This is a genomic window from Acinetobacter sp. 1130196, assembly GCF_000588095.1.
Classification (GTDB): Bacteria; Pseudomonadota; Gammaproteobacteria; order Pseudomonadales; family Moraxellaceae; genus Acinetobacter; species Acinetobacter nosocomialis.
The window spans coordinates 1-57,540 of record NZ_JFWX01000024.1; the positions used below are offsets into that span (position 1 = coordinate 1).

Consider the following 57,540-nt stretch of genomic DNA (forward strand, 5'->3'; position numbering starts at 1 on the left):
CATGGTTACTTACGGTTGCCCTGCTTTCTGAAACAGGGCAATCACTTTCAACACTCGTTGAAAATATGATTACCAAGTTTCCTTGTAGTGGTGAAATCAACTTTAAAGTAACTGATACACAAATCACTATTCAAAAGATTTTTGATTTCTATGCTGCTCAAAACCCGGAAATTGATCGTACCGATGGTGTAAGCCTCGACTTTGGTGCATGGCGTTTTAATGTCCGCGCATCAAACACTGAGCCTCTACTACGTCTCAACATTGAAAGCCGTGCAGACCGTCAAGCTCAGCCAATGCAGCATTATGTAGATGAATTGACTGGATTAATTCAGTCTTAATTTTCAAAACATAAAAAAGGATGGCTTATTGCCATCCTTTTTTTACTAATTCTTCAATAGTTGATAAGTATGATTTTTGCCATCTAGCACATCATAATTTAGACTTTTATACTGTTCTAACAGCGCCTTTTGATCGACCTCACAGTTTTCCCCAGGCAACAGAAACTTTTGATGAACTGCGTTATAGCATTGTGAAACTTGCTGAATAAATTGATAATAATTTGAGAGCGGTATACCCGACATTTGCAGTAACTTCGGTGCTACAAAACTCGCAGCAACGTACGGCTGCTTAAACGCTTTTTTACTAAGCTTGTAGTTGCTCCACACTGCAAAAGGTGTTTGATAATTTTTTAAATTTTTCCGCTCGGGATCATCTTTAAAGAAATTATAATTATCATAAACTCCTTGCAGATTTGGTAAATGATCACCAAACACCAACAAAATTGTTGGTCGATCTACTGTTTTTAAAAACTGCTTTAACTCAAGCAATTTTTGATTGGCACGTATAGTACCTGCTGTATAAGTACTCAATTTCCGCCGATCAATTTCCGATAAATTCTGACTAAACTTAAAGTCTTGTTTACCATAACGCTCATCATTATACATCGGGTGATTTTCCACCGTGATTGCATAAATAAATTTTGGCTGTTCAGGGTTTTGCTGTAAAGTGTCTTGAAGAGACTTAAAAATTAAATCGTCCGTTGCCCAACCACCTGCATTAATAAGTTGTTCTTGATCTTTTTTTGCAGCCATATTCTCCAGTGAAATAAATTTTTGAAAACCCAAATTTGGATAAACCGTGTTACGATTGTAGTAGTCGCCATAATTATTATGCATAGCAACAGTTTGATAACCCAAACTAGTTAAATAAAATGGCAAGGAATAAACTGGTTTTTTCAACTTAGATACATACAACACTTCATTTGGGTAAAAAGCAGTATTTAAGCTGGTCAATACTTCAAATTCGACATTGGCTGTCCCCCCTCCAAATGAGGGCGATAATAAATGTGTAACCTGGTTTTTATCAAAAAAGGGGGCAATATCTTGAGGTAACTTGGGATCTAGCAGCCGAGAATCCCAATACGATTCTTCCATCACTACTACAATATTTGGATACTGCTTTAATTTGCTTGATTGCACAACTTCTGTTGGCTTGCTATATTGTCGCATTATTTGTTGAATGGTCTGTTCAGACACCTTTCGGCTAGGTAACAAAACACTGGTGACATTATCTAGCAGTTTAGAAACATAAAACGTTGTAAAACCATATTCTTGAATATTTCGATAATCACCAATCCAGTTATTTCGGGTATTTGGAAAAGAATTTAAGTATATACAAAAAATTGGTTTATTTTCGCTAGTACATATACCAGTCGGATTTTTAAGAAAATTTATATAGATCAAACTACAACACAATAGACTAAAAATGATAATGTTGGGTACATATGTATGAAATGTCGCTTTACTTTCTTTACGTATAGCAATCAGCAATACCACCATGAAAACCACCATGAGGAAAAAAAGACCAATTGCAATAACCATGGGGATGCTTTCATGGCTTCAGGAACCAAGAAAATATCTTCTGGACTTAAATTGCTAAATAAATACTGCTGTTTCTTTTGATTAATAAAATTGAGAAAAATAACAATAAGTTGGCTGAGGGCTAATGCTGCATACTTCCGCCCGAATAAAATAAAAAACAGTTGAATCACTGTGTAATTAAAAAGCAAAGAGAAGCATGCTCGGTATATACTAAAATAAGTATAAAATTTACTTAAGCTCAGCTGCATATCCCATGCAACATATATACCTATGCTGGTGGAGAAAAAAGCAATAAAAATAAATAACAGTTGTTGGCGCAGAAAAACCATGACGACAAAAAGAGGCAAACAGGATTGTGGCGAATACTAGCATGAAAGTAATCACTACTACTGTAGCCTCTTTTTAGAAAAGAGCTTATCCGCGCATGAAAGCCAATATCTATTTGATATTTAGAAAAATTAAATAATCAATTTTTATATCCCTCTGGATTCTGTTTTTGCCATTTCCAGCTGTCTTGCAACATATCTTCTAAGTCATATTGAGGCTGCCAGCCTAGCTCAGCAACAGCACGGGCATTATCTGCAAATGAAGTCGCTACATCACCTGCTCGGCGTGGTGCGAATTCGAAAGCAACGGATACGCCATTGACCTGTTCAAAAGTATTTTTAACCTGTAATACTGATGAGCCATTACCCGTTCCAATATTCCATGCACGGCAACCTGTTGCTTGTAATCGATTATTTAGAGCACATAGATGTGCATTGGCTAAGTCAACGACATGAATATAATCACGCACCCCAGTACCATCTACTGTGTCATAGTCATTACCATAAATGGATAATTTTTCACGGCGGCCAACAGCAACCTGTGTAACGTAAGGCATTAAATTATTTGGAATACCTTGTGGATCTTCGCCAATACGTCCACTTTTATGTGCACCTACCGGGTTAAAATAACGAAGTAAAGCAATCGACCATTTAGAATTAGAAACAGACAGTTTTTGTAATAATTGCTCAACAATCAATTTGGTATAACCATAATTATTACTTGGCATACCTGTTGGCATTTCTTCATTTAAAGGTGACGTATTCGCTTCATCATATACTGTTGCAGATGAACTAAACACAAGTGTATAAACACTTGCTTTTTCCATTGACTTAACCAGTTGGATACTACCTGCAATATTATTATCAAAATAAATAAGGGGTTTTTCCTGGCTTTCACCAACCGCTTTTAGACCTGCAAAATGAATAACTGCATCAATTGTATGATTTTGAAATACCTGATCAAGCTCATCTGCATTACGAATATCACCCTCTACAAAAGTTAAACTTTTTTGAGTGAGTTCTTGAACTCTATTTAAAGACTCTTCTGAACTATTTGAAAGATTGTCATAAACAATAACCTCATGACCAGCATTCAAAAGCTCTACACAGGTATGTGAACCAATATAGCCAGCACCGCCAGTAACCAGAATTTTAGCCATCTATTTTTCCTAATAAAATTTTAATTAATCCACGCGTTGAAGCATCGAGTGTTGAAAGATCGTTTTGAACACCATTTAAAATCGGGAGTAACTGGTCAGCAATCTGCTTACCTTTTTCCACTCCCCACTGATCAAAGGGATTAATGTTCCAGATTACAGACTGAACAAATACTTTATGCTCATATAAAGCAATCAACATCCCTAAACTATAAGGATTAAGCTCTTTTAAAAGTAATGTTGAACTTGGCTGGTTTCCTTCATATTGCTTATAAATAGGCAAACTCTCCAGTTCTTTTGTATCTAGAGCTTCGTTACCAAAAGCCAATAAACGTGATTGTGCTAAACAGTTTGAAAGAGCAAGATGATGTTGCTCAACTAATGCTTCAGCATTTTCTACATAAGTAAAATGATCTGAATTGTAACGTTGTATAGGAGCAATAAAATCACAACTTACGGCCTGAGTTCCTTGATGGAGTAACTGATAAAAGGCATGTTGAGCATTTGGACCAACCTCACCCCATACAATCGGACAAGTATCTAATTCAACTTTTTGGCCATCACGTTGTACTGACTTACCATTAGACTCCATTTCAAGCTGCTGCAAATAAGCAGCGAAATACTTTAATCTTCCGTCATAAGGTAATACCGCATGGGTTTGGATATTTAAAAAATTATTATTCCAGACGCCTAATAATGCCATAAGCACAGGTATATTCTGCTCAAAACTTGTATTTTGGAAATGCTCATCAACAGCATGGGCACCAGCTAAAAGCTGTTGGAAACCTTCAACCCCAACTGACAATGCGATAGGTAACCCAATACACGACCAAAGGGAATAACGTCCACCAACCCAATCCCAAAGTAATAATTGATTTTCAGGAGCAATCCCCCACTCTGACATTTTTTCAGCTTTTGTTGAAACACCAATGAAATGGCTTTTTACTACTCGTTCGTGCTTTCCTAATGCTTTTTCAAGCCACTGTCGAACTGTTTGAGCATTTGATAAGGTATCAATAGTACCAAACGACTTCGAAGAAATAATAAATAAAGTTGTTTCTGGACGCAGTTGATGAAGCAATTCCGATAACTGGCTACCATCCATTGTTGATACGAAATGAACATTGAGTGGTTTAGCTGTTTTTACTTTAAAATCCGATAATGCATGGGTCACCATTTGAGGCCCTAAATCAGACCCCCCTACCCCAATATTAACGACATCTTGAATAACTTCACCTGTGGCACCACGGTATTGTCCAGCATGGATTTTTTCAACCAACGCATACATACGCTGCAATTGGTTATGGACCTTTTCAGTCAATTCCGGAAATTTAGAATATTCTAATGGTAAACGTAGAGCCCAATGCATTGCAGCACGCTGTTCGGTACAGTTGACTTTATCTTGAGAAAATAATCGTTCAATCCAGTGAGTCAATTGTTTAGTTTTTGCTAAAGCGACCAATTGCTCTAACACACTTTTAGTCACACGGTGCTTACTATAATCAAAAACCAGCTGATCGAACTTTACAGAATATTGCTGAAATCGATCAGACTCTGATGCAAATAATTCTTTTATATGTAAATTTGAATTTTTCTCAACCAAAGAATGAAGCTGTGCGATAGGGGAAACTAGCTCTTTGGGAAACTTCTCGATAGATTTACTCATAATCGACCTACTCCTTCATAAGCAAAACCTTTAGATTTCACATATGCTGGATCATAAATATTACGCCCATCCAAAATAACAGGATGCTGCATCAATTGTTGTAACCATTTAAAGTCAGGACTCCAATACTGCTTCCATGCCGTGACTAAGCATAAAGCATGTGCTCCTTGTGCTGCTTCATATTGATCAGCGCATAAGATTAGGTCTTCTCGGCTGCCATATAAAGCTGCAATTTCATCAAGAGCTTGCGGATCATGTAACCGTACTTTTACACCTTGGGCCCATAAAGCAGCCAATAAGATATGAATAGGTGAGTTATGTGTACTTGGGGTGTTCTCTTTAAATGAAGCCCCCCAAATTGCAACCGTTTTTCCACTCAAGTCACAATGATAATAATTCCACAACTTACGGAATAAAATTTCTTTTTGTTGTTCATTAATAGCCCAAACTTGTTCTAAAAGACGACTTTTCACACCCGTTTCGGAAACAGTACTAGAAAGTGTTAAAATATCATGTGAAAAATTTTCACCCCCAAACCCAACACCTGCCGACAAGTAGGCTGCACCAATACGTGTGTCAGCAGCAATACCATGCTTTACATTCGCAATATCTATACCCAACTTCTCAGCAACTAGAGCAAGGTCATTCATATAACTAATTCTAGTTGCTAACATGCCTGAAATGCTGAGCTTAGTAAATTCGGCATCTAAAATCGGCATGAATAAATATTGATAGCTAAAACGGAAGAATGGACGCAATAACTCTTGCATTATGTCTTGAGCATAGCTTGATTCAACACCAACAATGACATGTTTTACATTGAGTACACTATTAATTGCATTACCCTCCTGAATCACGTCAGGGAAATAGACCCACTCGTCTTTAGGTAAATGTTGCTTTAATTTTTCTGTACCATGTAAACCAAAAGTTGAGCCATTAACCATTAACCTCGGATGAACAATTGGACGTTCACTTAACTTCTCAACCGTTTTTAAGGCAAGTTCTATTTGTGTTGGGCTAAAACAAAATAAATAAACTTCAATATCTAAAGGAATTTGAGAAAAAGGACTTTCTGTTAAAAAACCCGCCTTTCTTTGTTTATTTAAATAATGATTAACTTCTTGATCTTGATATGAAAGTACAGATATATTTTCTTCACAGGTGACACTTGTACACCAATAGATCTGATTACCATATTCAGCTAGTAACGCTGCCATTACACCAGCGTGCAAGGTGGTTCCAAATACCGCGATTTTCATTGTACACCTGATTTTAATATTATATAGAATTCTCTTCCCATTATGGGAAGAGAATATGTTGAACAGCTCAAATATTCATTATTTTTTACAAATACTTAAGTTGAGCTACAAAATTTATAATTTAAGTTCTTGAATCAACTGTTTAAAATCATTGCCTAATTTAGGATGTTCTATGCCATAGTGAAGTACGGCTTTTAAATAACCAAGCTTACTACCACAGTCAAAGGTTTGTCCCTGCATACGATAGGCTTCCACTACATCAGTTTGTTGCAGCATCGCAATTGCATCTGTTAACTGAATTTCATTACCCGCACCCTTCGGTGTATTTTCGAGTAATTGCATAATTTTTGCAGGCAAAACATAACGACCAACAACAGATAAATTGGACGGTGCAGAACCCACTGCAGGTTTTTCAATAATGCCCTGCATAGCGATGCTTTCGCCTTCATTTGGACTTTGTGCAACATCAACAATACCGTATTGATCTACTAAGTGATTAGGAACTGCTTCTACCATAATTTGTGCCGCCTGACATTCATTATAACGAGAAATCATACGCGACAAATCATTCTGCCCTGAGCTATCTTTCACCAATACATCTGGTAATAACACAGCAAAATCATCTTGCCCTACTACACTTTTCGCACATAAAACCGCATGCCCTAAACCTAAAGGTTGAGGTTGTCTTACGCTTACCACACTCACATGAGCAGGAACGATTTGGGTAATCTCTGCAAGTAAATCAAATTTTTTCTTTTGCTCTAGAGTAGTCTCCAACTCAAAGTTCCGATCAAAATAGTTTTCAATCGATGCTTTTGAAGAGTGAGTTACCAAAATAATTTGTTCAACTCCAGCTTCCACCGCTTCACGGACGACATATTCAATGGCTGGGCGGTCAACTACCGTAACCATTTCTTTTGGGATTGACTTACTTGCGGGTAAAAAACGTGTACCTAAACCAGCTACTGGTAAAACTGCTTTTTTGATCATAAGAAATATTTCAAGATATAAAATTTACTTTACAGATGAGTCGACATTTTCTTGGACGTCATTACCTTTAAATAAAGATGGTCCTACATGCCCTGGTGCATTAATACCTTCGCGTCTTAACATCACTTTGACTGTTTTAAACATGATTTTAAAATCAACCCAAACACTATGATTGTCTACATACCAAACGTCACATTTAAACCGTTCTTCATAATCCAGTTCATTACGTCCACTGACCTGAGCTAAACCAGTCATTCCAGGACGTACTTCTAAGCGACGTGCTTGTTCTGGTGAATATAAAGCGACAAAGTCTTTTAACATTGGACGAGGACCCACCACACTCATATCACCTTTTAAGACATTAATAAGCTGTGGCATTTCATCTAAGCTAGTAGAACGCAACTTCTGCCCAAATGGAGTAATACGAGCCTCATCTGGCAATGGATTCCCCTGCGCGTCAAAGGCATCCTTCATCGAACGGAACTTAATCATTTTAAATAATTTTCCGTCCTTCCCAGGTCGTTCTTGATAAAAGAATATAGGCGAACCTAAATTTTTACGGACCTTATAAGCAACTATCAGAAATATTGGCGACAGTACGGTTAGAGCTATTAAAGAAATGACTATGTCTACTAAACGTTTCATATTTTCATTCACTCATTTTTTAATATCTTTACGAAGAAAGGTATTATAAATTTTACCTAGCATATTTGCTGGCAACAGTCTAAACGCAGACCGTATCAGAAACAGCATATTAGCATATACAGGATTTTGTAACTTTAGTTGTTTTTTTAAATCTAGTAACTGTTTTTCACTTTTAATATATTGGAAACCTTTACGTCGTGCGTGCATACCATTACCAACACGAGCATATAGAAGGACGTCAGGTAAGTTCGCAACTTTATAATTATTACCAATTACACGTAACCATAAGTTGTAGTCTTCCATAAATAAATGATGCTGATAACCTCCGAGAGATAAAATAACATCACGCTTGTACACGACGGTCATATGGTTAAAGGGACAACGTTTTTGTGCAAATTTTTTAATCTCGTCATGTGTTAAAGGCACAGACTTGATTACATCGGCATCAGCAATATCTTGATTAAATTCAATTACTTGAGAACCAAACAAAATAACATCCGGATTTTGCTCTATGAAAGCAAGTTGTTTTTCAAACCGATCAGATGTACAAATATCATCAGTATCCATACGAAAAACCCAATCAGCACTACACTGTTTTAGCCCTTCATTTAATGCCTTACCAAGCCCTACGTTTTGCGGTAACGCAACTACTTTTAGTTTTTCACCGATTTTAACTTGCCACTCCTGTACAGAAGTTGTGAGTTGCTCACCAATAGGCCCATCTAAAACTAAAACTATTTCACTTGGCTTCAAGCTCTGATTATCCCAAATGCTTTCAAAACACTTTTCTAGATATTCAGGTTTTTCTTTATGATATAGAGATAATAGAACCGAAAACATACAATTTTAACCTTCCAAAACCTTTTCAATCCAAACTTTTAAGATCTGTTCAGGTTGATATTTTTTAGCATTGATCAATGAATTTTGTGAGAATTGCACCAACATATCTGGAGAGGAAGCAAGTTGTAAAATCGCATCTGCCAATGCCTCAATATTTTGGTTCTCAACCAACAAGCCATTTTTATGATTTTGAATAACATCGCTTGGTCCAAAGGGACAATCATAAGAAACTATAGGTAACCCGAAACTCTGCGCCTCTACTAAAACCATAGGTAAACCTTCATACTTAGACGACATTACAAAAAAGTCTGATTGTCTATATACCTCTTGCACATTTGATGTACTTCCTTTCAAAATAACGCGCTGTAGAGAGTTCTCCTCAATATAATCTTGTAGCATTTTTTTGTGTTCACCTTCACCATAAATATTAAGGTGCCACTCTGGTATTATTTGATATATTTTTTTCCAAGCTTTCAATAAATGAAGGTAATTTTTCTGATCGGTTAAACGGCCTATGGTTACAATTTGTTTTCTACTCAGCGGAGATTCCGAGACAATAGGGAAGGGTGAAAAATTGGGAATAACAATAACTTTAGAATGAAATTTATTAAATTGTTCTTTATCCTTTTGGGTTAAAGTAACAACCTGATCAACCCACTTGTAAAAGAATTTACTTAAGACTTGAACTTTTTTAGGACGACTAACAAAAGAGACATGCTCTAATATAACCAATTTTTTGATTTTAGGTAAAAGAGTACATAATAAAGATAACTTACCCATATTATGTACAATCACAATATCATAAGAGTGAAGAGAAAGATGTATCTTTAATTTTTTATAAAATTCAAAGAAGTTACCCGAAATTGCCACTACATTTACATTATCAGAAACTGGATAAGCTGTATTACTTTTAATTGATTCTCTATTTAAGAGAGTAACCTCATAATTAGTCATGAGTGATAATTTATTTGCCAGTTCAATGGCAACACGTTCAGTTCCAGATTTGTTCTTTAAAGAATTAATTATAAACAGTATTTTCACAAAGATCTCACAATCAGTATAAAGGAGAAAAGTAAGAATCTGCCAAGTATTCTGCCACCTGAAAATTCCATGATATAAAACCAACTAGGATAAAATAAAATAAAAGTGACAGGAATAAAATCATTTTACTAAAACGTTTATAAATAAAATAAGGCATAAGAAATATTTCAATAAATAAAAACACATTAGATAGACGCCCACTTAAAATTGCAAAATCAAAAAATGCAATCCGAATCGCCAAGCCTATTGTGAAAATAAAAATCATGTATATAAGAAATTTATCATTTAAATCTTTTTTATTCATAAAAAGAAGGATAAAAATAAATTCTATATAAAATTTAATATTAGCTAATCCCAAAAGACTAACACTTTCAGCATAATCTGTATTAGCATATGATTGCAGCCTACTAAAAAAAGATAAAGCCAAAGGTAAAAATACTACACGAGAAAATATAATACCCAACAAAAGAATAGATATCATATATATCTTAAAATTCAACGGCTTATTTTCTTCAAAAAAATATTTATAGATCAACAAAAAAACGAATAAAAATAAAATATAAACTATAACTGTTTGATGAAACAGAACTGCTAAAGAAAAAAATAATATTGCTAATAATTTCTTATTTTCCAAATATAGAAAGCTCGCATATACTACTACAGGAACAGCAAAACCTTGACGAATTTGCATAAATTGTTGCATCAAAAAAAAACCTGTTGGCAAATAAAAACACATCACATAAATAAATTTTAATTTAATAATATCACTTGTTTTATATATAAAATAAAAAGTTAGTAATGAAAAAATTGTAAATAAAACCACCTCACTATTTGAAAATAATGAAATAATTTTTGAATATAATCCCCAACCAACTTCAACCCCAGTTCTAGAGTAAAAATCGCTATAATTCATTAAATCATAGGAATCAACATTCTTAAAAATAAAGTAATAAGTATAGGTATCATTAGTATTACCTCTCATGCCGACTATTAAAGAAAATATAGATGATATAATTAAAAAAATTATCGTATTCAATCTAAGTCTTAAATTCACTAATCACTACCTTGATTTAAATAGAATTAAATTATTTTTTAAAAAAAAGAAATAATTCAATAAGATTAAAATTAACGAGAGTAAAAACTATATAGTGCTTCCAACCTAGCTTAGACTTACGATAATCCGCCAATTCTAAAAAACCGCCTTGCTTAAACTGCTGAAAAAATAAATTTACTTTATCTTTTGGCAATGTAGATTTTAATAAATTAATAAGAGCAATTATTTTAATACGTGTAATATAAATTTCTACACTTTTTTTATAATCTAAATCCTTAGATTTCCTAAAATTTAAATTTAAATTATCAATAATTTTTATCATACTTCGGTGATGAAAAGTATAATATTCACTATTTTTTCTTCGACTTAATGAACCTTCTCTAATAATATAATTATAACAAATAGCATCTATATGTGTAATATTCTTACATTTTTCAAATAACCTCAACTCAAAATCAAAATCTTCACTAAGTACATCTTCTAAAAAATAAATAGAATTCTCTATTAAAATTGATTTCTTAACTATAAAACAACATGCTGAATGCCCAATATCATAATTTTCAATATAATTTCTACCATTTACAACTACATTAATTGGTCTATTCTTAACATTTACCACTTTAATTTTATTAGTCTTAACGTACGTTTCCTTTACACCAAAACCCAATAAATCCAAATCATCATTTAATTTTGACATCACCTTAGATAGAGATCCTTTCTCCATTATATCATCTGCATCAAAAAACCAAATATAATCACCTTTAGCTTTTTCTATGCCAAAATTTCTAGCACTACCTAATCCTCCATTTTCTTTTGAATAGATATTTAATGTAATACCAGGAACTCCTTTAGAAAATTGCTCCACCGACTCAAGAGTTTTATCACTAGACCCATCATTAACAACTATTAACTCAATATTATTAAAATCAACAGGCTGATTAACCATAGAGACTAGTGTATTTATAATGTAATTTTCCGCATTAAATGCAGGAATAACTATTGATAATTTTTTCATTTTAAATACCAACTTCTAAATTCATTCATGAAAAATATAGGACTTGAAATACAAAATAGAAAACACTACAAGCAACATTAAATATAAAGAATATTAGAGTTGCCATTATTTTATTAGTTCTAAAAACTGAATTCATATATACACCTTGACTATCTAAAGAAATTTCTTAATTTTAAAATAGCTATATAAATCAAAGTACAGTATTTTAACAAAAAAACCTTGTAACTTATTTTATAATTAAGTTTAATATTACCTACCTCATTTAAAGCAAAAAAATAAATACTAAAAAAGCTTTGCTCTCTATCAATCATTGTTGATATTTTTTGGGCTAAAAATTGATTATAGATAATAGAGTAAAGTGGGGCTTCACTTGTTGGAATAAATTTTTTTATCCCTAAGTCAATTCCTTTTAAAAGTGGTTCAGGATAACCACTCCTTATTGAACTGCCATCTCGATGCCTATAACAAACTAGTTCCTTTTTCATTTCAAAAATTTCACAACCATCTGTAAAATAGTAAATTTTTGGAAAAAGCAACTTATCCTCCATATATACATTAGCATCAAATTGAAATTTGTTTAAAACATCTTTTCTAATAACCCTCAACCAAGGATACCAATAAGCTTGTAAAAACAATTTCTCACGATAAAGTTCATTATTAATTGAAACTTTATTTTCCTTCACAAAACACATACTATCAATATAGCCTTGATCTTCAGTATATTGTTTAGCATTAAAATGAATTATTTCTACATTTTTCTCATTTATAACTTTCATTAATTCATAAAAATAGTTTGGCAATAAATAATCGTCTGAATCCAAAAATCCAACATACTCACCCTTTGCTATTTTTAATGCATTATTTCTAGCAACACTTTGACCTTGGTTTTTTTGATCAATAAAAACAAATTGATTTTCAAAATGAGGATATTTTTGAGCAATATAATTACGTGCTAAAGCCATAGATGTATCAGGTGTACCATCATTAACCAAAATAATCTCTACGCCACTGATCAATTGATTACATATACTCTCAATACACTCAACAATATATTCTTCTACTTTATATATAGGAACAATTACACTTAAAATTATCATTAGTTGTACTCTTTTCTATAAGTGGAAGGTAAAAAAATTCTCTTTTGAACATCGAGTATGATTCTATCTTTATAAAAATAGTTAAATATAGAAAATGACATAATTTCTGTAGTTAAAATGGCAAAAACTGCACCATTTAAGCCCCAAAAATGAACAGAAACAGCTGTTAGCATGATATTAAATACAACTAAACAAAGTGTTTTTTTCTTCAAATAGTCATATGCATTAAATTTCAATAAGTACTTCTCCGCAATTGTGGAAAGCCCTGAAAATAACGTAACAAATACTGTAAATATTAGAATATTATTTACACTTGTATATTGCTTGCCATATAACCATTCAATAATATAATGTCCTGTTAAAGAAAAAATAACCATTACTAGCGAACATATTAAGATAATAACCAAACTTAGCTTAGCAACCATATTTTGACTTTTTTCAAAATCCTTCTCAACATAAATCTGTGTAAAATATGAAGAAATTATTGCAACCAAAACAAAATAGAAACTATTCCCCAATGTCATTGCTACAGTATAAATACCCAAATCATATTGCGACTCAACACCTAGAAATAACTGCGATGTTTTTGTAAAAATTGCAACCGAAAGTGAGTAGAAAGCAAGTTTACGCCCCACACCCAACATAAATTTTCGATAACGCTTAAATTTTTCTACTACAATATCACTTTCACTCACTTTTTTCCGTGCATACAAATATTTTCTAATAAAAAAAGGTACTAAGGTAATCATTATTATCGGAACACATAATAACTCTACTGCTAGCTGAAATTTTGCAATGCAATATCTTATAATTAATGAAATAATTAAAGCTAAAATATTACAATATGCATTTATTTTAGATTGCAAAATTGCATTAAAATATATTGAATATACATCATGAACAGCAAAATAAATCGCTACACTTGTCGCAAGTGAAAATACAAAAGTTAAATAATCAGCAAAATAATAAATATAAAACAATGTAAAAGATGAAAAAGCAAGATACAGAATGTCTCTAATTATTTTTGTGGAATCAATTATATATTCACCTAATTTTCTGTTTTTAGAGGTTTTTTGAAAAATAATATTTTCCGATCCAAACATTGCAATCGTTTGAATAATAGAAAAAATTGAACTTGCAAAAGTTAATTTTCCAAAATTTTCAGGGCCTATATACTTTGCAACAAATGAAGTAACAAAGATTAAACCAAAAATTGAAATGAGTTTTTCAGACATCATCCAAACAGAATTGACAAATACTTTGTTCTTTAACTTCCCGATTAATACCATTGCTATAGTCTTAAATCTGCATCTACTTTATTAAGAACATGCTTTAAATCATAAAGCACATGCTTTTTTTTACCTAAAGAATGAAAGTCTTCAGTACTCATTACCTTAAACTGATCATGTGCAACTGCAATTACGATAGCGTCATACCGACCTTGTTTTAATTCCATGATTGGAGCTAACCCATACTCTGCTTCAACCTCAGCACTATCTACCCAAGGATCATAGATATCAAGATCTAAATCGTATTCTTTTAGTGCTTTAACCATATCTACAATCTTAGTATTTCGTATATCTGGGCAGTTCTCTTTAAAACTCAAACCTAAAATTAATATACGAGCACCAACAACTTGGATACGTTTCTTTACCATTTCTTTGATCAATTGGGTTGCAACATATTCACCCATACGATCATTTAAGCGACGAGCTGCCAAAATAATTTCTGGATGTAAACCAATTGACTCTGCTTTATGCGTTAAATAATACGGATCAACACCAATACAATGACCACCAACTAAACCAGGTCTAAAGTTTAAAAAATTCCATTTTGTACCTGCTGCCTTGAGTACATCTTCTGTATCGATACCCATTTTATTAAAAATCAGAGCCAACTCATTGATTAAAGCGATATTCACATCTCTTTGTGTATTTTCAATGACTTTAGCAGCCTCAGCGACTTTGATACTCGGGGCCTTATGTGTCCCCGCCTCAATAATTAAATTATATACTTGATCAACATAGTCAGTGACCTCTGGAGTCGAACCTGAGGTAATTTTTAAAATATTAGTGACACGTCGTTGTTTATCACCAGGATTAATACGTTCTGGACTATAACCAACAAAGAAATCTTTATTAAAATTTAAACCGGAATGTTTTTCTAATTCGGGTATACAAACCTCTTCTGTCGCACCAGGATAAACCGTTGACTCATAAACAACGATATCGCCTTTTTTTAGAACTTTAGCAATGCTTTGGGATGCTTTTATGAGAGGGGTCAAGTCAGGTTGTTTAAAATCGTCAATGGGTGTTGGCACAGTGACAATAAAAAAGTTTATATTCTGTAAGTCTTGAATATGTGCTGTATACGATAAATGCTGTACGTGTTTTAACTCTTCAGAAGTCACTTCTAATGTATGGTCATATCCGTTTTTTAACTCTAATATCCGATTTTCATTTATATCAAATCCGATTGTAGGTTTATGTTTACCAAATTCAACTGCCAAAGGTAATCCAACATACCCTAAGCCGATAATTGCTATTTTTAGTTGCTCAAGTTGAAACATATATAAAACCTAACCATTTAATTTTAAATGGAGAAACATCATGGATACGACCTACTACGTTAATATAGCAGACTTTAAACAAAATTTTCTCGAAATATACAATCACTGCTTGGCAAATAAAGTATGATTTGGGTTAATTATAGACTACAATCCAATGTCTTCATGCAAAGTATCATTGGATTACAAACAATAAAGGGTTTGAATGTGAAGCACCAAAGCACATTATTATTTTTAGCCATTTCACTTTCGTTTACAGGATGTGCAGTCACCTCAGGCTTACAAACTTACGACTTACCTGAACAAGGTACTTTTAAAACAGAACAAGGCGCAGAGGTTTCTGTTGTTCAACTCACCCAAAACAATATTCCAAAGATTAGTTCTGAGGCTTTGCGTCCACAAGGAAATATAAGCGCCTTATTTAATACTCCTTTTTATCAATACCGCTTAAGTGCTGGGGATGTTTTATCTATTCAGCTTTGGGCTTATCCTGAAATTACTCCTCCTATTCAAGGTGCCTCTACTGATATTAAAGCATTTGGATACCCTATTGATTCTGCAGGAAATGTACAGTTACCACTTGTAGGCCAAGTTCACATTGCAGGGAAAACACTGGCTGAGACCAATAAATATTTACGAAGTCAATTTGCTAAGTATTTAAAAACACCTGATGTTGTAGTTCGCGTGTTGTCATATCAAGCTAAACGCTATTTTGTTAATGGTCAGGTTATGAAAAGTGGACAATACACTTTAGATGATCAACCAATTAGTATTTATACAGCCTTAAGTATGGCTGGAGGGGTAAATCAAGAGTCTGGTGATAATACTGATATTCAACTCATTCGTAATGGCGAAGTTTATAATTTAAATGTCGTTGCACTTGAGAAACAAGGTTATTCACTACACAAATTATTAGTCCAACCCAATGATACAATTTATGTAAATACTAAACAAAATCAAAAACTCTATGTTATGGGTGAGTCTAATAAAAGTTCAGCAATTCCATTACGAGATCAGGGAATGACCCTAAGTGATGTATTGGGCGAGAGTGAAGGTGTTAATCCATACTCGGCAAGTGCAGCTCGTATTTATGTCATGCGTACAGATTTACAAACAAAAAGATCAACAATCTATCAGCTCAATTTGAGTAGTATTGGTAACCTTGCATTATCTAATCAATTCCAAATGCAAAAAAATGATATTGTTTATATTGATGCAACTGGTTTAACACGCTGGCAGCGTATTATGAACCAGATTGTACCATTCTCAAGTGCACTTTATACCTTTGATCAATTGGGTAAAAACTAGAATGCAGTTACAAAATATCTTAGTAGTCTGTGTAGGTAATATTTGCCGCAGTCCAATGGCAGAATACTTTTTAAAGGCCCAACATCCTACATTAAATATCTCATCTGCTGGTATTTCAGCCCTAGTAGGTCATACTGCAGATGACAAAGCGATTCATTGTATGGATCAGTTGAATATTGATATGAGACCACACGTGGCTCGCCAGCTCAGTGCTGAATTGATCAAACAAAATGATTTGATTTTAGTAATGAGCAATAATCAGCAAAAGCATATTGAACAAACTTGGCCATTTGCTAAGGGTAAAATTTTTAGGCTTGGCCATTGGCAAGGGCAAAATATACCTGACCCCTATCAGCATGACCAAGCTTTTTTTGATCAGACTTGCCGCAACATTCAAAGCTATGTGCAAGATTGGCGCACTCAATTATAATTGTATATTAGTTGTAAATTTATGAACCAAAACTCTAAAACTAGCGAAGATAGCATCGATTTAAAAGAGTTATTCTTTTCATTGATTGCACAGTGGAAAATCATAGCATGCTGCGTGGTCTTAAGTTTAATTTGTGCCTTGCTATACTTACGGATAACGCCAGATACTTATTCTGTAGATGCAATGGTACAAGTTGAGGACAGTAAAGGCGCTGCCTCTGCTGCTTTGCTTGGTGACCTTTCTAAAGTCAGTGGAGGTCTATCTCAAAAATCACCAGCTGATCCAGAAATAGAGATTCTTCGTTCTAGAATGGTTTTAGGACAAGTCATCCAGAACCTTAATCTTGATATTAACGTCAAAGATAACCAATCAGGATTGATCGACAAGTTAATTTCACAAGATAAGAGTAGACTTGAGTATCGTCATGAATCTGTACTGTACAGTAATCAAAATAATAATTTGATTATACGAGAACTTAAAGTACCTGAATATTATTTAGATAAACCCTTAAAGTTAGAGTTCAAAGGTGCAAATCAATTCACTTTAACATACAAAGATCAAGTTGTATTTAATGGTCAATTAAACAAAAAAAATATACTAAATACAAATAGAGGTCTTTGGCAGGTACAACTTAATGCTCAAGGTAACCTGAAAGAACAAAGCTATACTTTAACTAAACTCGCTCTACCAACAGCCGTTAAAAATTTTAATGATATCTATAGTGTTGCTGAAAAAGGTAAAGTGACTGGTGTTATTGGTTTAAATTATCTAGGTCAAGATCCTGAGCACATTACACAAGTACTAAATAATGTTCTAACTGTTTATCACCAACAAAACATTGAGCGAAAGTCTTTAGAATCTAAACAAACTTTAGCTTTTCTTGAGAAACAATTACCAGAGCTTCGAAAGCAGCTAGAAGATTCTGAGATCAAGTTTAACCAATTTCGTGAAAAGTATAAAACAGTCGATGTAAATGCTGAGTCGGAGCTATTACTTAAGCAAAATATTGATTTAGAAAAGCTTAAAATCGAGCTACAACAGAAACAAGCTGAGCTTTCTGCTAAATATACCAATGATCATCCATTAATCCGTCAAATCGATGCACAAATTACAGAGATTAATAAAAAGATTGCTGATCTTAATAATCGTTTAACTCAACTTCCTGAAACACAACGTTTATATTTACAACTATATCGTGATGTAAAAGTAAACACAGAGCTCTATACGTCGTTACTAAACAGTTATCAACAGCTTAAAATTGCTAATGCAGGTGAGATTGGTAATGTTCGCATTATTGATACTGCTGTAGAACCTGTTAAACCTATTAAACCTAAGAAATTAATTGTTCTAATACTTTCTATTTTTGTTGGTGGTTTTATCGGTGTATTAATTGCATTATTACGTAATATGATGCGTAGCGGAGTTAATGATTCAACTCAAATTGAAAATGAATTAGATTTACCAGTTTATGCGACTGTACCTCGTTCTCCTATTCAAGAAACTCGTATGAATATCTTGAAAAAGAAAAAGAGTATTCCTATTTTGGCAGTTAAAAGTAGTGATGATATTGCGATTGAAAGTTTGCGTAGTATTCGTACAGCCATTCACTTCGCTTTAACCTCAGCAAAAAATAATATTATTATGATTGCTGGCCCGTCTCCAGAAGTCGGTAAATCATTTATTTCAACTAACTTAGCGACTATTTTCGCACAAGGGAATAAACGTGTATTACTGATTGATGCTGATATGCGTCGTGGTTATATGCATAAATACTTCGATGTTGACGTAAAACCTGGTCTTTCTGAATTACTAAGTGGCCAAGCTGACTTGACACAAGTTTTACATAAAACGCAAGTTGCGAATCTCGACGTGATTACCCGTGGTAAGAGTCCAACTAACCCTTCAGAAATATTGAGCTCTACACAGTTCAAAGACTTACTAGAGAAGTTCCAAACGCAATATGACCATATCATTATTGATACTCCACCAGTGCTTGCGGTAACTGACGGCATTATTATTTCTCAATACACTGGTGTGAACTTAATTGTTGCTCGTTATGCTAAGTCTCACATGAAAGAGCTTGAATTAACAGTTAATCGCTTTGAACAAGCTGGTGTTAAGGTGAATGGCTTTATCCTTAACGATATTCAACGCTCTAGTGGCGGTGGATATGGCTATAACTATGCTTATGCCTATAAGGCGCAAAAAGAAGATTAATTAAGAGTTTTTTAAAAAAGCCGGATCAAATGATCTGGCTTTTTTATTTGATTTTTTAAGTTTCACCAAATTAAAACTAACTAAAATATATAAAAAAACCACTCGTTTTTTTTGTTAAACATTCTATGCTTAAGTCGAAGCATGCTAAGATCGAAGCAGCCTTTTAGACTCAAATGATTATTTTTGGAACCTTTTATGAGTAAAGCCTTACCCATTGCTGTCGCTGTAGTTTTAGGCGGTGCTGCACTTGTACCTGTATATTATGCAACTCAACATCCGACCACAGAAGTCGGACGTAAAGCAGACAAAAATGCTTCTCCAATTCAAAAAATCAGTTATGTTCTTGGTTATGAAGTTGCGCAACAAACTCCTCCAGAATTGGACACTAAGGCCTTTGTTCAAGGGATCCATGATGCTCGTGGCAAGCAACCAAGTGCTTATACTCAAGAAGATTTAAAAGCAGCTGTTGCAGCTTATGAAAAAGAGTTACAACAAAAAATGCAGCATCAAGATAAACAAGAGCACGCGGGTACAGCCTCTGAATCTGCAGACGCACAGTTCCTTGCAGAAAACAAAACTAAAGCTGGAGTAAAAACTACAGCATCAGGCTTGCAATATATCATTACGAAAGAAGGTACCGGTAAACAGCCAACAGCCCAGTCCGTTGTTAAAGTACATTATGAAGGCCGTTTAATTAATGGTCAGGTTTTTGATAGTTCCTATAAACGTGGTCAGCCTGTTGAATTCCCACTTAATCAGGTCATTCCGGGTTGGACTGAAGGTCTTCAGCTCATGAAAGAAGGCGGAAAAGCGACTTTCTTTATTCCATCAAATCTTGCATACGGTCCACAAGAACTTCCGGGGATCCCAGCAAACAGTACACTGATTTTTGATGTTGAACTCATTTCAGTGAAATAATAACAATCCAGGAGAGTCATAATACTCTCCTGTTTTTTTGGAAAAAGGCATGAAAAAAATCAGTTTGGTTATTGCTGCATCAACAATGAGTTTATCTGTTATTGCCGCGACACCTGTATCAAATAAAAGCCCAGCAAAAGACCAGTTTAGTTATAGTTATGGCTATTTAATGGGTCGTAATAATACTGATGCATTAACAGATTTAAATCTTGATATCTTTTATCAAGGTCTTCAAGAAGGTGCACAGAAAAAAACTGCACGCCTGACAGACGAAGAAATGGCTAAAGCAATTAATGAGTATAAGAAAACTTTAGAAGCTAAACAGCTCGTTGAGTTTCAAAAACTAGGGCAACAAAATGCTCAGGCTGGCGCTGCTTTTCTCGCTGAGAATGCGAAAAAATCTGGTGTGATTACAACTAAATCAGGTTTGCAATATCAGGTATTAAAAGAAGGTTCTGGTAAAACACCTAAAGCTACTTCGCGCGTAAAAGTCAACTATGAAGGTCGTTTACTTGACGGGACTGTTTTTGATAGCTCAATTGCACGCAATCATCCTGTAGATTTCCAATTAAATCAGGTTATTGCCGGCTGGACAGAAGGCTTACAAACAATGAAAGAAGGTGGTAAAACCCGTTTCTTCATTCCAGCTAAACTTGCTTATGGTGAAGTAGGTGCTGGTGATAGTATCGGTCCAAATAGTACGTTAATTTTTGATATTGAATTGCTACAAGTTTTGCCAAAGTAATCCTCTAAAATATAAAAAAAGCGATCTAAATTGATCGCTTTTTTATTTTAGTGTTTTAAATCTCTTGGTCTAAAGCCACTAACCAGTAAGCCAATTAAGTAAGCGATTACGCCTACTACGCATAGACCTGCGACCTCAGCAATGCGGATCCATTGAGAAAGCTCGCCGTTATACCAATTTAACCCAAACCAAAGCGCTGCGATCATGGCAAGGTTTGCCAATCCATATTGAAGAATCAGTTTTTTCCAATGTGAGCCGAATCGAAAAATATTACGCTTATGTAGATAGAAGTAGAGCAAACCAGCATTTACCAAAGCTGAACCAGAAGATGCCAACGCAAGCGCCATATGTTCAGCCTGCCAATGGATTAGTTTAAAGAATCCAATAAATACAACGTTTAAAATAGCATTTGCGGCAACAGACATTAAACCCACACGAACTGGTGTTTTAGTATCTTGCTGAGCATAGAAACCCGGTGCAAATACCTTAATTAACATAAAGGAAATTACACCAGCACTCATACATTGCAATGCAAGTGCAGTCATTTGAGTGTCATGTAGGTCAAACTCACCACGTTGGAATAGAGCCTGAATAATCGGTGTAGAAAGCATAAATAAGGCAATACTTGCTGGTAATCCCACCAATACAATAACTTTTGCTGCCCAGTCGATCATACCGCGGAACTTTTCTTGATCTTGCTCAGCATGGCGTGCTGAAAGCGAAGGTAAAATCACTGTACCAATCGCAACACCAATTAAACCTAAAGGTAGTTCTGTCATACGCTCAGCACTATAGAGCCAAGATACCGAACCATCTTGCATGAAAGATGCCCAAATTGTATTTAACAACAGGTTAATCTGAGTTACAGATACGCCAAATAATGCAGGAAGCATTAATTTTAAAATACGTTCTACACCCTCGTGTTTAAAATCAACTTTAGGTGGAATTAGGAGGTTTTTACGCCATAACTCAGGAATTTGTACAGCTAACTGTAAAATACCCGCTGCTACAACTGACCATCCTAATGCTTTAATTGGCTCAGCCATATATGGCGTAAGCCACCATGCGCCAGCAATCATTGCTACATTGAGCAATACAGGTGAAAAAGCTGGGGAAGCAAAAGAACCATAACTGTTTAAGATACTGCTAGCAAAAGCAGTCAATGACATAAACATTAAATATGGAATAGTCAGACGAAACATACTGACCGCTAAATCGAACTTTTCAGGGTCATTATGGAAGCCCGGCGCATACATATAGATGATCGCCGGAGCTAACACCATAGCCACAAAAGTGAGTAAGGTCATGACCGTGAGTAAGCAACCAAATACCCGACTAATCAGGATTTGTACTTCAGCATGTGCTCGGCCTGTTTTATATTCGGTTAGTACCGGAATAAAAGCCTGAGAAAAAGCTCCTTCGGCAAACAATCGTCGAAAGAAATTGGGAATACGAAAAGCCACAACGAAGGTATCGAAATCTTTACCCGCACCAAACACGTTGAGCAATACGACATCTCGTACCAACCCCAACACACGTGACAACATCGTCATCGCACTGACAATAAAAGTCGATCGCCATAATGCCATCGTACTCACCTACAGCTATATATTCGAAAGTCGCTATTGTAATGAAACTAGAAAATCTTTTCGTTGTGAAATGATGAATGAACTCAAGTTTTTTTCTGTGTTAACAGTTGTCTAAAATGCTGCCATTTAAAATAAGGACCCGGATCGGTTTTTCGGCCCGGTGCAATGTCTGAATGCCCTGCAATATGATTCTTAATTTCAGGGTAAGCTTGGCGAATGGCCCTAACCACATCTGTTAGTACGTCGTACTGTATCTCTTCAAAAGGTAAATCATCACTTCCTTCAAGCTCAATACCAATTGAATAATCATTGCATTCAACTTTGGCTAAATAGCTCGAACGCCCTGCGTGCCATGCACGATCATTAAAATTAACAAACTGTAGGACCTCACCTGTTCGTAAAATTAACAGGTGCGTAGAGACCTGCATCCCTTCAATAGTCTGAAAATAGGGATGTACGGACCAATCTAATTTATTTTGGAAAAACTGCTCAATATAGCCTCCCCCAAATTGAGAAGGTGGCAAGCTAATATTATGAACCACAATCATTTGAATTTCGGTACCAGCCGGACGCTGGTTAAAATTTGGAGAAGGAACTTGTCTCGCCCCTTTTAACTGCCCATCTATAACTTCATACGGTGTGATTTGCTTCATTGAGATGCCAATAAATTGCTTGCCAATTGTTTTAGTTTAAAACAGTTATATGCTTTTCAGAGTAGCCAGTACGATTGTTTATCGCGATTAAGCGAATAAAACAGCTTATTTTTAAAGTCGACGGTGCTAATATATCGCAAGTTTTAGGGTCATCGACAAAATGGAAACCGTATGAGCATACCTCAGTCTTTGCTTGAACAGTCAATTCAAATCAATATTCAACAAGCATTACAAGAAGATATTGGGGACGGCGACATTACCGCTATGCTCACACCTGAAGATGAGCAGGCCACTGCAACCATTATTAGCCGTGAAGATATGGTTTTAGCTGGACAGCCATGGGTTAATGCACTCATCTCAGCGTATGACAGTACGGTACAGGTGACTTGGTTAAAACAAGAAGGTGACCGTGTTGCTGCAAATGAAGCCTTTTTAAAGCTTGCAGGTTCTGCACGTAGCTTACTTACAGTAGAGCGCCCTGCTTTAAACTTTATTCAAACATTATCGGCTGTGGCTACAAAAACTGCTGAATATGTTCAACATCTTGAAGGTTTAAATACAAAACTTCTCGATACACGTAAAACTTTACCGGGCTTACGTATTGCACAAAAATACGCCGTAACCGTCGGCGGCGGTCAAAATCATCGCCTCGGTTTATTTGATGCATTCTTAATTAAAGAAAATCATATTATGGCAGCGGGCGGTATTGCCCAAGCGATAGCAAAAGCACATCAAATTGCGCCGGGTAAACCTGTTGAAGTCGAAGTTGAAACTTGGGATGAGCTAAACCAAGCACTTGAAGCAGGTGCGGATATTGTCATGCTCGACAATTTTAGCCAACAACAAATGATTGATGCCGTAAAACATGTGGCTGGACGTTGTAAACTCGAAGCTTCGGGCAATATCACTATTGAAAACTTACGCGAAGTAGCGACTACTGGTGTCGACTATATTTCTATGGGCGTATTGACTAAAGACGTCAAAGCCGTTGATTTATCAATGCGTTTTAATGCTTAAATAAAATCAGCATCATTATTGGTATTTTTTTGCGACTTGGTCATGTCTGCTGCTTGTGTTTTTTGCCATGCTGACTGAGTCGCTTGTGACCCACTATCCCGTGGGTCGGCAGCCATCAAAACAAATGTAACTACTGCTAATAATACAATAAAACCTTGTAGCATAAATTTTCCCCATTACTTTTAAAAATTTAGGGTTTCAAGGTAAAAGATAAATATGACCAGGCTTAGGAGATTCTGTTACAAAAGGTAAACCTTTATTTTTATTATTCATCTAAATAATAAGATATTACTCCCCTTCATTTATATTTCCCAACATTAGATTGTGCGAGATGTCATCTACAACCTGCCCAAAATCTATAAATATATTGTTTTTGCAATAAATCAGATATATGCAGGAAGAGAACAGGTTTTGTAGATGACAAATGCATTTGGTTACTTTGGGCGAAACCAAAGTAACGAATTAGCTACTTCCACTGGATGAATAAATGATAAGACTCCGTCGTGCTAGCTAATTTAAAATATGATTAACTTAAGACTTCATCTTAATCATTCATCCATTAGAGCAACTTAAGACTCTAAATAACCCATATATGGATCAGAAATTGAATCTTCTTGAGTTTCTATACGTCCTGCAAAACGGCGACTAAACGTTGCATCATCAGCTAATGTCACCGTAAAGTCATACCAACCACCAAATTCAGACATATCCCAAACCAATTCTTTTTCAGAACTATTCGTTTCTATAGTCCATGTTTTATTTGGTAGATAAGCATTTGCTTTGACTGAGAGCTTAACTGACTTACTGCCATCATGACGCACTTTTAAATACAAATTCGCATCACACTCTTCCACACATACTCTAATTTCCGGTAACGCTTGAGTTTGGTTAACTTGGCTCAAATTACCTTTAAACGCACGGTGGAAACCATTTGGTCCGAGTACCCATAAATCGTACTGTCCATTTGTAGTATTCCACACATCATCAAGCTGTTTACCCGCTTCAACCATATATCGGCGTGGAATTGACGTTAGGTCCAATCGGTTATACACATGGAAAACGGCTGCCTGTTTACCCGTATTAGAGAACATCAATTTAACTGTTTTTTGAGTGCCATCAACTTTGGCACTGGTGTGCAAAATATATGGCAAAGCACGTGATGGTCGAATCCCCATTTCCTGCTGCGGAAATTGCTGCTGGCTCGGAACAGGAACTTGTGGCAATAAAGCTTGAGCAACACGAATCGCATCGGCTTCGGCTTTGGTTTTCTTTCCGTCTAGTTCAGCAACAGGCAAAAGATTCGGTGTTTTAAAATTAAAAGCCGTTGTTAAATCACCACATACAGCACGGCGGTATGGGCTAATATTCGGCTCTTGCACACCAAAGCGTTTTTCCAAGAACTGTAAAATAGAAGTATGATCAAAGACTTGAGAGTTTACCCATCCTCCACGGCTCCATGGTGAAATCACGTACATTGGAACACGTACACCCGGACCATACACTCGACCATCTGGCTTAGGTTGAGATTTCGAAGTCGCTACTGCTGGATGGTTAAAGTACTCATAAGATACTTGCTGATCCGTTAAAGTGGTTTTTCCATATACAACACCATTTGCATCTTTAGACGGTGCACTTGGTGAAGGAACATGGTCAAAGAAACCGTCATTTTCATCGAAGTTCACCAATAAAACGGTTTGACTCCACAACTCAGCATTTTCAGTTAACGCATTTAATACTTCCTGAATATACCAAGCGCCTTGCACAGGACTAGATGGCCCTGGATGTTCACTGTAAGTTGCAGGAGCAACTAACCAACTCACTTGCGGTAATTTACCCTGAGCAATATCAGCTTTAAAAGTTCCTAGAAAACCACCGTCTGGCATGGTATTGGCAATACCTTTATAAAGTGGTTGAGTCGCATCGATTTTTTCATCATATGGTGGACAGGTGAGGGTATCGTTACTGACAGGCTGACCAGATTGCTCATTTGCACGACGATACTGCTTAAAACCAGCTAAGGGGTTATCGGTAAAGTTATCTGGCATATTTTGATAAACTTTCCATGTCACGCCAGCTTGCTGTAAACGCTCAGGATAAGTCGTCCATTCATAACCTTCTGTTGATGGTCCAATGCCATCAAATTCATTGACCACACTCGCAACACCTGCGCCTGTAGGTCCATTGGTTCCCGTCCAGATAAATTTACGGTTCGGGTTAGTTCCCGCGTGCATAGCACAGTGGTAAGCGTCACAAATCGTAAAAGCATTTGCTAAAGCAAACTGATATTCAACTTCTTGCTTTTTGTAATAGCCCATCGACTGCGGTTTTTTATATGCCACCCAATCACTCATACGCCCATTATCCCAAGCAGCTTGGCCATCTGACCATGAGTGAGGTGTACCTGAAACACGCTGAGCATTTCCTAAACGGCTGTCGAGATGGTAAGGCAGTACTTTATTTTTCTTAGCATCGTATTGTTCCCATACCTTGCGGCTTTCTGTCATAGGAATGGTAAAACGGTCACCAAAACCACGTACACCTTTTAATGTTCCGAAATAATTATCGAAAGAACGGTTTTCCTGAGTCAAAATCACGATGTGTTTAACATCTTGAATAGTTCCACTTTCAACTTTCGCATCAATAGCCAGCGCTTTTTGAATACTTAGCGGAAAACTTGCCAGAGCGGCTGTCCCAAACATAGTTTTTGTAGAATTTAAAAGAAATTCGCGACGATTCATTTTTTAATCCTTAATTTTTATTATGGTGCACAGTGCATTTTGCAATTGCTGGTTGGTGGTGTTGTTGGCGATGAATTATCTGAGTTGTTGTCATCGTTACAAGCACTGAGCATAAGCGCTAAAGATGTAATTAATAAAAGTGAAAATTTTCGCATTGATTTTTTCCAAACGGTTTAAATGCGAACTACTAATAAAGTGAAAAGGTGACAGACAAGTGATGTTTTTATGTCGATTTGATGAAGGCATAAAAAAACGCATCCGAAGATGCGTTTTTTAGATAACTTGAAATTACCAGCCTAAAGCTTCTTGTTGCTTTTTAATCAGCTCGGCAATTCCTTTTTCAGCCATTTCTAACATGGCATTGCTTTGAGCACGGGTAAAAGGTTTGTCTTCCGCTGTACCTTGAATTTCAATAAACTCGCCAGCTTGTGTCATTACTACGTTTAAGTCAGTTTGACAGTTCGAGTCTTCTTCATAGCAAAGATCAAGCAATACTTCGTCTTGATACATGCCTACAGAAATTGCAGCAACTAAGCCTTTAAGTGGATCTTGCTTAATTTTTTTCTGTGCAAGTAAAACATTCATCGCATCAACCAATGCTACAGCAGCACCAGTGATTGAAGCAGTACGTGTACCGCCATCTGCCTGAATGACATCACAGTCGATGGTAATGGTATTTTCACCCAGCTTTTTCAAATCAACCATCGCACGTAAACTACGACCAATCAGGCGTTGGATCTCTTGAGTACGACCAGTTTGTTTACCACGAGCAGCCTCACGGTCACAACGTGAGTGTGTTGAACGCGGTAACATGCCATATTCTGCTGTTACCCAGCCTTGACCTTGGCCTTTTAAAAAGCGTGGCACTGAGTTATCAATGCTTGCAGTACAAAGGACTTTGGTGTGACCAAATTCGACCAGCACAGAACCTTCAGCATAACGGGTGTAGTTTCGTGTAATTTTCACTTCACGTAATTGGTCTAATGCACGTTGGTCAATACGCATAATCCTTCCTAAATTCTCTTAAATACAAACTTGGGCATAGTATAGCAAAGGATTTTGACAGGTTGAGTTTATTCCCTACTTTCAAATGTAAGTCTGCACTTTTCATGACTTAAAAATAAAAATAGCCCCTTTTTAGGAGCTATTTACTGGTCTATCTATTAAGCAAATTTGAATTTTGCTTTTAATTTTTCTAATGTCTGCATCACTTTTGCAGTTGTGTGGTTTGGTAATGAGCATTTTGCTAAACGCCTCCATACACTCCAGAACTGACGCATGAAATTAGCTTCGTTGTAGTTAATGCCGTATTCTGCACAGAGTGCCTTAATTTTCGGTGCTACTTCTTTATAGCGGTTAGCAGGCATATCTGGAAATAGATGGTGTTCTATTTGATGGCTTAAGTTACCACTCATAAAATGAAGCCATTCTGTACCACTAAAATTACTTGAACCACGAATCTGACGTAAATACCACTCTGCCTTGGTTTCAGTGTCGGTATTATCCGGCTCAAACGTTTCTGCATCTTCAGTAAAATGACCATTAAAAATTACAGCTGATGACCATAAGTTACGAATAATATTGGCAACTACATTTCCCGCAAAAACCGGTAAAAACATAGGGCCAGAGATCACAGGGAAAAATACATAGTCTTTTAAAACTTGGCGTGTGGCTTTTTTACGGACTTTAGCAGAATCTTTCCAAACCTGTTTCCAGCTCTTGGTTTTATAAACTAATGCATCTTCAAGGTGTAAGTTTTGTACACCTACATACCATTCAAAGAAAAACATTAACTGTAGACCGAGTGGAATATTAAACAGGTGACGAGGTTCCCACTTCTGTTGATCACTTACTCGTAAAATTCCATATCCGACATCGTGGTCTTTACCGACAATATTGGTGTAGGTGTGGTGTACATAGTTGTGTGTTTCACGCCAGTCATCACCAGAGGCAATGGTATCCCAATCATAGGTATTACCATTCAGACTTGGCTCATTTAACCAGTCAAACTGACCGTGCATAACGTTATGACCAAGTTCCATGTTTTCTACAATTTTAGAAATACCCAGTAAACCTGTACCCAATAACCAGACAGGTGGAATCCAGCCACCAAACATCAACATGCCACGTGATGCGATTTCGGTATAGCGAACAAAGTTACGGACTTTGTAGATATATTTTGCATCTTGCTCACCAAGACTTTTCATAACATCTTGTCGAATCTGTTCAACACGGCGGCCAAATTCTTCAGTTTGTTCCGGTGTTAAATGAGCAGATTTAGAAACAGTAGAAAATTCTAATGCCATATTCATAGGGTTAATCCTCTGTAATTCTTTTTATAGATCAATCGTGACTGGGCTTAATGCCTGGCTCACGCATAGTTTAATTGGACGATTTGGTTGGTCTTCAATTTCGCCTGTTAACAGGTTTTGAGTGACCCCGCTCACTTTGGTACAACTGCATTTATTACAAACACCCATACGGCAGCCATGTTGCGGACGTAGTCCCGCCTGCTCTGCACTGCTCAGTAAGTTTGTTTCAGCTAAAAATTCGTGTTGAGCACGGCGGAAAATAACAGGCTGTGCTGCATGTGTACCAGTTACTTGAAGTGGTTGGAAATATTCTTGATGGAGCTGAGACTGAGCACCTTTTTGCGCATAAATTTCATTCGCCTGCTGCATCATGCCGTGTTGACCACATATATAGGTCGCAGTCTGCGCAAAATCTGGAACCAGCTTTTGCAGTAAGCTTTCCGTTAAATGTTGTTTTTGCTCGCTGGTATTAAAAAAATGATACTGAAGCTGTGGATGCTGTTCTGCTAAAGCTTTTAATTCGGCATGAAAAATTTCCGCACGATTAAAATAAATGACATGGATTTGTTCAAGCTGCTGTTTTAAAGCTTGCTGCAAGAGTGAATAAATTGCAGTAATACCACTTCCTGATGCAATTAAAATTGCAGGCTGCTGACCTTCATGCAAAGTAAAATTACCTTGTGGCTGTGAAATCTCAACACACTCGCCCACATGTAACAGTTGAGCTGCACGAGACACCAAGCCTTGTACTTTAATACCTAAAGTGATTTCACCTTGAGTGGTTACTTCAATAATCGAATAGCTACGTTGTTGATAAACGCCATCGATAAGCAACGTCAATAGAATACTTTGTCCCGCACAAACCTGATCGAAATTAAAATTACGATTTGGTTTAAGTCTAATGAGCACCATATCGGTATGAAGCGGCTGAACAGCGGTAACTTCTGCAAGTACCCTTTTCCAAGCCCAAGTCGCGTTAATTTTCTGCAAAACAAAATCAACGAAATCTTCTCGAACCCAATGTGGTTGATAGTTAAGTGTTGCGTTCATACGTTCCTCTTTTGTTTCTGGCTATTTATTTGAGTGAACACATGTTCGTATAGTGAACATATGTACACTATATTTATAAGTGTTCACTCAGTCAACACTTGTTCACTATTTTTTTTATGAAAGTTTGCTCTTTTTTGTTAGACTTTGGCTCACGGTTTAAATAGGTTTTTTTAATGTCGATACGGGATGAACGAAAACAGCAAAGTCGTCAGGCACTTCTTGATGCAGCCTTGCATCTAAGCACGTCTGGGCGTTCGTTCAGTAGTATTAGTTTGCGTGAAGTTGCACGTGAAGTAGGTTTAGTGCCAACAGCGTTCTATCGTCATTTTCAAGACATGGATGAACTTGGGAAAGAATTGGTTGACCAAGTTGCCCTACATTTAAAAAGCGTTTTACATCAACTCGGCCAAAGTTATTTACAGCACAAGTCTGCTAAAACCCAAACCAGTATTGAACTATTTGTACAGGCAGTGAACCATAGCCCTAAACAGTGGCAATTTATGATTGCTGAACGTTGGGGAGGTTCCGAAACCGTTCGTGCAGCCATTGCTAGAGAAATTGAATTTTTAATTGAAGATCTAACAACAGATCTGACTAAACTCGAAAATTTTAAACATATTCAAAACCCTCAAGACTTAAATGTCTTATCTACCATTTTGACCAATATGTCATTTACATGGGCAATGACGTGGCTCAACCTCGCCAAACAATATCAAGGTGAGCAACTTAAACAGCAACAAACCGCATTTATTGAAAATGCGTCTACACAAGTTCGCTTACTGTTTAGAGGCATTGCTAACTGGGAACGGTAAAACTGGCAAATGACAAAAAACAGGTTATGTGTTAATACGTAAAGAGTGAAAGAAAAAGGCTAAAATTTCGAGAAAAGTCTTTTTCTTTTTACAGGAAGTAAACTATTCGTTAGGCCAAACTGGTGTGGGAATACCTATGAATCTTGATCGTCATACACAATTTTTGATGCGCAAAGAAAAAATTCTAAGCGTTGCAGAAAAATTGTTACTAGAAAACAATCAGGAAATTACTCTAGATGAATTAGTGGCCGAGCTAGATATCGCAAAAGGTACGCTTTATAAACACTTTAGAAGTAAAAATGAACTTCTGCTTGAACTCATTATTCAAAATGAAAAACAAATTTTAGAAATTTCTCAAAAATATAATACTGATTTCAAAGAGTATGCTCCGCGTTACATGCTCCATCATTTGCTCACACCGGGAAAAACAATTTTATTGCATCAGCTTGAAGAAAATCTGACCATGACAGAGTCTAAGTTGAAGCACCTTTTTGAAGAGCTTTATGAAATTCGCCAGCAACGCATTTTAGCAATTAAAGATATTACAGAAAGTTATTTAAAATCATTAAATTATGACATGTCTATTCGTGACTATTTATCTTATATCTGGTCACTGACTTACGGCGCATCACTACTTTTAAATTCGACTTATTATCAGCGTTCGATTGGTTCTCGCCAAAAATTAATTAATTTATATATTAACCAAGCCTTATCACTACCCACCCAAACCACCAATTTTGATGCGTTAAATTTTCAGATTGAAGACGAGAACTCTCAAAATTAATTGAATGATTTCGTGATTATGAAATAAATTTTATAAAAAAGGGCTTCTGATGAAGCCCTTTTACTAACGCACTCAAAATTATTTTGCTTTACGTTCTTTCTCAATTAAGTAATTAAGTACTTGAGTAACTTTACCATCTTCACCCTGTACAACATACTTACCATTTACCACTACAGCAGGAACGCCTGTTAATTGGTACTGTTGAGCAAGTTTATTTGACTCGGCAACTTTTGCAGTTACTGCAAATGAGTTGTAAGTGCTATTAAATTTTTGTTCAGGCACACCGTAACGAGTAAAGAATTTAGCCGCAGAAGCCTGGTCAAAAATCTGCTGACCATTCACCTGAATTGCATGGAATAATGGTAAATGCGTGCGCTTACGTACGCCTAATGCCTCAGATGTATAGTAAGTACGTGCCCCTTGTTCCCATACTTTGTTCATAGCAGCTGGCGTACGTACGAAACGCACATCGCTCGGAATCTGTTTTAACCACTCTTGCATATGCGGTTCAAGTTTAAAACAGTGCGGACAACCATACCAAAAGAACTCACGAACTTCGATTTTCCCCGGTACTTCCACTTTGCCTGGATTGGCAATTACGGTGTAGTCTTTACCAGCAACGAAATCTGCTGCCATTGCACTACCCGATATGGCCATAATTGCTGCACTCAAACCACCCAAAACCAATTTTTTCATTGTTACAGCTTTTCCTCTAAGTTGTTATGCATTAGCTTATGCCCTAAATATAAAACAAATATGCTAAATTCGTTTTGCTTCTGTGAAGTTTTTTATTGGGTTTATCGCTTTTTTCCCAATAATCGCTACACTAACAGCGAACTACATCAAAAAGATAACCCAAGTTTAGAGGTAGCACCATGTCGCAATTGAATGTTGATTTACAAGAAATCGCAAAATTTGAAGCTCTTGCTGCCAAATGGTGGGATCAACATTCTGAATTTCGCCCACTCCATCAAATTAACCCATTACGTTTAAATTGGATTGATGAACGTGCCGGTGGTCTTGCTGGTAAAAAGGTGCTTGATGTTGGCTGTGGTGGCGGTATTTTAGCTGAAAGCATGGCGCGCCGCGGTGCAGATGTACTCGGCATCGATATGGGAGAAGCGCCTTTAGCAGTAGGTCGTTTACATGCTCAACAAGAAAATGTTCAAAATATTGAATATCGACAAATTCCAGTTGAAGAGTTGGTGCAAGAACAAGCAGGTCAATATGATGTGGTCACTTGCATGGAAATGATGGAACACGTTCCAGACCCTGCTTCTATTGTTAAAGCATGTCAGGCTTTGGTTAAGCCAGGTGGCCATGTGTTCTTCTCGACCATTAACCGTAACCCAAAATCATATTTATTTGCCATTATTGGTGCTGAATACGTGCTACGCATGCTTCCAAAAGGTACGCATGATTATCACAAGTTTATTCGCCCGTCAGAAATGGCACATGACATTCGTAATGCAGGTTTAACTTTAAAAGAAATGACAGGCTTACACTACAACCCAATTACGAAGCGTTACTGGTTAGCACCAAATGTTGATGTTAACTATATGGTTCATACAGTAAAGACAGGTGCATGATGAAAGCTGTTTTATTTGATTTAGACGGCACTCTCATCGATACGGCTGCTGACTTTATTCGTATTATTCAACAAATGTGCCGTGATGCAAGACGTCCTGTTGTAGAAGCAGACCTTATTCGCACTCAGGTGTCTGAAGGTGCACGCGCCATGGTCAAATTGGTCTATCCAGAGCTGGATGTAACCAATCCAATCTTCTTGGCACATCGACAAAATTTTTTAGATATGTATGGCAATAATATTGTCGTCGATACAGATCTATTTGAAGGGATGTATCCGCTTTTAGCAGAGTTGGAAGCCCAGCAAATACCGTGGGGTATTGTCACCAATAAACCACGTGGTTTAAGTGAATCTCTTCTAGAAAAGCTAAACCTGACTGAACGCTGTGCAGTTTTAGTGTGTCCGGAAGATGTTTCTAAAACTAAACCAGACCCAGAACCGATGTATTTGGCTGCAAAGCAGTTAAATATTCCAGCAGATGAAATTATTTATGTGGGCGATCACCCACGTGATATTGATGCTGGTCGCAATGCCAATATGTATACCATCTTGGCAGCATACGGCTATTTACCTATCGAACATCGCGATGATTTAGCCGCGTGGCAAGCCGATTCGATTGTAAATACGGTGACAGAATTACACGAGATGTTACGTCAAAAGCTTCCTGCTCTACAGGAAAATCAGCGTATGATAAGTTAACACAAGAGTTTTACAGGCTTTTTTAACGGTTATTTATATCAGTATAAAAAGAAGGAGGTTTACCAATGAAATATTCAGAATATCAACCTCGTCCAGATCTACTCAAAGATCGAATTATTTTAATCACCGGTGCAGGTGATGGAATCGGGCGAGCTGCGGCCCTCAGTTATGCTTTACACGGTGCAACTGTGGTTTTGCATGGTAGAACCTTAAATAAACTTGAAGTAATTTATGATGAAATTGAAGGTTTAGGCGCCCCTCAACCTGCAATTTTACCGCTCCAGCTTTCGAGTGCTTCTGATCGTGATTATGACTTTTTAGTCAATACGTTAGAAAAGCAATTTGGACGTCTAGATGGTATTTTGCATAATGCCGGTATTTTAGGTGATCGAGTAGAACTCGCTCATTACCCAGCAGAAGTGTGGGATGATGTGATGGCAGTCAATTTACGTGCACCTTTTGCGCTTACTCAAGCCTTACTCCCACTTTTACAAAAATCAGATAACGCTTCTGTTGTGTTTACCAGCTCTGGCGTAGGTCGCGAAGCACGTGCACTTTGGGGTGCTTATTCAGTATCTAAAGTCGCGATTGAAGCTGTGAGCAAGATTTTTGCAGCTGAGCATACTTATCCAAATATTCGCTTTAACTGCATTAACCCAGGTGCAACACGTACTGCAATGCGTGCTAAAGCTTATCCTGAAGAAGATCCAAAAACATTACCAACACCAGAGTCAATCATGCCAGCTTATCTCTATTTAATGGGTGAAGATAGCCTGACGCTCAATGGTCAAAGTATTGATGCACAGGACTAAATAACTATAGATGAAAAGCTAAAATAAATTACGGCCGATCATCACATCTGGCTTGGCTATACCTGAAAAGATATATACAAGCCTTTTTTATTATTGATAAAACACTGGATTTATCCGTAATTTTAATTGAAGCATTAAATGATCTTCACAGTTTCTCTGCATTTTGCGCGTACAGTATTCAACATGAGAGACATCAGATGTAAACGAGGATGCATCATGAAAAAGTTGTTCACCATCTTAGCCCTTAGCATAACTGTACTGACCACCAGTATGGCAAGCTTTGCTGATCCTCCATTTGACCGAGGACATGGCCAGAAAGGACCTAAAGGTGGGCCTCGTGGTGAATGGAATGATCGTGGGCATAAACATGACCGTGACGATCATGAAGATCGTTTTCGCGATGAGCGTCGTATGCGCGAAGAACGCGGTTTTGAGCGTCTAAAACAACATCGCTGGCAGCCAGGCTATGTTATGCCACAGCATTATCGCGGTAATGGCTATAAGGTCGACTATAGAGACAATAACTTACCTAAACCAGACCGTAATCAACAATGGTACAAAATCAATAATGACTATATTTTAGTCGACACAGATTCTAATAGCATTGTTAGCATTCGTGGTTTATAAAACTGATAGCTCCTCACTCATCAGTTAGTAAAAAAGGATAAAGCCCATTGGTTTTATCCTTTTTTTATTTTTATATCAATAAGATATTAAAAATTTATATATTCTAAATTTCTTCTTATTTCCTAGATATTTTTCACATTTATTGTTCTTAGTCTTCACGATTTATCTGTAATTCTTCACTAATCTTCAATTATCGAAATTTAATTTATCATTCGAGGTTCATTATGAAAAAACTAACAACAGCAATTGTTCTTTCAATGAGTGGTTTAATCGCATCAACAGCGATGGCTGCACCAAATGATCATGACCATCATGATAACTACCGAAACCATGACGTCAGACCAGTCAAAGTAATTCATAAAGATGATCGTGCCAATATCTGGCGAGAAGGCCAAGTCGTACCACATGAATATCAGCACCCACGTTATGTCATCGACTATCGCACGCATGATAAATTGACTAAGCCTGGACGTTTTCAAAAATGGTATAAAGTGAACGGTAACTACGTACTCGTAAATGAGCAAAGTCATAAAATTATTAAAGTGATTCGTTAATTTAATAAATCAACAAACACCCAAATGTAATTTGGGTGTTTTTCTATCTAATACATGCGACTTTAAGCTTTTTTGTTTAGAATCATCTTTATATCTTTTTGCTGTTGATTCGAGATCGGTATGCCAACTAAGTCTTTAGAGAAATCACATAATAACACCCAACATTATGTACATTGGTTCCGACATTCAGCACCTTATATTAATGCCCATCGCGATAAAACTTTTGTTTTAATGTTTGGCGGTGAAGCAGTCCGCGATCCTAATTTTGAACACATTATCCATGATATTGCTTTATTGCATTCACTTGGTATTCGCTTAATTTTAGTCCATGGCGCACGTCCACAGATTAATCAAAACCTTAAAGATAAAGGTATCGAAACACCTTTTTATGACAATAGTCGTATTACCACACGCGAATCATTAAGCTGTGTCATGAGTGCTGTTGGGTCTATTCGTTTAGAAATCGAAGCATTGTTATCTATGGGCTTAGCTAACTCTCCAATGTACGGTGCTCGCATAGACGTCGTATCAGGAAACTTCGTAACAGCTAAACCTTATGGTATTCGTGATGGTATGGATTTTCAGCTTACAGGAGAGGTTCGTTCCATAGACACCGACGCGATTGAACGCCATCTTGATAACGATAATATTGTTTTACTTGGTCCAACTGGTTATTCAACCACAGGTGAAGTATTTAATTTAAGAGCTGAAGAAGTTGCAACGAAAACTGCAACCTATTTAAAAGCAGATAAATTAATATTTTTAGGTGAGCAACAAGGTTTGCTCAATGAAGAAGGACAATTATTGCGTGAATTAAGTCCGCATCAACTTGACTACTATATTCAACAATACCAAACCACCAGTCCAACTCTAACTCTACATTTAGAAGAAGCAAAAAAAGCTTCTCTGTCGGGTGTACATCGTGTTCATTTAATTTCATATGCCTATGATGGCGCACTTATTGAAGAACTGTTCACACGTGATGGTGTAGGTACTATGATTACCGATGCACATTATGAAGAAGTTCGTATGGCGCATATTCAAGATGTTGGCGGCTTAATGAACTTATTACGCCCGTTAGAAGAAGAAGGTATTTTGGTTTATCGTTCACGTGAACGTTTAGAGCAAGAAATTAGCCAGTTTGCGGTTATTGAACGAGACGGTATGATTTTGGCCTGTGCTGCCCTTTATCCGATTCCGACGGAGTTTAACGAAACTCGTTCAGCGGAAATTGCTTGTGTAGCAGTACACCCAAGTTATCGTAAATCGAACCGTGGTAGCCAAATTTTGCAATTCCTTGAAGAAAAGGCAAAACAACAAGGCATTCGTCAATTATTTGTTTTAACAACCCGAACTGCACACTGGTTTTTAGAACATGGTTTTCACCAAGTCACCGTTGATGAGTTACCAAATGCCCGTCAAGCACTTTATAACTATCAAAGAAATTCTTTAGTCTTTAAAAAACTGCTTCCTTAGTCTTTGCATTTTTTAAGATATTCTTATTTCAGATAAGCTTAGTCCAAAAAGTACAACCATAAATACGATTAATGTATGGTTGTACTTTTTTTAAATCATTAAATTTTATTCTTTTAATATTTTTCTTTTTATTTACAAAGCCTTAAACACAATTTTCTAAATATTATTTTATTTAATAAATCTTTTTTTTGCATAAGTTTATCGCCGAAAGTTTTTAGCTTTTTTTTGCATAAATAAAGACCGAATACTTATTTTTTATGGAATAAAAATCCCTATAGGGTATCTGCTCATCCAATTATTTTTCTTTTTCTCTTTCGGGGAGCACAAAACCACATGGCACTTTTTAATTCCACTTCATGGGCAAAATATTCAGTCATTGCTGCCAGCCTTGCGGGAGTGATGATGCTAGGTGGTTGTGCCAAAAAAGAGGAACACACCACCACAACTCTAAATATTGGATACCAGAAATATGGCATCCTTCCTATTCTAAAAGCACGTGGTGACTTGGAAAAAGCACTAAAAGACCAAGGTGTACAAGTGAAATGGGTTGAGTTTCCTGCGGGACCTCAATTACTTGAAGGTCTAAATGTCGGAAGCGTTTCATTGGGTGAAGCAGGCGAAGCACCTCCTATTTTTGCTCAAGCGGCCAATCCCAATTTAGTCTATATTGCAAACCAACCGGCTGCACCAAAAGCAGAAGCATTATTGGTACAAAAGGACTCTCCTATTCACTCTATTCAGGATTTAAAAGGCAAACGTGTCGCACTGAATAAAGGTTCGAATGTTCACTATCTTTTATTAAAAGTTTTAGAAGCAAATCACTTGAACTTAAGTGATATTCAACCTGTTTATTTACCTCCATCAGATGCACGTGCTGCCTTTGAAAAAGGCGCTGTCGATGCGTGGGTGATTTGGGACCCGTTCTTTGCAGCAGCTGAACATCAAATTCAAGCTCGTGTTTTAGCGACTGGTGAAAATTTGGTGAGCAATCATCAGTTTTACTTGGCTGATCGTAAATTTGCAGAAAGTAATCCGAAAGTACTCAACACTGTTGTGCAAACGTTAAATCAGACAACTGAATGGGTCAGCACACACCAAGATGAGGCTGCCAAATTACTCGAAAAACCTACGGCACTTGAGTTTGATGTACTCAAAACGTCCATTTCGCGAATGGGTTTTGGAGTTCAGCCAATATCTGACAAGGTCGCCCAAGAACAACAATATGTAGCTGATGCCTTCTACGCGCAAAAGCTCATTCCCAACAAGCTCACCATACAAGAAGCCATTTTAAAACTGAAATAAACCTGGCTTTGGCACAGCTTAAATAACGATATAAATGCTGTGCCTTGCCTTAAGGGAACAAGGGTATCAATATGCAAGATCAGTCATTATTTAAGAAGAGTCAGTGGACTCATTTAGTTAAGCGCTTTAGCGCGCTCGCTGTATTTGGTTTAACAATCGCAGCGCCTGCTTGGGCAATTGACCCAACTGTAAAAGAACTGCGTATCGGTTTCCAAAAAAGCTCGATTAACTTCGCGATTGCCAAGCAACAAAAACTATTTGAACAAGAATTTCCGAATGCCAAAATCACTTGGAATGAATTTCCCGCTGGCCCTCAAATTTTAGAAGCTTTGGCTGTTGGCTCACTCGATGTTGGCGTTACTGGAGACACGCCACCAGTCTATGCTCAAGCCGCTGGCAAGCCTTTATATTATATTGCTTATGAAGCAGCTAAACCTTTAGCGTCGGCAATTTTAGTTCCAAAAAACTCACAGCTTACTCAACTTAAAGACCTGAAAGGCAAACGTATTGCGCTACAAAAAGGTTCTAGCTCACATTACCTACTTGTACAGGCTGTGCGGAAAGCGGGCTTAAAATGGAGCGACATTACGCCAATTTGGCTCACCCCTGCCGATGCTCGCGCTGCATTCCAAAAAGGTGCCGTTGATGCATGGGCAATTTGGGATCCTTACTACGCTTCAGCACAATTAGAAGACCAAGCTCGTGTTCTTGCATCTGGTAAAGGCCTAAGCCCGAACTACACCTTTTACTTAGCCGCTCCAAATTTTGTTAAGCAATATCCAAAAGCTGTTCCAGGACTCATCAAGCAGATCAATCAAGCTGACAAATGGGTTCAAAGCCATCAAGCAGAAACAGCAAGTGCGATTGGCCAAAGTACAGGCTTAAAACCTGCAACCAGTGACTTATTCATTAAACGTCGTCCACGTCCATCAGCAGCAGCTCCTCTTAACAGCAAAGTTATTGCTGAACAGCAGCAGCTTGCAGACATCTTTACTCAACAAGGCATCATTCCAAAACCAATCAGCATTAAACAAGCTGTTTGGGGTGCCAAGTAATTTCAATAGACATATAGGTAATGCACATGAAAATTTTCTGGTTTATTCCTACCCACGGTGATAGTCGCTATTTAGGTACAAGTAAAGGCGCTCGTCAGGTTGACCATGCCTATATGAAGCAAATTGCTGTGGCAGTAGATAATTTGGGTTATGAAGGTGTACTTATTCCAACGGGCCGTTCATGTGAAGACCCATGGATTACGGCGGCGAGCCTAATTGATGCAACTCAGCACCTTAAATTTTTAGTTGCGTTACGTCCGGGTGTAACAACACCAGCTTTAGCTGCGCGTATGGCTGCAACTTTTGACCGCTTGTCCAATGGTCGTGTGTTACTCAACTTGGTAACAGGTGGCGATGAAGCAGAACTACGCGGTGACGGTTTATATGAAGATCACTCAACGCGTTATCAAACTGCCAATGAATACGTAAAAATCTGGCGCGAAATTTTGACGCGTTCACATACAGGTGAAGCTTTTACATTCCACGGCGAACGCTTACAAGTCGATGATGCAAAACTACTTTATCCACCTGTTCAAAAACCTTACCCACCTCTTTGGTTTGGCGGTTCTTCAGACGTCGCGGTCGACCTTGCGGCTGAGCAAGTGGACACTTACCTCACTTGGGGTGAACCGCCAGCGGCCGTGAAAGAAAAGATCGAACATGTTCGTGCAAAAGCGGAGGCTAAAGGCCGTAATTTAACTTATGGCATTCGCTTACATGTCATTGTTCGTGAAACCAACGAACAAGCATGGGCAGCTGCTAACGAACTTATTCAGTATCTAGACGATGCAACTATTGCTGCAGCACAGAAAAAATTTGCACAAATGGACTCTGTAGGCCAACAACGTATGGCCGCGTTACATGGCGGCAACCGAGACAAGCTAGAAGTCTCTCCGAACCTTTGGGCAGGTATTGGTTTAGTTCGTGGTGGTGCAGGTACGGCACTTGTAGGTGACCCAGAAACAGTTGCTGCTCGTATTCAAGAGTATGCAGACCTTGGTATTGATACCTTCATTTTCTCAGGCTATCCACACCTTGAAGAATCAATCCGTTTTGCAGAGTTAGTATTCCCGTTATTACCAATTGAAACTCGCGCTAAACTTGCTCAGCCAAATTTAACCGGTCCATTCGGTGAAATTATTGCCAACAACTACGTTCCAGACGAGAAGAAACAAAATAGTTCCGTCAAGGAGCCTGCATGAGTAAAGCTGAAAGTGTGGTTTCACGTGGAACAAAACAAATCGGGCAGCGTTTGCTGCCTTGGATTTTCCCTATTCTTCTATTGGTTGTTTGGCAAATTGCCTCAACTTCGGGTCTTTTAGAAAGCCGTATTTTGCCCGCCCCGACTGCTGTCGTTTCGGCATTTTGGCATCTTTTGGTGAGTGGGGAACTATGGCATCACGTTAAAGTAAGTGCTGGTCGTGCACTGCTTGGCCTTCTAATCGGCGGCGGTTTAGGTTTGCTATTAGGTCTGCTCAATGGATCTTCACGTTTCGCTTCTACCCTGCTCGATACGACCTTGCAAATGATTCGTAATATTCCGGCTCTTGCACTTATTCCATTGGTGATTTTGTGGTTCGGTATTGATGAAACAGCAAAATTATTCTTGGTGGCAGTTGGTGTTTTCTTCCCTATTTATATCAACACCTATCACGGTATTCGTTCAGTCGACCCCCAATTGATTGAGATGGGTAAAAGCTATGGCCTTTCCCGTTTGCAGCTTTACAGAGAAATTATTCTACCGGGTGCGATGCCTTCTATTTTAGTTGGTTTACGTTTTGCATTAGGTTTGGTTTGGGTGTTACTCATTGTAGCTGAGACTATTTCAGCACAAGCAGGTATCGGTTACATGACCATGAATGCGCGTGAGTTTTTGCAAACAGATGTGGTACTCGTCGGTATTCTTCTTTATGCCCTATTAGGTAAGTTAGCCGATGTTTTAGCACAACTTTTGGAACGTTATTTACTACGCTGGCATGCCGGTTATCAAAAATAAAGGAGCTTAAAATATGACAAATCTGAATTTAAATATTAATCAGAATGACGTAGAGCTCATTCCAGAAAATCATCCAGAGTCACAAGAACCCGTAGTAGGTGCAGAGATTCTGATTGAACAGCTTTATAAGTTTTATAGTGAGGTTAAAGTTCTTGAAGATCTTAACCTACATATTCAACCGGGCGAATTTTTAGCTATTGTTGGTCGTAGTGGCTGCGGTAAAAGTACCTTACTACGCTTAATTGCCCAACTTGAAAAAGCAAGTTTTGGTGAGATCAAGTTTAAATCTGCCCGACATTTACGTGAAGGAATTACTAACGATGATATTCGGGTTATGTTCCAAGACCCACGCCTACTTCCTTGGCGAAATATTCTTCAAAATGTTCAACTTGGGCTACCAAAATCGCAACATGCTTTAGCAGAAGAATTATTAGAGAAAGTAGGTTTAAAAGAAAAAGCGGGACAATGGCCTTCACAGCTCTCTGGTGGACAACGACAACGTACCGCCCTAGCTCGTGCGTTATCTCATACTCCCCGTATTTTACTGCTAGATGAACCTTTGGGTGCATTAGATGCGCTCACCCGCCTTGAGATGCAAAGCTTGATTGAACGTTTATGGAAAGAGCAAGGTTTTACTGCCATTTTGGTCACACACGATGTAAGTGAAGCAGTGCAACTGGCCGACCGTATTATCCTATTAGATAAGGGCCAAATTGCCCAAAGTTTTCAAGTGAATTTGCCACGTCCGCGTAAAAAGAGCATCACTTTTGCCCAGCTTGAACAACAAGTACTCGACGCAGTCTTAGCAACTTAAGGTTGAGATGAGTAATGAGAACCATTTCAACAACAAAATGCCCACTTAATGAGCAATAAAACTGATGATTTATTGCTCTTTTTTGGGGCGAATATAAAAAAATATTTTTAAGAATAACAATAAACTAGTGAATCTCTCTATTTTTTGCACAATAGTATATCTATTGCTCAAATAACTATCCGTTTTTTCACTAAAAAAGTGAGACACCTGTGCACAAATCAAACGATTTACCTTACAATGGGAGCACTATCTTTTTAATTTATGCAGCAAATGGAACAAAAGAAGAGTACTCAAAAGCGCAATCAGCTTCTTGCTGCCGCCCTTGATGTGTTTTCACTATATGGGTTCAGTGGTGCAAGTCTGGATGAAATTGCCCAACTCGCTGACATGCATAAGTCGAATATTTTCTATTACTATGAAAATAAAGAGTCTTTATATGTGGAAGTGCTGACCACAGTTTTACAAAAATGGCTTGCTCCCTTACAAACTTTAGAAGCTGAGTTAGAACCAGCCGAAGCTTTGTCTCACTACTTAATACAAAAAATCGAACTTTCTCGTAGCCAACCAAAAGCTTCGCGATTATTTGCTTTGGAAATTATCCAAGGGGCACCGCACATTTTGCCTATACTGAAAGGGCCTTTGAAAAAGCTATTTAAGCGCAAAGCTAAGGTTATTCAGACATGGCAAGAAGAAGGAAAAATTTCACCGGATATCGACCCGGAGCTTTTAATTCTCAATATTTGGGGGCTTACACAAAATTATGCCGATTTTGCGACTCAAATGGAAATGGTAACCGGGAAAACGCTTCGTAACCGCAGTATGTTCCAACGCTCGATTGAGCATACAGTACATATGATGCTCTACGGCGTATTACCTCGCTAAAATAAAAAAGATCGGCAAATTTGCCGATCTTTTTTAAAAATGATTTTGATAAAGAGCCAAGAGCTTTTGCGCACCCAATAATAAATTTTCTTCCCAATCTAAATGAGCGGTATCGTCTGCGCCATCAGTAATATATTTCACCGAAATTAGGCGTACACCTAGCTTGTGGCAAACTTTGGCTAAAGCATACCCTTCCATATCCACCACATCACACGCGACTTTTGGCTGGCCAGTTTCAAATGAATCCCCTGTCCCGCAAATTCCTTTTGGCAAATCAGCAAAATGTGGTTGAAGATGAATCTCTGCCGGTAAATGATCATCTAACGGCGTTACACCTACTTCAAACCCTAATGGTGAAACATCCATATCACGTTGTACAAAGGTTTTTACTTCAACTAAATCATGTCGATTAAAAGACGAACTTCCAGCTGTACCTAAGTTAATTAGAGTTTTACAGCCTGTTTTTTGAATAACTTCAAATGCTTTAAAGGCAGCGTTGATTTTACCGATACCACTGTAATGGACTTCAATACCTGCTTGCTCAAATAAACCTTTAGATTCATTAGGAAGTGCCATAATTAAAGCGATATCTTTGTTCATTCAAAAAGGCTCAATTCAAGATTAATAAATTAGAAAATAAGTATAAATCAGGTGCAAAAGCTTTTTTGCACCTTTTCACCATTACTGCATTCTTTCTTGTAAAGCTACCAAACATGGAGAAAAGAACAGCTTGCCACTATATGCGCCAGCTAGGGTTTTCTTCATTACTACGCTCCACATTACAAGTAATAAAATACTGAATGCCACAGCAACGTATTGTAGAAATATAACTTCAATCTGATGACTTAGATTAAATAAAGCCAAAATAAACACACCAAATGGGAAAGTTAAACCCCACCAACCCAAGTTAAACGGAATACCTGTTTTTGCATGACGAAGTGTTGTTAAAATCGCAAGACCTAGCCACCATAACCCGAACCCTAAAAGTACCAGACTACCCACAACGCCTAATGCTTGAAATACATGGGCAAACTCAGAAAAGTCAACATTTACCAATACTCTTTTTGCCTGTTCACCTAGCAACAATAGACCTAAAGCACCTGTGCCAATTGGGCCTAAAGATAACCAGCTAGAAATTGCGACTTCTTTTTCTGGTAACTGATGCAAAGCCATACGCAACATTAAAATCGTTAAAATGGCAAATGCAGGTAATACAGAAATTCCCCAGAGTACATATCCCGCTAACAATAAATGAAAGCTGTGAAAATCTGTTGGTAAATGTGCAACCAACATGCCCGCAGAGCTTGCAGCGACTTCACAAGCAACAACAGGTAACAACCAAATTGCAGTCATGGTATGTAGCTGATGATTCTGACGGCTAAACATGCAAAATGGTACGATCCACGCAATTGCTAACGCTAAAAAGACATCGATGTACCATAAAGCTTGGGCAATATGGATTGCTACTTCACCATAAAGCCCGATTCCGAAGCTTAAAAAGCCATTTAGTATGGTTGCAAGTCCCATCGGTATAGCGCCTAAAAACAAGCTCATATTTGGATGATTAAATACTTGCTTCGCTTCATGAGGGAAAAGAAACCATCGCAATAAATAAAGACCTGAAAAAACACTAAATAGAACAATATTAAATTGCCATAACAGTGTCGCCAGCATAAATAAAAATGTTTTGGCAAATGGAAGCTGAATTAAAATCATACTCACCACACCAGTACCCATAGTTGCTGTAAACCAATTTGGGGTAAAATGCCGTATAACATCTTTACTTTGATTTAATTGGTAAAAGGGTCTTTTCATCTTAAGTCTCTAATCAAAGAGTGGATGAAACTATAGTAGGATAAATTAATAATAAGAAAAACTGATTTATTTTTATTTAATTCATCAATTTTTTAGATATAAAAGATATTCATATTGAAAAATACCTGAGTAAAAACACAACAACAAGACGAATCTGTGAGATTATGGCAATATATAGCCCTTGCAAAAATAGCCATATTTTAAGTTCATGAAACTGCTACGTCTTAATGCGTTATCGCCCAATTTCCAGTTGCCGCAAACAGCGGTAACTATTGGTAATTTTGATGGTGTCCATTTAGGTCACCAAGCGATGATTGCTCAACTGAAAAAAATTGCTGCAGCACAAGGCTTAAAAACATTGGTCATGATTTTTGAGCCCCAACCGCTTGAGTTCTTTAAAGGCTACGATGCCCCGCCTCGTATTAATTCCTTACGGGAAAAAGTTGAATATCTAGCTGAACATGGGGTGGATTACATTGCGGTTGCCAAGTTTGACCAGCATTTCCGTAGCATGAGTGCTTCTGAGTTTGCAGATTTATTAAAAGACAAATTAAATGCTCAAGCTTTGGTTTTAGGAGATGACTTTCATTTCGGCAAAGACCGTCAAGGTAACAGCGAATTTTTAAAGAATTACGGATTTCAAGTCACAAATTTACATACGATTGAACTCGAAGGTGAACGCGTCAGTTCAACTCGTATTCGCCAAGTGCTTCAAGTGGGCAATCTCGCTTTAGCAGCTAAATTATTAGGCCGTCCGTACAGTATTACCGGACGTGTTCAATATGGCGACCAAATTGGACGAACTTTAGATTTTCCAACGATTAATGTTCGTCTAAACCGCCATAAGCCTTGTTTAAATGGTATTTATGGCGTTGAAGTCATTTGCGAAACAACTTCGCTAACTCAAAAAGTGCTTCAGGATGATCCTGAAAAACCGGGAATTGCCGGATATCATGAAAACAGCCTCTATGGTGCAGGTCATGTCGGTACTCGTCCGGCCATCCAGCAAGAGCATCCAGAGTGGAGATTAGAAGTACATTTCCCTGATGTTTCTGCTAATCTGTATGGCTTATTTATGCGGGTGACTTTTCTTCACTATCTTCATGGTGAATTGAACTACCCTTCGCTTGAGGCACTTAAGGCAGGAATTGATAATGACGTGCAGCAATTACGACAATATCGTAACGACACGACACAATTTCCTTTTTAATTCGAATTTTGATTGTAAAACATGTCGGCTCCCAAGCTGATTAAACTGGAAGACAACTTGCATGAGCGATAAGCAAACTACTGAAAATGCAGTGGACTACAAAGCCACGCTAAACCTGCCGAATACTCAATTTGCAATGAAAGCAAATTTGGCAGTACGTGAAGTGAAATGGTTAGAAGAGTGGTATACCGACAACATTTATCAGCAGATTCGTGCATCGCGTATTGGCAAGAAAAAATATATTTTGCATGATGGCCCTCCATATGCGAACGGTACAATTCACTTGGGTCATGCGGTTAACAAAGTACTCAAAGACGTCATCGTAAAAAGCCGTACTTTGGCAGGTTTCGATGCGCCATATGTACCAGGTTGGGACTGTCACGGTTTGCCAATCGAACTAAAAGTTGAAGAAAAAGTAGGTAAAGTGGGCGAAAAAGTTGATGCAGCCACTTTCCGTAAACACTGCCGTGAATATGCGCTAAAGCAAATTGATTTACAGCGTACTGACTTTAAACGTCTTGGTATTTTAGGTGACTGGGATAATCCTTACCTCACCATGAACTACAAACAAGAAGCCGATATCGTTCGTGCTTTAGGTTTAATCCAAAAAAATGGTCATATCCAGCCGGGCTTAAAGCCAGTGAACTGGTGTATGGACTGTGGTTCAGCACTTGCTGAAGCTGAAGTTGAATACGAAGATAAAAAGTCTGACGCAATTGACGTTGGTTTTGGCGTTGTAGATTTAAAAGACTTAAGCGCTCGTGTAAATGTAGATGTTCAAGATCCAACTGATATCGTGATCTGGACCACTACTCCTTGGACATTACCAGCGAACCAAGCAGTTGCATTGCATGCCGAAATTGAATATCAATTGGTACAAGTGACTACTGAACGCGGTAAGCAAAACTTTGTTCTTGCTAAAGACTTAGTTGCTTCTGCAATTGAGCGTTACAAGCTTGAAAACCCAGTTGTTTTAGCTGACTTCACTGGTTCAGTTCTTGAAAACCTTACTTTACAACATCCTTTACTTACCGATCGTCAAGTTCCGGTTATTTTAGGTGAACACGTTATCGCAACAAGCGGTACAGGTGCGGTACACACTGCGCCTGGCCACGGTGCAGACGACTATAAAGTAGGTCTTCAATACAACCTGAAAGTTGAAAATCCAGTGGGTGGTAACGGAGTTTACTTACCAACTGCACCAATCTTTGCTGGTGAGCACATCTATAAAGCCAATCCAAAGATTATCGAAGCTTTAGGTGCTGTAGGTCGCTTATGGGCTCATCAACCAATTAAACACAGCTACCCACACTGCTGGCGCCATAAAACTCCGATTATTTTCCGTGCTACACCACAATGGTTTATCAGCATGGATCAAAAAGGTTTACGTGATGGTGCGCTTAACGCGATTGAAAACGATATCGAGTTTGTACCGAACTGGGGTAAAAACCGTATTGAATCAATGATCGAAGGCCGTCCGGACTGGTGTATCTCACGTCAACGTACTTGGGGTGTGCCAATTCCTTTCTTCGTTCATAAAGATACGAATGAATTGCACCCTCGTACGCCTGAACTCATTGAAGAAGTTGCAAAACTTATCGAACAAGAAGGTATCGATGCATGGTTTAACCGTGATGCAAAAGACTTCATTGGTGAAGATGCTGAACAGTACAATGCTGTTCGTGATACGCTTGATGTATGGTTTGACTCTGGAACAACACATTACGCTGTACTTGAGCAACGTGAAGAATTAGAAAGCCCTGCTGACTTATATTTAGAAGGTTCAGACCAACACCGTGGCTGGTTCCAATCTTCTTTATTAACCTCTATGGCAATTCATAACCGTGCGCCATATAAAGCCTTGTTAACTCATGGTTTTACAGTGGATGAAAATGGCCGTAAATTGTCGAAATCTTTAGGCAACTATATTCCGCTTGAAGAAATTATCAAACAACTGGGTGCAGATGGCTTACGTTTATATGTAGCATCTAGCGACTATCGCTATGAAATTGCAGCATCAAAAGAAATCTTTAGCCGTGTAAGTGATAGCTACCGTCGTATTCGTAATACGCTCCGCTTCTTGCTTGCAAACTTAAATGGTTTCAAACCAAGTACAGATGCTCTGGCAGTAGATGACCTTATTGCTCTTGATCAATACATCTTACAACGTGCGAATGAAGTACAACAAACTATTATCGCGGCCTATGAAGAAATGAACTTCCATGTCGTGTGTAGCGCATTAACAAGCTTCTGTATTAATGACTTAGGTGGTTTCTACCTAGACATTATCAAAGACCGTCAATACACCACTAAGGCTGACTCACAAGCACGTCGTTCTGCACAAACAGCGCTTTACCATATCGTACAAGCATTTGTGCGCTGGATGAGCCCTATCTTAAGCTTCACTGCTCAAGAAGCTTGGCCACTTATTCCAGAACAAACTGAAAAGTATGTATTTACAGCTGAATGGTATGATCTACCTGTTTCATCAAAAGCAAACTTGCTTTCTGAAGAAGATTGGCAAACATTGATTAGCGTAAAATCTGCAGTAAATAAACAGATTGAAGCAGCTCGTAACGCTAAACTTGTCGGTAGTAATCTTTCAGCCAAAGTTGAACTTTGGGCAAATGAATCATTACAAACAGTTTTAAACCAACTGGCTGATGAACTCCGTTTTGTTCTTATTACTTCGCAAGTAGTAGTACATCCATTTGCTGAACAAGGTGAAGCAACTGAAATGGAAGGCTTACGTGTACAAGTATCTGCAGCTGAAGGTGAAAAATGTGCACGTTGCTGGCATGTCCTTCCTGATGTGAATACACACGCCGATCATCCTGGTTTATGTGGTCGTTGTATTGTGAACGTCACTGGTCGTGGCGAAGTGAGAAAATATGCCTAATTCACAAGCTAAAAAAGGCTTATTCCAGTTTTATCCGCACAACCTCATTTGGCTTGGACTTTCTGTCCTTGCCATTGTGTTGGATCAATGGACAAAATGGATTGCAAGTACACATCTGAACTACGCAGATCCTGTACCTGTACTTCCATTTTTAAACTGGACACTATTACATAACTATGGTGCAGCTTTTAGCTTTTTATCTGATGCTGGAGGATGGCAACGCTATTTCTTCACATCTTTGGCAGGCTTAGTTTCAATACTTTTTGTATTTTGGTTGCTACGTATGCCTAAAAAAATGGTGGTGCTACCTGTAGCTATCGCTTTAATTTTAGGTGGAGCATTAGGTAATTTAATTGACCGTATTACTTTAGGGTATGTGGTCGATTTCATTCATGTTTATTACCAAAATCATCACTTTCCAGCTTTTAATATAGCGGACAGTGCCATTACTCTAGGTACCATTTTGCTACTCATCGATACATTCTTCCTTGAGAAGCAAAGACCTAAAAATTCGGATGCATAATATGACCGAAATTATTCAACCTAATGAAGAAATTCGTATTACTGACGGTTCTAAAGTTGACCTACACTTTTCTGTTGCTCTTGAAAATGGCGTAGAAATTGACAATACACGGAGCCGTGAAGAACCTGTTAGCTTGACTATTGGCGACGGTAACTTGTTACCAGGTTTTGAGAAAGCCTTATTCGGCTTACGTGCAGGTGATCGACGTACTGTACATCTTCCACCAGAAGATGCTTTTGGTCCTTGGAACCCTGAAAATATACAAACTTTTGATACAGTTAAATTTGAACAACGACCTATTCCTGGTCACATGATCGAGTTTGAAGATAAAGCAAAAGCAACTTTATTTGGTGTCGTGAAGTCAGTGAATGATGATATTACTGAAATTGATTTCAACCACCCTTTAGCTGGCAAAAATATTACTTTTGAAGTAGAGATATTCAAAGTAACTCCAGCTGGCCAGCAAGGCATTAAGTTGATGTAAAAAAAGCCCTCGATTGAGGGCTTTTTTATTATTTAACTTTTATGGGTCATAAGAATCCTTACAAATTCTATATTCTCACGTTCTAGGTAATGAATTAAGTTATAAAGATAAAAATCCGTAGGAAAAATATATGCTGGTCTATATCATCGTAGGAAGTGTTCGTGAAGGACGCACAGCTATTAAAATTGCCAATTGGTTAGAAACAGCAATTCCATCATTTAATCTAGAAGATTTCCAGACAGAAGTAATTGATTTAAAAGAGTGGAATTTACCGTTATTTTCAGGCTCTCACCCACCTGCAACAGGTATTTATGATCAACCTAAACAACAAGAATGGGCAGATAAAATTGCCAAAGCTGATGCATTTATCTTTATTAGCCCAGAGTACAACCATGGTTACAGTCCAGCTTTAAAAAATGCACTCGACTATGTTGGTAAAGAATGGAGTGGCAAACCAGCCGCATTTATTGGCTATGGCTCAACAAATGGCTCTCGTTCTATTAGCCAAATACGCCAAGTCACTTCAAGTTTAAGTATTGTTGACCCAAATGCTGTAATAGAAATACGAGATATCTTTAAACGCAATAAAGATGAAAAGTTCGAAGCCAATGAATTTGAAGTAAAAGGGCTTCAATCAATTGTCGAGAAACTACAGAAATATCATTTGTCTTAAATTGAACAAAAAGCCTCTTTTTCAAATAAAAGGGGCTTTTTAATTTTATAAACTTTTTAAATAATTCACTATGTCAGTATTACCCGCCATTTCTGCAAGCTGTAGTGCTGTATATTCGCTTTTATAAGTGACATGCGCCCCTTTTTCAACTAAGAGCTTCACTATCTCTAAATGATCATTCTCAGCCGCTGCTTGTAGAGCAGTATACCCTTCATCATCAGTCTGATTAGGGTCTTCTCCATCTATTAATAATTGTTTTACTTGTTCTAGATCACCTAAAGATGCCCAATAGATCAACTCTGGAAGAGAAAGTTCTTCATCGTCTTCAGATATGGGAGAGAAAGAATTAATTTTCACGGGGACACCAAAAATAAAAAACTTCCTCATTATATCCATAGAACCGAGTAAGCATCCAAAATGATTTGTAGCTCTATATTTAAATATTTCTTTTCTGATTGATTTACCGCCCATAAAGCAACACCCCGACCTCTTTTGAGATTGGGGTGTTTAGAATAATGAGCTGGCGATGACTTACTCTCACATGGGTAACCCCACACTACCATCAGCGCTAAGAGGTTTCACTTCTGAGTTCGGGAAGGGATCAGGTGGTTCACTCTTGCTATGGTCGCCAGCACAACTGTTTATGGATACTTGCTTTGGTCTTATTGACTGCCGAAGCGTTTTCCAAATCTTTATAGATTGGGCTGATTGAATCTGATTGTGTTCATTTTATCTAGTGGAATAACTAAATCAAGTTGCTTTGTAGATTTATGAATCGATTGATGCTTTATATACAACTGCTTGGGTGTTGTATAGTCAAGCCTCACGAGCAATTAGTATTGGTCAGCTTCACATATCACTATGCTTCCACATCCAACCTATCAACGTCCTAGTCTCGAACGGCTCTTTAGAGGAATAAATTCCTAGGGAAATCTTATCTTGAGGTAGGCTTCCCGCTTAGATGCTTTCAGCGGTTATCCCTTCCGAACATAGCTACCCGGCGATGCGACTGGCGTCACAACCGGTACACCAGAGGTTCGTCCACTCTGGTCCTCTCGTACTAGGAGCAGATCCTCTCAAATTTCCAGCGCCCACGGTAGATAGGGACCGAACTGTCTCACGACGTTCTAAACCCAGCTCGCGTACCTCTTTAAATGGCGAACAGCCATACCCTTGGGACCTGCTTCAGCCCCAGGATGAGATGAGCCGACATCGAGGTGCCAAACACCGCCGTCGATATGAACTCTTGGGCGGTATCAGCCTGTTATCCCCAGAGTACCTTTTATCCGTTGAGCGATGGCCCTTCCATACAGAACCACCGGATCACTAAGACCTACTTTCGTACCTGCTCGACTTGTGGGTCTCGCAGTTAAGCGCGCTTTTGCCTTTATACTCTACGCGTGATTTCCGACCACGCTGAGCGCACCTTCGTACTCCTCCGTTACTCTTTAGGAGGAGACCGCCCCAGTCAAACTACCCACCAGACACGGTCCTCGTCCCGGATAACGGGACAGAGTTAGAACCTCAACATTACCAGGGTGGTATTTCAAGGACGGCTCCATTGGAACTAGCGTTCCAACTTCAAAGCCTCCCACCTATCCTACACAAGTAAGGTCAAAGTTCAGTGTCAAGCTGCAGTAAAGGTTCACGGGGTCTTTCCGTCTAGCCGCGGGTACACTGCATCTTCACAGCGATTTCGATTTCACTGAGCCTCTGCTGGAGACAGCGCCGCCATCATTATGCCATTCGTGCAGGTCGGAACTTACCCGACAAGGAATTTCGCTACCTTAGGACCGTTATAGTTACGGCCGCCGTTTACTGGGGCTTCGATCAAGAGCTTCGCTTACGCTAACCCCATCAATTAACCTTCCAGCACCGGGCAGGCATCACACCCTATACGTCCACTTTCGTGTTTGCAGAGTGCTATGTTTTTAATAAACAGTTGCAGCGGCCTGGTTTCTGCGGCTGTCATCAGCTCAGGAAGCAAGTTCCATCACCAACAACAGCGTACCTTCTCCCGAAGTTACGGTACCATTTTGCCTAGTTCCTTCAGCAGAGTTCTCTCAAGCGCCTTGGTCTACTCGACCTGACCACCTGTGTCGGTTTCGGGTACGATTCCTGTGTAACTGAAGCTTAGAGACTTTTCCTGGAAGCATGGTATCAGCCACTTCGCTGTACAAGTACAGCTTGCTATCGGATCTCAGTATAGAGTACCCCGGATTTGCCTAAGATACATACCTACATCCTTCCACCTGGACAACCAACGCCAGGCTGACTTAACCTTCTCCGTCCTCTCATCGCATTACACAGAAGTATTGGAATATTAACCAATTTCCCATCGACTACGCCTTTCGGCCTCGCCTTAGGGGTCGACTCACCCAGCCCCGATTAACGTTGGACTGGAACCCTTGGTCTTTCGGCGAACGGGTTTTTCACCCGTTTTGTCGTTACTCACGTCAGCATTCGCACTTCTGATACCTCCAGCATACTTCTCAATACACCTTCATCGGCTTACAGAACGCTCCCCTACCACTTGACTAATGTCAAATCCGCAGCTTCGGCACATAGTTTTAGCCCCGTTACATCTTCCGCGCAGGCCGACTCGACTAGTGAGCTATTACGCTTTCTTTAAAGGGTGGCTGCTTCTAAGCCAACCTCCTAGCTGTCTATGCCTTCCCACATCGTTTCCCACTTAACTATGATTTTGGGGCCTTAGCTGGCGGTCTGGATTGTTTTCCTCTTGACTACGGACGTTAGCACCCGCAGTCTGTCTCCCGGATAGTACTCATAGGTATTCGGAGTTTGCATCGGTTTGGTAAGTCGGGATGACCCCCTAGCCGAAACAGTGCTCTACCCCCTATGGTATTCGTCCGAGGCGCTACCTAAATAGCTTTCGGGGAGAACCAGCTATCACCAGGCTTGATTAGCCTTTCACCCCTATCCACAAGTCATCCCCTGGCTTTTCAACGACAGTGGGTTCGGTCCTCCAGTTAGTGTTACCCAACCTTCAACCTGCTCATGGATAGATCGCCTGGTTTCGGGTCTATACCCAGCAACTAAACGCCCTATTAAGACTCGATTTCTCTACGGCTCCCCTATACGGTTAACCTCGCTACTGAATATAAGTCGCTGACCCATTATACAAAAGGTACGCAGTCACACCACGAAGGTGCTCCCACTGCTTGTATGCATGCGGTTTCAGGATCTATTTCACTCCCCTCACAGGGGTTCTTTTCGCCTTTCCCTCACGGTACTGGTTCACTATCGGTCAGTCAGGAGTATTTAGCCTTGGAGGATGGTCCCCCCATATTCAGACAAGGTTTCACGTGCCTCGCCCTACTCGTCATCATTATGTGTGCCCTTTCGTGTACGGGAATATCACCCTCTACGTTCGCACTTCCCAGAGCGTTCCACTAAAACACACATAACTTAATGGGCTGATCCCCGTTCGCTCGCCGCTACTGAGGGAATCTCAATTGATTTCTTTTCCTAAGGGTACTGAGATGTTTCACTTCCCCTCGTTCGCCTTGCAACACTATGTATTCATGTTGCAATACCTACCTTAAAGTAGGTGGGTTTCCCCATTCAGACATCTCCGGATCAAAGGATATTTGCCGCCTCCCCGGAGCTTTTCGCAGGCTATCACGTCTTTCATCGCCTCTGACTGCCAAGGCATCCACCACATGCACTTAATTACTTGACTATACAACCCCAAACAGTCGACGTTACCTACAAGTTAGTAACTTCAACATTTTAGTTTAGAGCACTGTGTATTTAAACACTGTACAGCTTCAATCTAAATTCATATACCAAAACGCTTGATTCAGTTAATTTGCTAGTTCTCAATTCATTCAGATTAATTGCTTAATCTAAACTCTTGAGTGAACAATTTATTTCAGACTCAATTTTGCCAATCTGTTAATGAATAAACATGCCTTCGTCAGGTCATGCTTAATACCGTGATACTTAAATCACAGAAGTTAATAAACCAAGATCGAAATCTCTATTTACTAATTTCTGTAATCCGAACTTATCTTAAGTTCTGGTGGAGACTAGGAGAGTCGAACTCCTGACCTCCTGCGTGCAAAGCAGGCGCTCTACCAACTAAGCTAAGTCCCCAGCTTACATCATCAGTCATGTATCTTTTATCTATAACTTTAACCAGTCAAAGTCATGGTGGGTCTGACAAGACTTGAACTTGTGACCCCACGCTTATCAAGCGTGTGCTCTAACCAACTGAGCTACAGACCCTCAGATACATCTATGAAGAACAACTTGTTGTGGATTCTTACCAATCGTCAATCTTTCGTTAAGGAGGTGATCCAGCCGCAGGTTCCCCTACGGCTACCTTGTTACGACTTCACCCCAGTCATCGGCCACACCGTGGTAACCGCCCTCTTTGCAGTTAGGCTAGCTACTTCTGGTGCAACAAACTCCCATGGTGTGACGGGCGGTGTGTACAAGGCCCGGGAACGTATTCACCGCGGCATTCTGATCCGCGATTACTAGCGATTCCGACTTCATGGAGTCGAGTTGCAGACTCCAATCCGGACTACGATCGGCTTTTTGAGATTAGCATCACATCGCTGTGTAGCAACCCTTTGTACCGACCATTGTAGCACGTGTGTAGCCCTGGCCGTAAGGGCCATGATGACTTGACGTCGTCCCCGCCTTCCTCCAGTTTGTCACTGGCAGTATCCTTAAAGTTCCCGACATTACTCGCTGGCAAATAAGGAAAAGGGTTGCGCTCGTTGCGGGACTTAACCCAACATCTCACGACACGAGCTGACGACAGCCATGCAGCACCTGTATGTAAGTTCCCGAAGGCACCAATCCATCTCTGGAAAGTTCTTACTATGTCAAGGCCAGGTAAGGTTCTTCGCGTTGCATCGAATTAAACCACATGCTCCACCGCTTGTGCGGGCCCCCGTCAATTCATTTGAGTTTTAGTCTTGCGACCGTACTCCCCAGGCGGTCTACTTATCGCGTTAGCTGCGCCACTAAAGCCTCAAAGGCCCCAACGGCTAGTAGACATCGTTTACGGCATGGACTACCAGGGTATCTAATCCTGTTTGCTCCCCATGCTTTCGCACCTCAGCGTCAGTGTTAGGCCAGATGGCTGCCTTCGCCATCGGTATTCCTCCAGATCTCTACGCATTTCACCGCTACACCTGGAATTCTACCATCCTCTCCCACACTCTAGCTAACCAGTATCGAATGCAATTCCCAAGTTAAGCTCGGGGATTTCACATTTGACTTAATTAGCCGCCTACGCGCGCTTTACGCCCAGTAAATCCGATTAACGCTTGCACCCTCTGTATTACCGCGGCTGCTGGCACAGAGTTAGCCGGTGCTTATTCTGCGAGTAACGTCCACTATCTCTAGGTATTATCTAAAGTAGCCTCCTCCTCGCTTAAAGTGCTTTACAACCATAAGGCCTTCTTCACACACGCGGCATGGCTGGATCAGGCTTGCGCCCATTGTCCAATATTCCCCACTGCTGCCTCCCGTAGGAGTCTGGGCCGTGTCTCAGTCCCAGTGTGGCGGATCATCCTCTCAGACCCGCTACAGATCGTCGCCTTGGTAGGCCTTTACCCCACCAACTAGCTAATCCGACTTAGGCTCATCTATTAGCGCAAGGTCCGAAGATCCCCTGCTTTCTCCCGTAGGACGTATGCGGTATTAGCATCCCTTTCGAGATGTTGTCCCCCACTAATAGGCAGATTCCTAAGCATTACTCACCCGTCCGCCGCTAGGTCCAGTAGCAAGCTACCTTTCCCCGCTCGACTTGCATGTGTTAAGCCTGCCGCCAGCGTTCAATCTGAGCCATGATCAAACTCTTCAGTTAAAATCATTTTGCACCTTATTTATAGACAAGGTGCCAATTCTGGCTCATCAATTACTGACTTAAATTTCGCTCAAATAAACTTCGAGTAATTTAAACCAATCAATCAATGAAAATTATTTCGATTAATCAATCAGTAAAAATCCACACAAGTTGTTCTTCAATTCTCTTAATGAT

At 38.5% G+C, this 57,540-nt stretch carries 49 protein-coding genes, 2 tRNA genes, 3 rRNA genes and 2 pseudogenes; 26 read left to right on the forward strand and 30 right to left on the reverse strand.

Annotated elements, in window-relative coordinates:
* A pseudogene (locus tag J671_RS16570) lies at positions 1-338 on the forward strand (phosphomannomutase CpsG); the annotation flags it as partial.
* Between the two features lie 45 nt (positions 339-383).
* On the opposite strand, the pseudogene J671_RS0104710 reads toward J671_RS16570, so the two are convergent.
* The 13 genes and pseudogenes from J671_RS0104710 to tviB all read right to left on the reverse strand — a co-directional run bounded on the left by J671_RS0104710 (position 384) and on the right by tviB (position 15,539).
* Positions 384-2,209: pseudogene (locus J671_RS0104710) on the reverse strand (LTA synthase family protein).
* 137 nt (positions 2,210-2,346) lie between these two features.
* On the reverse strand, positions 2,347-3,366 hold the full coding sequence (gene galE, locus J671_RS16575; protein WP_002050475.1) for a UDP-glucose 4-epimerase GalE: 1,020 nt from the start codon (positions 3,364-3,366) through the stop codon (positions 2,347-2,349).
* On the reverse strand, positions 3,359-5,029 hold the full coding sequence (gene pgi / locus J671_RS16580) for a glucose-6-phosphate isomerase (protein WP_002050506.1): 1,671 nt from the start codon (positions 5,027-5,029) through the stop codon (positions 3,359-3,361). Before pgi ends, galE begins: the two co-directional genes overlap by 8 nt.
* Positions 5,026-6,288: a nucleotide sugar dehydrogenase gene (locus tag J671_RS16585; protein ID WP_002050548.1), complete on the reverse strand. Its 1,263-nt coding sequence runs from the start codon at positions 6,286-6,288 to the stop codon at positions 5,026-5,028. Before J671_RS16585 ends, pgi begins: the two co-directional genes overlap by 4 nt.
* A 114-nt stretch (positions 6,289-6,402) precedes the next feature.
* A complete protein-coding gene (galU, locus tag J671_RS16590; RefSeq protein WP_002050531.1) occupies positions 6,403-7,278 on the reverse strand; it encodes a UTP--glucose-1-phosphate uridylyltransferase GalU in 876 nt (291 codons plus the stop codon).
* Positions 7,279-7,302: 24 nt separating this feature from the next.
* On the reverse strand, positions 7,303-7,923 hold the full coding sequence (locus J671_RS0104715; RefSeq protein ID WP_004735659.1) for a sugar transferase: 621 nt from the start codon (positions 7,921-7,923) through the stop codon (positions 7,303-7,305).
* 12 nt (positions 7,924-7,935) lie between these two features.
* Complete coding sequence (locus tag J671_RS16595) at positions 7,936-8,763, reverse strand: glycosyltransferase (RefSeq protein ID WP_004883989.1); 828 nt, start codon at positions 8,761-8,763, stop codon at positions 7,936-7,938.
* A 6-nt stretch (positions 8,764-8,769) separates the two neighbouring features.
* Positions 8,770-9,804 carry a glycosyltransferase family 4 protein gene (locus J671_RS16600; RefSeq protein ID WP_004883991.1) on the reverse strand — a complete coding sequence of 345 codons (1,035 nt, stop codon included), beginning with the start codon at positions 9,802-9,804 and terminating at the stop codon, positions 8,770-8,772.
* 13 nt (positions 9,805-9,817) lie between these two features.
* Positions 9,818-10,858 (reverse strand): EpsG family protein, encoded by a 1,041-nt coding sequence (locus J671_RS16605; RefSeq protein ID WP_031982922.1) that lies wholly within the window; start codon positions 10,856-10,858, stop codon positions 9,818-9,820.
* Between the two features lie 31 nt (positions 10,859-10,889).
* On the reverse strand, positions 10,890-11,873 hold the full coding sequence (locus J671_RS16610; protein ID WP_004883994.1) for a glycosyltransferase family 2 protein: 984 nt from the start codon (positions 11,871-11,873) through the stop codon (positions 10,890-10,892).
* 149 nt (positions 11,874-12,022) lie between these two features.
* Positions 12,023-12,970, reverse strand: coding sequence for a glycosyltransferase family 2 protein (locus J671_RS16615; protein ID WP_004883996.1), 948 nt, complete (start codon positions 12,968-12,970; stop codon positions 12,023-12,025).
* A complete protein-coding gene (locus J671_RS16620) occupies positions 12,970-14,259 on the reverse strand; it encodes a hypothetical protein (protein WP_004883999.1) in 1,290 nt (429 codons plus the stop codon). Before J671_RS16620 ends, J671_RS16615 begins: the two co-directional genes overlap by 1 nt.
* A 2-nt stretch (positions 14,260-14,261) precedes the next feature.
* The gene (gene tviB / locus J671_RS16625) at positions 14,262-15,539 is read right to left on the reverse strand and encodes a Vi polysaccharide biosynthesis UDP-N-acetylglucosamine C-6 dehydrogenase TviB (RefSeq protein WP_004884001.1); all 1,278 of its coding nucleotides are present in this window, start codon (positions 15,537-15,539) and stop codon (positions 14,262-14,264) included.
* A gap of 162 nt (positions 15,540-15,701) precedes the next feature.
* Here tviB and J671_RS16630 point away from each other — a divergent pair, with 162 nt between their 5' ends.
* From J671_RS16630 to J671_RS16650, 5 genes are all read left to right on the forward strand, one after another.
* Positions 15,702-16,844, forward strand: coding sequence for a polysaccharide biosynthesis/export family protein (locus tag J671_RS16630; RefSeq protein WP_001190673.1), 1,143 nt, complete (start codon positions 15,702-15,704; stop codon positions 16,842-16,844).
* A gap of 1 nt (position 16,845) precedes the next feature.
* Positions 16,846-17,274, forward strand: coding sequence for a low molecular weight protein-tyrosine-phosphatase (locus tag J671_RS16635; protein WP_002050525.1), 429 nt, complete (start codon positions 16,846-16,848; stop codon positions 17,272-17,274).
* A 21-nt stretch (positions 17,275-17,295) separates the two neighbouring features.
* Positions 17,296-19,491 carry a polysaccharide biosynthesis tyrosine autokinase gene (locus J671_RS16640; protein ID WP_023188035.1) on the forward strand — a complete coding sequence of 732 codons (2,196 nt, stop codon included), beginning with the start codon at positions 17,296-17,298 and terminating at the stop codon, positions 19,489-19,491.
* Between the two features lie 195 nt (positions 19,492-19,686).
* The gene (locus tag J671_RS16645; protein WP_004884004.1) at positions 19,687-20,409 is read left to right on the forward strand and encodes an FKBP-type peptidyl-prolyl cis-trans isomerase; all 723 of its coding nucleotides are present in this window, start codon (positions 19,687-19,689) and stop codon (positions 20,407-20,409) included.
* 49 nt (positions 20,410-20,458) lie between these two features.
* A complete protein-coding gene (locus J671_RS16650; protein ID WP_004884006.1) occupies positions 20,459-21,154 on the forward strand; it encodes an FKBP-type peptidyl-prolyl cis-trans isomerase in 696 nt (231 codons plus the stop codon).
* Positions 21,155-21,201: 47 nt separating this feature from the next.
* Here the strand turns inward: J671_RS16650 and murJ are convergent, their stop codons facing one another.
* The gene (gene murJ, locus J671_RS16655; protein ID WP_171059216.1) at positions 21,202-22,752 is read right to left on the reverse strand and encodes a murein biosynthesis integral membrane protein MurJ; all 1,551 of its coding nucleotides are present in this window, start codon (positions 22,750-22,752) and stop codon (positions 21,202-21,204) included.
* 74 nt (positions 22,753-22,826) lie between these two features.
* Entirely contained in the window at positions 22,827-23,396 is a 570-nt protein-coding gene (gene ampD, locus J671_RS16660) for a 1,6-anhydro-N-acetylmuramyl-L-alanine amidase AmpD (RefSeq protein ID WP_004711193.1), read from the reverse strand.
* A gap of 171 nt (positions 23,397-23,567) precedes the next feature.
* On the opposite strand from ampD, the gene nadC reads away from it, so the two are divergent.
* On the forward strand, positions 23,568-24,413 hold the full coding sequence (gene nadC, locus J671_RS16665; RefSeq protein ID WP_004884009.1) for a carboxylating nicotinate-nucleotide diphosphorylase: 846 nt from the start codon (positions 23,568-23,570) through the stop codon (positions 24,411-24,413).
* On the opposite strand, the gene J671_RS25195 is transcribed toward nadC, so the two are convergent.
* The 6 genes from J671_RS25195 to J671_RS16690 form a co-directional block, all read right to left on the reverse strand.
* A complete protein-coding gene (locus tag J671_RS25195) occupies positions 24,410-24,577 on the reverse strand; it encodes a hypothetical protein (protein ID WP_004884011.1) in 168 nt (55 codons plus the stop codon). The genes nadC and J671_RS25195 overlap by 4 nt on opposite strands.
* 405 nt (positions 24,578-24,982) lie before the next feature.
* Positions 24,983-27,151, reverse strand: a complete 2,169-nt coding sequence (locus J671_RS16675; protein WP_004884012.1) for a phosphocholine-specific phospholipase C — start codon at positions 27,149-27,151, stop codon at positions 24,983-24,985.
* A 20-nt stretch (positions 27,152-27,171) separates the two neighbouring features.
* Positions 27,172-27,306, reverse strand: a complete 135-nt coding sequence (locus tag J671_RS26280) for a hypothetical protein (RefSeq protein WP_255018875.1) — start codon at positions 27,304-27,306, stop codon at positions 27,172-27,174.
* 133 nt (positions 27,307-27,439) lie between these two features.
* The gene (gene rph, locus J671_RS16680) at positions 27,440-28,156 is read right to left on the reverse strand and encodes a ribonuclease PH (RefSeq protein ID WP_001217232.1); all 717 of its coding nucleotides are present in this window, start codon (positions 28,154-28,156) and stop codon (positions 27,440-27,442) included.
* A gap of 158 nt (positions 28,157-28,314) precedes the next feature.
* A complete protein-coding gene (locus J671_RS16685; RefSeq protein WP_079377076.1) occupies positions 28,315-29,457 on the reverse strand; it encodes a fatty acid desaturase family protein in 1,143 nt (380 codons plus the stop codon).
* A gap of 30 nt (positions 29,458-29,487) precedes the next feature.
* Positions 29,488-30,513 (reverse strand): ferredoxin reductase, encoded by a 1,026-nt coding sequence (locus tag J671_RS16690; RefSeq protein ID WP_004884014.1) that lies wholly within the window; start codon positions 30,511-30,513, stop codon positions 29,488-29,490.
* A 173-nt stretch (positions 30,514-30,686) separates the two neighbouring features.
* Between J671_RS16690 and J671_RS16695 the strand changes: the two genes are divergently transcribed.
* Together J671_RS16695 and J671_RS16700 are read left to right on the forward strand one after the other, a co-directional pair.
* Complete coding sequence (locus J671_RS16695; RefSeq protein WP_000027529.1) at positions 30,687-31,325, forward strand: TetR family transcriptional regulator; 639 nt, start codon at positions 30,687-30,689, stop codon at positions 31,323-31,325.
* Positions 31,326-31,461: 136 nt separating this feature from the next.
* Positions 31,462-32,109, forward strand: coding sequence for a TetR/AcrR family transcriptional regulator (locus tag J671_RS16700; RefSeq protein ID WP_002050537.1), 648 nt, complete (start codon positions 31,462-31,464; stop codon positions 32,107-32,109).
* A 78-nt stretch (positions 32,110-32,187) separates the two neighbouring features.
* Here the strand turns inward: J671_RS16700 and J671_RS16705 are convergent, their stop codons facing one another.
* Positions 32,188-32,805, reverse strand: coding sequence for a thiol:disulfide interchange protein DsbA/DsbL (locus J671_RS16705; protein WP_002050528.1), 618 nt, complete (start codon positions 32,803-32,805; stop codon positions 32,188-32,190).
* 179 nt (positions 32,806-32,984) lie between these two features.
* On the opposite strand from J671_RS16705, the gene ubiG reads away from it, so the two are divergent.
* From ubiG to J671_RS16765, 12 genes are all read left to right on the forward strand, one after another.
* Positions 32,985-33,698: a bifunctional 2-polyprenyl-6-hydroxyphenol methylase/3-demethylubiquinol 3-O-methyltransferase UbiG gene (gene ubiG, locus J671_RS16710; protein ID WP_004884017.1), complete on the forward strand. Its 714-nt coding sequence runs from the start codon at positions 32,985-32,987 to the stop codon at positions 33,696-33,698.
* Complete coding sequence (locus J671_RS16715; protein WP_016803557.1) at positions 33,695-34,396, forward strand: HAD family hydrolase; 702 nt, start codon at positions 33,695-33,697, stop codon at positions 34,394-34,396. The genes ubiG and J671_RS16715 overlap by 4 nt, the downstream gene beginning before the upstream one ends.
* Before the next feature lie 65 nt (positions 34,397-34,461).
* Positions 34,462-35,208, forward strand: coding sequence for a YciK family oxidoreductase (locus tag J671_RS16720; RefSeq protein ID WP_004706106.1), 747 nt, complete (start codon positions 34,462-34,464; stop codon positions 35,206-35,208).
* Positions 35,209-35,424: 216 nt separating this feature from the next.
* Positions 35,425-35,835, forward strand: coding sequence for an RcnB family protein (locus tag J671_RS16725; RefSeq protein WP_004884020.1), 411 nt, complete (start codon positions 35,425-35,427; stop codon positions 35,833-35,835).
* Positions 35,836-36,059: 224 nt separating this feature from the next.
* On the forward strand, positions 36,060-36,389 hold the full coding sequence (locus tag J671_RS16730; RefSeq protein WP_002050532.1) for an RcnB family protein: 330 nt from the start codon (positions 36,060-36,062) through the stop codon (positions 36,387-36,389).
* A 120-nt stretch (positions 36,390-36,509) separates the two neighbouring features.
* Positions 36,510-37,865, forward strand: coding sequence for an amino-acid N-acetyltransferase (gene argA / locus J671_RS16735; protein WP_002050496.1), 1,356 nt, complete (start codon positions 36,510-36,512; stop codon positions 37,863-37,865).
* Between the two features lie 333 nt (positions 37,866-38,198).
* Positions 38,199-39,167, forward strand: a complete 969-nt coding sequence (locus J671_RS16740) for a sulfonate ABC transporter substrate-binding protein (protein WP_004884023.1) — start codon at positions 38,199-38,201, stop codon at positions 39,165-39,167.
* 71 nt (positions 39,168-39,238) lie between these two features.
* A complete protein-coding gene (locus tag J671_RS16745; protein WP_004884025.1) occupies positions 39,239-40,222 on the forward strand; it encodes a sulfonate ABC transporter substrate-binding protein in 984 nt (327 codons plus the stop codon).
* A gap of 26 nt (positions 40,223-40,248) precedes the next feature.
* On the forward strand, positions 40,249-41,424 hold the full coding sequence (ssuD, locus tag J671_RS16750) for an FMNH2-dependent alkanesulfonate monooxygenase (protein ID WP_004884026.1): 1,176 nt from the start codon (positions 40,249-40,251) through the stop codon (positions 41,422-41,424).
* A complete protein-coding gene (gene ssuC / locus J671_RS16755; RefSeq protein WP_004884029.1) occupies positions 41,421-42,218 on the forward strand; it encodes an aliphatic sulfonate ABC transporter permease SsuC in 798 nt (265 codons plus the stop codon). The genes ssuD and ssuC overlap by 4 nt, the downstream gene beginning before the upstream one ends.
* Positions 42,219-42,231: 13 nt before the next feature.
* On the forward strand, positions 42,232-43,032 hold the full coding sequence (locus J671_RS16760) for an ABC transporter ATP-binding protein (protein WP_004884031.1): 801 nt from the start codon (positions 42,232-42,234) through the stop codon (positions 43,030-43,032).
* A gap of 261 nt (positions 43,033-43,293) precedes the next feature.
* Positions 43,294-43,914 (forward strand): TetR/AcrR family transcriptional regulator, encoded by a 621-nt coding sequence (locus tag J671_RS16765; RefSeq protein WP_002050490.1) that lies wholly within the window; start codon positions 43,294-43,296, stop codon positions 43,912-43,914.
* Between the two features lie 33 nt (positions 43,915-43,947).
* Here the strand turns inward: J671_RS16765 and J671_RS16770 are convergent, their stop codons facing one another.
* Both J671_RS16770 and J671_RS16775 read right to left on the reverse strand, forming a co-directional pair.
* Positions 43,948-44,514 carry a 5'-methylthioadenosine/S-adenosylhomocysteine nucleosidase gene (locus J671_RS16770; RefSeq protein WP_004884033.1) on the reverse strand — a complete coding sequence of 189 codons (567 nt, stop codon included), beginning with the start codon at positions 44,512-44,514 and terminating at the stop codon, positions 43,948-43,950.
* 81 nt (positions 44,515-44,595) lie between these two features.
* Positions 44,596-45,729, reverse strand: coding sequence for a TDT family transporter (locus J671_RS16775; RefSeq protein WP_004884034.1), 1,134 nt, complete (start codon positions 45,727-45,729; stop codon positions 44,596-44,598).
* Between the two features lie 208 nt (positions 45,730-45,937).
* On the opposite strand from J671_RS16775, the gene ribF reads away from it, so the two are divergent.
* From ribF to J671_RS16800, 5 genes are all read left to right on the forward strand, one after another.
* Positions 45,938-46,939 carry a bifunctional riboflavin kinase/FAD synthetase gene (gene ribF, locus J671_RS16780; RefSeq protein WP_004884035.1) on the forward strand — a complete coding sequence of 334 codons (1,002 nt, stop codon included), beginning with the start codon at positions 45,938-45,940 and terminating at the stop codon, positions 46,937-46,939.
* Between the two features lie 61 nt (positions 46,940-47,000).
* A complete protein-coding gene (ileS, locus tag J671_RS16785) occupies positions 47,001-49,838 on the forward strand; it encodes an isoleucine--tRNA ligase (RefSeq protein WP_004884036.1) in 2,838 nt (945 codons plus the stop codon).
* The gene (lspA, locus tag J671_RS16790; RefSeq protein WP_001133879.1) at positions 49,831-50,361 is read left to right on the forward strand and encodes a signal peptidase II; all 531 of its coding nucleotides are present in this window, start codon (positions 49,831-49,833) and stop codon (positions 50,359-50,361) included. The genes ileS and lspA overlap by 8 nt, the downstream gene beginning before the upstream one ends.
* A 1-nt stretch (position 50,362) precedes the next feature.
* A complete protein-coding gene (locus J671_RS16795) occupies positions 50,363-50,845 on the forward strand; it encodes an FKBP-type peptidyl-prolyl cis-trans isomerase (protein ID WP_004884037.1) in 483 nt (160 codons plus the stop codon).
* 130 nt (positions 50,846-50,975) lie between these two features.
* Positions 50,976-51,518, forward strand: a complete 543-nt coding sequence (locus tag J671_RS16800; RefSeq protein WP_004884038.1) for an NADPH-dependent FMN reductase — start codon at positions 50,976-50,978, stop codon at positions 51,516-51,518.
* 45 nt (positions 51,519-51,563) lie between these two features.
* Here J671_RS16800 and J671_RS16805 read toward each other — a convergent pair whose 3' ends face one another.
* The 6 genes from J671_RS16805 to J671_RS16830 form a co-directional block, all read right to left on the reverse strand.
* A complete protein-coding gene (locus tag J671_RS16805; RefSeq protein WP_025469575.1) occupies positions 51,564-51,914 on the reverse strand; it encodes an ankyrin repeat domain-containing protein in 351 nt (116 codons plus the stop codon).
* Between the two features lie 122 nt (positions 51,915-52,036).
* Positions 52,037-52,151: ribosomal RNA gene (rrf, locus tag J671_RS16810) — 5S ribosomal RNA — on the reverse strand.
* Between the two features lie 179 nt (positions 52,152-52,330).
* Positions 52,331-55,221, reverse strand: a 23S ribosomal RNA gene (locus J671_RS16815).
* 340 nt (positions 55,222-55,561) lie between these two features.
* Positions 55,562-55,637: transfer RNA gene (locus J671_RS16820), tRNA-Ala, on the reverse strand.
* 55 nt (positions 55,638-55,692) lie between these two features.
* Positions 55,693-55,769 (reverse strand) — tRNA-Ile (locus tag J671_RS16825).
* A 59-nt stretch (positions 55,770-55,828) separates the two neighbouring features.
* Positions 55,829-57,366: ribosomal RNA gene (locus tag J671_RS16830) — 16S ribosomal RNA — on the reverse strand.
* Together the 16S, 23S and 5S rRNA genes with 2 tRNA genes alongside form the textbook arrangement of a ribosomal RNA operon.
* Between the last annotated feature and the right edge of the window lie 174 nt (positions 57,367-57,540).

Excerpts from the sequence above, each read along its gene's own strand:
- J671_RS16650 (WP_004884006.1), top strand. The coding sequence starts at position 20,459 with ATGAAAAAAATCAGTTTGGTTATTGCTGCATCAACAATGAGTTTATCT.
- pgi (WP_002050506.1), bottom strand. The coding sequence starts at position 5,029 with ATGAGTAAATCTATCGAGAAGTTTCCCAAAGAGCTAGTTTCCCCTATC.
- tviB (WP_004884001.1), bottom strand. The coding sequence starts at position 15,539 with ATGTTTCAACTTGAGCAACTAAAAATAGCAATTATCGGCTTAGGGTAT.
- J671_RS16585 (WP_002050548.1), bottom strand. The coding sequence starts at position 6,288 with ATGAAAATCGCGGTATTTGGAACCACCTTGCACGCTGGTGTAATGGCA.
- galU (WP_002050531.1), bottom strand. The coding sequence starts at position 7,278 with ATGATCAAAAAAGCAGTTTTACCAGTAGCTGGTTTAGGTACACGTTTT.
- galE (WP_002050475.1), bottom strand. The coding sequence starts at position 3,366 with ATGGCTAAAATTCTGGTTACTGGCGGTGCTGGCTATATTGGTTCACAT.
- J671_RS16730 (WP_002050532.1), top strand. The coding sequence starts at position 36,060 with ATGAAAAAACTAACAACAGCAATTGTTCTTTCAATGAGTGGTTTAATC.
- J671_RS16805 (WP_025469575.1), bottom strand. The coding sequence starts at position 51,914 with ATGGATATAATGAGGAAGTTTTTTATTTTTGGTGTCCCCGTGAAAATT.
- J671_RS16645 (WP_004884004.1), top strand. The coding sequence starts at position 19,687 with ATGAGTAAAGCCTTACCCATTGCTGTCGCTGTAGTTTTAGGCGGTGCT.
- argA (WP_002050496.1), top strand. The coding sequence starts at position 36,510 with ATGCCAACTAAGTCTTTAGAGAAATCACATAATAACACCCAACATTAT.
- J671_RS16765 (WP_002050490.1), top strand. The coding sequence starts at position 43,294 with ATGCAGCAAATGGAACAAAAGAAGAGTACTCAAAAGCGCAATCAGCTT.
- J671_RS16610 (WP_004883994.1), bottom strand. The coding sequence starts at position 11,873 with ATGAAAAAATTATCAATAGTTATTCCTGCATTTAATGCGGAAAATTAC.
- J671_RS16775 (WP_004884034.1), bottom strand. The coding sequence starts at position 45,729 with ATGAAAAGACCCTTTTACCAATTAAATCAAAGTAAAGATGTTATACGG.
- J671_RS16675 (WP_004884012.1), bottom strand. The coding sequence starts at position 27,151 with ATGAATCGTCGCGAATTTCTTTTAAATTCTACAAAAACTATGTTTGGG.
- ribF (WP_004884035.1), top strand. The coding sequence starts at position 45,938 with ATGAAACTGCTACGTCTTAATGCGTTATCGCCCAATTTCCAGTTGCCG.
- J671_RS16745 (WP_004884025.1), top strand. The coding sequence starts at position 39,239 with ATGCAAGATCAGTCATTATTTAAGAAGAGTCAGTGGACTCATTTAGTT.
- J671_RS25195 (WP_004884011.1), bottom strand. The coding sequence starts at position 24,577 with ATGCTACAAGGTTTTATTGTATTATTAGCAGTAGTTACATTTGTTTTG.
- ileS (WP_004884036.1), top strand. The coding sequence starts at position 47,001 with ATGAGCGATAAGCAAACTACTGAAAATGCAGTGGACTACAAAGCCACG.
- J671_RS16725 (WP_004884020.1), top strand. The coding sequence starts at position 35,425 with ATGAAAAAGTTGTTCACCATCTTAGCCCTTAGCATAACTGTACTGACC.
- J671_RS16595 (WP_004883989.1), bottom strand. The coding sequence starts at position 8,763 with ATGTTTTCGGTTCTATTATCTCTATATCATAAAGAAAAACCTGAATAT.
- J671_RS16800 (WP_004884038.1), top strand. The coding sequence starts at position 50,976 with ATGCTGGTCTATATCATCGTAGGAAGTGTTCGTGAAGGACGCACAGCT.
- J671_RS16685 (WP_079377076.1), bottom strand. The coding sequence starts at position 29,457 with ATGGCATTAGAATTTTCTACTGTTTCTAAATCTGCTCATTTAACACCG.
- ubiG (WP_004884017.1), top strand. The coding sequence starts at position 32,985 with ATGTCGCAATTGAATGTTGATTTACAAGAAATCGCAAAATTTGAAGCT.
- ssuD (WP_004884026.1), top strand. The coding sequence starts at position 40,249 with ATGAAAATTTTCTGGTTTATTCCTACCCACGGTGATAGTCGCTATTTA.
- J671_RS16690 (WP_004884014.1), bottom strand. The coding sequence starts at position 30,513 with ATGAACGCAACACTTAACTATCAACCACATTGGGTTCGAGAAGATTTC.
- J671_RS16695 (WP_000027529.1), top strand. The coding sequence starts at position 30,687 with ATGTCGATACGGGATGAACGAAAACAGCAAAGTCGTCAGGCACTTCTT.
- J671_RS16615 (WP_004883996.1), bottom strand. The coding sequence starts at position 12,970 with ATGATAATTTTAAGTGTAATTGTTCCTATATATAAAGTAGAAGAATAT.
- J671_RS16640 (WP_023188035.1), top strand. The coding sequence starts at position 17,296 with ATGAACCAAAACTCTAAAACTAGCGAAGATAGCATCGATTTAAAAGAG.
- J671_RS16630 (WP_001190673.1), top strand. The coding sequence starts at position 15,702 with ATGCAAAGTATCATTGGATTACAAACAATAAAGGGTTTGAATGTGAAG.
- rph (WP_001217232.1), bottom strand. The coding sequence starts at position 28,156 with ATGCGTATTGACCAACGTGCATTAGACCAATTACGTGAAGTGAAAATT.
- J671_RS16705 (WP_002050528.1), bottom strand. The coding sequence starts at position 32,805 with ATGAAAAAATTGGTTTTGGGTGGTTTGAGTGCAGCAATTATGGCCATA.
- J671_RS16770 (WP_004884033.1), bottom strand. The coding sequence starts at position 44,514 with ATGAACAAAGATATCGCTTTAATTATGGCACTTCCTAATGAATCTAAA.
- J671_RS16620 (WP_004883999.1), bottom strand. The coding sequence starts at position 14,259 with ATGGTATTAATCGGGAAGTTAAAGAACAAAGTATTTGTCAATTCTGTT.
- J671_RS0104715 (WP_004735659.1), bottom strand. The coding sequence starts at position 7,923 with ATGAAACGTTTAGTAGACATAGTCATTTCTTTAATAGCTCTAACCGTA.
- ssuC (WP_004884029.1), top strand. The coding sequence starts at position 41,421 with ATGAGTAAAGCTGAAAGTGTGGTTTCACGTGGAACAAAACAAATCGGG.
- J671_RS16720 (WP_004706106.1), top strand. The coding sequence starts at position 34,462 with ATGAAATATTCAGAATATCAACCTCGTCCAGATCTACTCAAAGATCGA.
- J671_RS16740 (WP_004884023.1), top strand. The coding sequence starts at position 38,199 with ATGGCACTTTTTAATTCCACTTCATGGGCAAAATATTCAGTCATTGCT.
- J671_RS16760 (WP_004884031.1), top strand. The coding sequence starts at position 42,232 with ATGACAAATCTGAATTTAAATATTAATCAGAATGACGTAGAGCTCATT.
- J671_RS26280 (WP_255018875.1), bottom strand. The coding sequence starts at position 27,306 with ATGCGAAAATTTTCACTTTTATTAATTACATCTTTAGCGCTTATGCTC.
- nadC (WP_004884009.1), top strand. The coding sequence starts at position 23,568 with ATGAGCATACCTCAGTCTTTGCTTGAACAGTCAATTCAAATCAATATT.
- J671_RS16635 (WP_002050525.1), top strand. The coding sequence starts at position 16,846 with ATGCAGTTACAAAATATCTTAGTAGTCTGTGTAGGTAATATTTGCCGC.
- ampD (WP_004711193.1), bottom strand. The coding sequence starts at position 23,396 with ATGAAGCAAATCACACCGTATGAAGTTATAGATGGGCAGTTAAAAGGG.
- J671_RS16715 (WP_016803557.1), top strand. The coding sequence starts at position 33,695 with ATGATGAAAGCTGTTTTATTTGATTTAGACGGCACTCTCATCGATACG.
- lspA (WP_001133879.1), top strand. The coding sequence starts at position 49,831 with ATGCCTAATTCACAAGCTAAAAAAGGCTTATTCCAGTTTTATCCGCAC.
- J671_RS16795 (WP_004884037.1), top strand. The coding sequence starts at position 50,363 with ATGACCGAAATTATTCAACCTAATGAAGAAATTCGTATTACTGACGGT.
- J671_RS16700 (WP_002050537.1), top strand. The coding sequence starts at position 31,462 with ATGAATCTTGATCGTCATACACAATTTTTGATGCGCAAAGAAAAAATT.